The following is a 57,010-nucleotide window of genomic DNA, read 5'->3' on the forward strand; positions in this document are numbered from 1 at the left end:
GCGCGGATCATGCTCTACCAACTGAATGTGGCAATGATTGTATTGATAAACTGGGTTCGTGAACTTGGGGGAGAGATATTGAATTTGAAGAGAGATTGGAGCGGGAAACGAGACTCGAACTCGCGACCCCGACCTTGGCAAGGTCGTGCTCTACCAACTGAGCTATTCCCGCAACAGGATGTCATCTGCAAGTGATTGGAGCGGGAAACGAGACTCGAACTCGCGACCCCGACCTTGGCAAGGTCGTGCTCTACCAACTGAGCTATTCCCGCATCGGAATATCACTCACAAATTTTTTTGGAGCGGGAAACGAGACTCGAACTCGCGACCCCGACCTTGGCAAGGTCGTGCTCTACCAACTGAGCTATTCCCGCAACATTAGATTGTCTTGAGGCTGTGCTGATGATTGGAGCGGGAAACGAGACTCGAACTCGCGACCCCGACCTTGGCAAGGTCGTGCTCTACCAACTGAGCTATTCCCGCATCGGGCTGGTTTGCACCAGTGTCATCATCAGATTTTGGAGCGGGAAACGAGACTCGAACTCGCGACCCCGACCTTGGCAAGGTCGTGCTCTACCAACTGAGCTATTCCCGCAAAACCTTAAAACAGGCCGTACAGCATTTGGTTGCTTGCGCTACTGTACGGGAGCCGAATTATAAGAGCAGACATTCCAATTGCAAGGGCTTTTTTGTCTGGTTGCAGCCGTTCGCTCAAAAGCTGGTCGAACTGCCGATTTTAGCAACCGGATGATGACAAACCCTTGCCTATCACTCAGATTTTGAACACCTGAGCACGGTAGAACTGCAGTTCGGCGATGGATTCGCGGATATCGTCCAGCGCCTGGTGGGAGCCGCTCTTCTTGAACTGATCCAGCAGCTCGGGCTGCCAGCGGCGCACCAGCTCCTTGATGGTGCTGACGTCCACGTTGCGATAGTGGAAGAAGGCCTCCAGCTCGCCCATGTGCTTGACCATGAAACGGCGATCCTGGCCGATGCTGTTGCCACACAGCGGGCTGGTGCGCTCCGGTACCCACTGGCGAATGAAGTCGAGGGTCTCGGCGACAGCTGCCGCCTCGTCGTGCTGGCTCGCCTTCACCCGGGCCACTAGGCCGCTCTTGGTGTGGGTGTTGACGTTCCACTCGTCCATCTTGGCCAGCTCTTCATCGCTCTGGTGAATGGCGATGACCGGCCCTTCGGCCAGCACGTTCAGGTCCTTGTCGGTGACGATGGTGGCGATCTCCAGTACCACATTCTCTTCGGGGTCCAGACCCGTCATCTCCATGTCGATCCATACCAGGTTCTGCGCGCTGACTGTCATGATTGCTCTCTCTATTGGGAGGAATGGCGGAATTTTGCCAATTTGCATGTATCATACTGGCTTTGGATCTGTTCATAAACTGGCAAACCCCGTGGCAAAGAAAGCAAAACTCAATCTGGGTCAACAAAGGCGCGTCCAGGCCAACCGCGAGCGGCGACTGCAAAAAGAGCACACCACTGTGGTGGATGACACCCTGTTCGGGCCCGCCATCGAGGGGGTGGTGATCAGCCGCTTCGGCCAGCATGCAGACGTGGAAGCGAGCGACGGCACCATCCACCGCAGCAACCTGCGGCGCAGCAGCATCAGCAGTCTGGTGTGCGGCGACAAGGTGGTGTGGCGCCCCGGCCTCAATGCCGCGACTGCCGGCGTCATCGAGGCGGTGCACCCGCGCCACTCGGTACTGACCCGGCCGGACTTCTACGACGGGGTCAAACCCATCGCCGCCAACATCGACCAGATCATCATCGTCTCGGCGGTGATGCCGGAGTTCTCCACCAACATCGTCGACCGCTATCTGGTGGCGGCTGAAGACGTGGAGATACGCCCCCTTATCGTGCTGAACAAGGTCGACATGCTGGACGATGCCGCCCGCGTGCGCGTCGAAGGCCAGCTCGAGACCTACCGCAAGCTCGGTTACGAGGTGCTGCTGGTGAGCTGCGAGAGCGGCGAAGGGCTGGATGAACTCAAGGCTGCCCTGACCGACAAGATCAGCATCTTCGTCGGCCAGTCCGGGGTGGGCAAGTCGTCCCTCACCAACGCCCTGATGCCGGGGCTGGACGTGCTCACCGGCGAGATCTCCGAAAACTCGGGGCTCGGCCAGCACACCACCACCACGGCGCGGCTCTACCACTTCCCGAGCGGCGGCGATCTCATCGACTCCCCCGGGATCCGCGAGTTCGCCCTCTGGCACCTGGAAACCGACCGCATCACCTGGTGCTTCGTCGAGTTCCGAGACTACCTGGGTGGCTGCAAGTTCCGCGACTGCACCCACAAGGACGATCCCGGCTGCGCCCTGCGGGCCGCCGTCGACGGTGGCGCCATCAGCGCCGATCGCTTCCACAACTATCACCGCATCCTGGAAACCATGCAGGAAGCCCGCCACGGCCGCCAACAGGCGCGGCTGTGACCCTTATTCAACCAAATCGATGACGAACATGAGCATTACTGACAACCTGAAGATTGCCGGTCAATACTGTCTGCCCAAACACGCCCTCTCCCGCCTGATCGGCAAGCTCGCCGCCGCCGAAGCCGGCAGCCTCACCACCAGGGTGATCGAGGCCTTTATCAAGCAGTACCAGGTCGACATGAGCGAGGCCCAGCACGAGAGTCCGGCCCACTACAAGAGCTTCAACGCCTTCTTCACCCGCGAGCTCAAGCCCGGCATCCGCCCAGTGGTCGAGGACGCCATGACCCTGGCCCTGCCGGTGGATGGCACCGTCAGCCAGCTCGGCCCCATCCATCAGGGCCGCATCATCCAGGCCAAGGGCCACGACTACAGCGCCCGCGAGCTGCTCGGTGGCTATGAGGATCTGGTGGCACCGTTCAAGGATGGGGACTTCGCCACCATCTACCTGGCGCCCAAGGATTACCACCGCATCCACATGCCGCTGGACGGCGTGCTGGAGAGCATGGTGTTCGTGCCGGGGGATCTCTTCTCCGTCAACCCGCTCACCGCCGAGAACGTGCCGAACCTGTTTGCCCGCAACGAGCGCGTGGTCGCCACCTTCCGCACCCCCCATGGCCCCATGGCGCTTGTGCTGGTCGGTGCGACCATCGTCGCCAGCATCGAAACCATCTGGGCCGGCAATATCGCGCCGACAAAGCAGAAGGAAGTGGTGCGCTGGGACTACACCGGCGACGAAGCCATCACCCTGCAAAAAGGCGCCGAGATGGGGCTGTTCAAGCTCGGCAGCACAGTCGTCTGCCTGTTTGGCCCGGGCATGCTGGCGGGCTTCGAACCCCACCTGGCCAATGGCGTCACCACCCGCATGGGTCAGCCCTTTGCCAAGCTGGCGGAGCAGGCATGAGCGATCAACCCGCTTCCCAGAAGAACAACCCGCTGCACGGGCTGACCCTGGAGGCGATCGTCACCGCCCTGGTGGCCCACTACGGCTGGGAAAAGCTGGGGCAGGAGATCGCTATCCGCTGCTTCACCCAGGATCCCAGCATCAAGTCCAGCCTGAAATTCTTACGAAAAACGCCCTGGGCACGGGAAAAGGTCGAGAGTCTCTATCTGTACGTTCAGCGCAAGCAGGCCAAAGAGAAGGAGTGACGCCATGGCGTTCAAGATTACCTACACCTACAAGAAGCAGGCCCGGGAGATTGGCTACGCCAACGACAAGTTCAACAGCATCTATGACGCCGTTGCCGCCGCCGAGGGGATAGACCTCTCCCGCTTCCACGCCATGGAAGAGCAGCTGGCCCAGGTGTGCCGCCGCGACAAGAAGAGCGTGAAGGATTACCGGGAGAACTACTTCAAGGAGCTGGGCTTCTCCAACATCGTCATCGAGCGGGATCCCAAGGAGTAAGCATGCGCACCCTGACCCTGATGGCCGCCTCCCTGCTGCTGGCGGCCTGCACCACAGCGCAGACCCCCACCGTGGGTGCAGACCGCGACAAGCACGGCTGCATCGGCAGCGCGGGCTATCAGTGGTCTGCCCTGACCGGCCAGTGCGTACGGCTGTTCGAGCAGGCGGTGCGGTTGGCACCGCTCGACGCCGGGCAGACCGGCAGCGCCTTCGTGCTGTTCAGTGGCGATCAGAGCGAGGCCGAGCTGACCCTGCCAGGCGGCGAGCAGATCCGCCTGACCCGTCAGGGGGAAGAGGGTGGCTGGTCCTGGCAAGGTGGGGCCTATCAGCTCTATCCCTGGAAGGGCTATGTGCTCAAATCCGGCGAGCGGGCGCTGTTTCACGGCGACCTAACCCCCTGACCCTGTGCCCGGAAACAAAAAACCCCGTTGCCTGCAACGGGGTTTTTTCATGGTGCCTGACAGAGATCAGTTGCCTAGCGTGGCGAACAGGCTCTGCTCCAGGCTGCCGCGGGAGACGCACACCGGAGTGATGGAGGGGGCCAGCACCCGCTCGCCGGAAGACTCGACGAAGTAGAGCTGGGTGTTGCCCTTGACGTTGACGGTCGCCACGCTGTTGTTGCCGCTCTGGGTGATGATCAGGTTGATCTGCAGGTTGGGGTTGCCCAGTGCGACCTTGGAACCCATGGTGCCGCAATCCAGCCACTCCAGCCCCTCGGCGGAGTTCTCGACGTTGGCAGTCATCAGGCCGGAACCGCGCTGACTGTTCTCGATGTTCAGACCATGATCGCCAAACCACTTCTCGGCGCGGGCCCATACCAGATCCACCGGGATCGCCATCTCCTGGGTGTTGTTGGTTGCCTTGGCAACCGGAGGGGTATAGCGGTACTGCTCGCCACCATTGTTGTCGCTTGCACAACCTACCATCAACAGGGCCAGGGCGCCCCCCATTATCTTCTTCATGCTGCTTCTCTCGTCCATAAGGCCATAGGCCAACCGGCGGCTATTATGGCGATCGCGACACAGACTGTCAGCAGGGATCGCTACAAATGACTGACTCTTAACCCAAGCTTTACAAAACTGGCCTGTTATCATAGATTTGCTCGAAATCTCACCCGTGAGTGCTCACGTGAATTCTTTCCTGAACCTGGCGCTGCTGCAGCAGATCATCGACCAGCTACCCATGACTATCTTCTGCCGGGATACCAGCGGACGCTACCTGTTTGCCAACATGGCATTCGCCAGGGAAGCCGGTTTGCAGCACCCGGACGACGTCATCGGCAAGCGCGATGCCGAGATGCCCTGGGGGGATGTATTCCGCGAGGAAGATGACCGCCTGCTTGCCGAAGGCAGGCCCCTGCTGAATCAGCAGCTCCATTGCCACAACGGCGCCGGCGCCAACTGGATGGAGATCCACAAGGTCCCGCTCTATGACGAGCACGGCAACCCCATTGCCCTCTTCGCCATGATCAGTGCCATCGATCAGCGCAAGGAGCTGGAGCAGACCTACCGCCAGCAGCAGCTGCTGCAACGCCGCCTGCTGGATGCCATCCCGGATCTGATTCGCCTCGAGGATCACCAGGGCGTACTCATCGACTGCAATCAGGCCTTCCTCGATTTCATGGGGCTCATGGCCGGCGAGGCCCTCGGGCGGCGCGTGCCGCCCCGGCTGCCTGTCGAGCAGACCCTGGGACAGGGGGAGTACTGCGTGGTGGACGCCCAAGGCAAGGGACGCCATCTGGAGATCACCCGGGTCGAAGTGCCGGACGACGAGGGCAACTCCCTTGGCATTCTCACCCTGAGCCGCGACATCACCGGACTGCGCACCACCCAGGCCCAGTTGCAGCAGGAGCAGCACTACGACAGCCTGACCGGTCTGCTCAAGCTCTCCCACTTCCTCCAGACCAGCCGCCACCTCGGTGCCCGCAAGGCCAGCCTGCTGCTGGTCGATCTGCAGCATTTTCGCGAGATCAACGATCGCTTCGGCATCCGGGTCGCCGACCGCCTGCTCAGCCAGGTCGCCCGCCGTCTGCAACGCCTGGCGCCGCCCCAGTCCCTGCTCTGCCGGGTGGCCGCCGATGACTTCGCCCTGCTGCTGCCCGAGCTCCCCCTCTCTCTGGACGAGTGGAGCCGCAACCTGCAAGAGGAGCTGATGGTTCCGTATCAGGTGGAGGAGCACAGGATCCAGATCCCGGTGTTCCTCGGCATCGCCCATGGCAAGGCCAAGGATGCCGAGCGGCTGCTGAGCCACGCCGAGGCCGCCCTTGCCCAGGGCAAGCGCCAGCAGCATCACTGCACCCTGTTCGATCCGGAACTCGACGCCAAGCTCAAGCGCCGCCAGCTCATCGCGGCCCAGCTGCCGCTTGCCATCAAGGCGGCCGAGCTGACCGCCGTCTACCAGCCCATCATCTGCACCCACAGCAATCGGCTGCACGGGGCCGAACTGCTCTGTCGCTGGCCCCATCCGGAATTCGGCATGATCTCCCCCGACGAGTTCATCCCGCTGGCGGAAGAGCTCGGGCTCATCGGCCAGCTCGGCCAGCTGATGCTGGAACTGGGCTGTGCCCAACTGGCCCGCTGGCAGGTGGCGGCGCCGGATCTGGTGCTCTCCGTCAACCTCTCGCCGCTGCAGTTCCGCGATCCCGAGCTCTGCCCGCAGATCTTCGACTGCATCGAGCGCCACGGGCTCGCCCCCTGGCAACTGGAGCTGGAGATCACCGAGGGGGTACTGATGGAGAACGCCGACGAGATAGAGAGCAACCTCGCCTGCCTGATCGAAGCGGGCTTCCAGCTCGCCATCGACGACTTCGGCACCGGCTACTGCTCCCTCGCCTACCTGCCCAGACTCCAGGTGGCGACCCTGAAGCTGGACCGCAGCTTCACCCAGGGGCTGGCCACGAACCAGGCCACCACCGCCATCGTGCGCTCCGTCATCGGGCTTGGGCACGAGCTCGGCATCAAGATCACCGCCGAAGGGGTGGAAACGGCAGAGCAGCAGGCCTGGCTGGTGAAGGAGGGTTGTGATCACCTGCAGGGCTACCTGTTCAGCCGTCCCCTGCCCCCGGCCGAGTTCGCCCGCAACTATCAGTTGCCGACGGACTGACACGCCGGCAACGAACAAGGCCACCCTGAGGTGGCCTTGTTCGTTTTGCAAGGAGTGGCACTATGCACCGGGGCGGACGCAAGATCCGGGCCCCTCGCCCTGCTTTCCATCCGCCGGGCGGTTTACTCCTGGAAGTAGGTGCCCCAGCCGTCGTAATCCACGCCGTATTTTTCCAGGATAGGCAGCATCTTCTCGATGTCGGCGACTATGGTCTCGATATCCAGCTTGCACTCCACCATGGCGTCGAAGCAGAAGATGGTGGCGCCGTCGTCCAGTTCCATCTCCTCGGCGTCGGTCACCTCGAAGCCAGCCTTGAACAGATCGACCGCCGCCTTCTCCAGCAGCTCGAACTTCTGGCAGGCAAAGTGGTGCTCAATCTCGTAATCCAGATCCGGATTGCTGCCATCGGCCAGCAACTCGTTGACGATGGCGGTGGTCTCTTCGCGCCACTCTTGCAGATTGGTATTCATATAAACCCCAGACGGTGTTGGATGAAGGTCAGCCCCTGCCGGCGGACGCGCCGTGGCGACGTCATTCCGGTTTCCGGGGCATGATTGCGGCAAAGCATACCCGCACAGCGCAGCAGGCTCAATCTATGGGGCAAGATAACTGCCCGCGCCCTTCCCTCCCAAATGGTGGTGCCCGCCCAAAACGTTAAAAAAGTGTAAAGCCCCAGCCGAAATCAAGTTCCCAATGGATATGGTTGTCACGACGTCCTCCTGCGCCATCACTGCGCCAAATTCACCGCCTCACCCAGTGTTTTCCGCCTCTCCCGCCAGGATGACAAGGCGGCCGTCCGGAGGTATCAAGGGACGCGGGTGAAACACCGCCCGCACGGAAAAGGAGCCCGCCAGGCTCCTTTTTGATCATGTGAAGGAGCACATTGATAATGCCTAATAAAACAATAATGAGCCTGCTTGTCGGCTCAACCCTTATGATTGGAAACCAGGCCATGGCCGCCCCGGTCCACGGTCCGTTCGATGCCCCCCTGGCCGACGAGGTGAAGGTGCTGGAGATGCTCAAGAAGAGCGGCCGCATCCCGACCCTGGCCTCCCCCGAGCAGGAGCAGGCCGCCCTGGCTCGCTTCTATCGCGAGAAGTCGCGGGCCTATCAGGGCAGCAGCGGCACTCTGGCGGTGAAAGAGGGCAAGGTACGGGAGACCATCCTCAAGAAGATCCGCCTGAACGGCACCGCCCGTCCCGGCGATCGGGTGCCTACCCTGCTGCTCAAGTCCATCGAGCGGGAGCACTACCAGGGCCAGATGCGCAAGGACAAGATCCTCGCCATCCTGGTGGACTTCCCCGACTACCCGAAGAACAGCGTGCGCCCCGAGCTCACCAAGATGTACTACCCGGACTACACCCCGGCGCACTACAACGATCTGCTGTTCTCGTCCAAGGGCTATGCCGGCCCGAACGGCGAGCGGTTCACCTCCATGCGCCAGTTCTACGAGCAGCAGTCCGGCCAGAGCTACAGCGTGCGCGGCCAGGTGGCGGGCTGGTATACCGCCAGCAAGAACGCCGCCTACTACGGTGCCAACGCCACCCCTGACACCATCCGGGATCTGGTGAAGGAGGCGCTGATCCAGGTGGCGGGCGACCCCTCCATCAATCTCGCCCAGTTTGACCAGGAGGATCGCTACGATCTCAACGGCAACGGCAACCGGAACGAGCCGGACGGCCTCATCGACCACCTGATGATCTTCCACTCCAGCGTCGGCGAGGAGGCCGGGGGCGGCGATCTCGGCGAAGACGCCATCTGGGCCCATCGCTGGAACCTGGGGGCCCCCTACCCCATCCCGGGCACCAGCAGCCCGAGCCAGAACTTCGGCGGCCAGTTTGCCGCCTACGACTACACCATCCAGCCCATCGATGCGGCAGCCGGGGTCTGTGCCCACGAATATGGTCACGATCTCGGGCTGCCGGACGAGTACGACACCAAGTACACCGGCAAGGGGGAGCCGGTGGCGACCTGGTCCATCATGTCCTCCGGCTCCTGGGCCGGGGTCATCGGCGGCACCGAGCCAACCGGTTTCTCCCCCTGGGCCAAGGAGTACCTGCAGGCCTCCCTCAGTGGCAACTGGCTGCACGGCAGCAATGTCCACGTCGACGATCTCGGCCCGCGCGGCAACGTCTACATGCTGGATCAGGCCAACGACAAGGGGCGCAACGACGACGTGGTGCGCATCAACCTGCCGGCCAAGCAGGTCCCCCTCAACCCGCCCTACGCCGGCCAGTACGAGTACCACGGCGGCAAGGGCAACAACCTCGACAACCGCATGAGCCTCACACTGGATCTGGGCGGCAAACAGAGCGCTAGCCTGAGCTTCAAGGCCTGGTACCAGATTGAAGAGGGGTACGACTACGCCAGGGTGCTGGTCAACGGCGAGCCCATCGCGGGCAACCTGACCACCAGCGACGATCCCAACGGGATCGGTTTCGGGGTCGGCATCACCGGCAACTCCAACGGCTGGACCGATGCCGAGTTCGACCTCACCCCCTGGGCCGGTCAGCAGGTCACCCTGACCCTGCAATACCTGAGCGACGGCGGCGTGGCCGAGAACGGGCTGTTTGTGGACGAGCTGCAGATCCTCGCCGATGGCGACACCCTGCTGAGCGACGGGGCCGAAGGCAACTCCCCCTTCACCCTCGCCGGCTTCGTGAAGAGCGACGGCAACGAGGCCAAGGATCACTACTACCTGGCCGAGTGGCGCAACCATGCGGGAGTGGACAAGGGGCTGGCCCACATCAACGTGGCCGACCAGCTGATGCGCTACGAGCCGGGCATGCTGCTCTGGTACGTGGACAGCAGCCAGGCCAACAACTGGGTGGGTGTCCACCCGGGTGAGGGCTTCCTCGGGGTGGTGGACGGGGATCAGCGTACCCTCAAGTGGAGCGACGGCGCCGTGGCCAGTACCCGCTACCAGATCCACGACGCCACCTTCAGCCTGGGCTTCCAGCAGCCGCTCAACCTCAAGCACCCGAGCGGCTCCCTGCTGCGCGACTTCTGGATCACCCCGAACCGGGTGTTCAAGGATTCCCGCAGCTACCAGAGCCAGGAGATCCCGGATGCCGGTCGCCTGCTGCCCGAGTACGGGCTCAAGATCAGCGTCACCGGTCAGGCCCGTGACCTGAGCACCGGGCGGATCATCGTCAGCCGCCACTGAGCACGACACTTCTGACAAGGGGGCCTGGGGCCCCCTTTTTCATGCCGGCAGCACCACGACACCGGATGAGCCCTCCCTCGACACTCGCCCCTCCCGCCAGACACATCCCCGTATCGACCTATCCCCCTCTTCAGATCAATTCATCAACATGGCCGACGTGCTAGCCTGTTTCTCCCTGCAAATCCGCTGCAATAAGGATTCCAATGACCACCAGCAAGAGGGTCACGACCGATGACCATCAGCCTAAACGCTTCCGTCCCCATGGCCTGGTGGAGTATGTGGTTCTGGATAACATCCTGGTATGTGAAGCCATAGGTCCATTTAATCTGGAGCTGATAGGTTCTGCAGTCTCTGTGGAGAGCCCACTGATAGACACCCTGGTCAAACAGGGAAAGTGGGGGGATGTGGTCGTCTTCAAGCAAAGCGCCATGGCGAGCCTCGAAGTACTCTCCTCCCTCACCGGGTATCTGCGCTCGCTCTCCACGTCGATGAAAATGCCCTCGGCAACGGCGTTGGTCATCTCCCCCGAGATAGAAGGCTCGAGGATCATGGCGCCCCATTATCGGAAGTGCTATGCCGATGCTGGTGTAGAGGTTGCGGTCTTCGATGACGTCGATGCCGCACTCGCGTGGATGCAGAACCGGCTGGGGTCATCACCCGCCCGATGAATCCCCCTGATTTTTCAGTTAGATGAATTGATGGCGCAGATCTCTCGCAGTTCTGGATATTATCTCGCCACTTGGTTCACCCTATGCAAAAACATGCCAGAAACTGGGGCTTCAAGGTTGACACCCCAGTCCAGAAAGGGTTTAATGCGCGCCGTTGCCCAGATAGCTCAGTCGGTAGAGCAGGGGATTGAAAATCCCCGTGTCGGCGGTTCGATTCCGTCTCTGGGCACCAAGACTCTTCCTCCGTAGTTCAGTCGGTAGAACGGCGGACTGTTAATCCGTATGTCACTGGTTCGAGTCCAGTCGGAGGAGCCAAATTCGAAAGGCCCGCTCATCGAGCGGGCCTTTCTGCATTCGTCATTCCCCATGTCAGGCTAATAATGGTTTTCGTCGCCGTGCCACACGTGACCGGCCGAGCAGGCACGGGCCACCTCGTGGCAAGGGTCATCCGCATGGCGGCGGAAGAAGTGCTGATCCTGTTGCAGCAGGTGCGAACTCATCGAGTGGCTAATGCCGGCCAGTGCCTCGCCAGCGGTCAATCCTGCAACCCGGTGATCTGTGGCCAAATGAGCCAGGACTTTTTCACGACTGTTCATGATCGCCTCCCTCTGTTGATCTCGTCGTAATTTGACCATAGCAGCAGCGCTCGGCATACCGCAAACCCGCGCCAGCAAAGGGCTCCAGGCTAGTCCTCACTATACTGACAGGCACCTGGCATGAAAAAAGCCCGCTCATCCTGAGCGGGCTTTTACGCCAATGTGCTAACCGCCGTTGCAGGCCGCCAGCAGCAGGGTGGCCCCGCAGGTGGCGCTGAAAACCAGCAACCCCGCCTGCAACACCCCCTCCGGATCCGTCTGTTTCCTTTTCTTCCTGAACCTTGTCCATCTAGGCTTCATCGAGCCCGCTCCATCCTGTTTCGTGCCCCTCGGGGCATATACCCCTGCCCGCTCGGCAGGCCGCTCATCTTTGTCCGGGGAGTGAACGCCGTCAATGACCCCGGCACAATAATCCTGCCCGCCTCTCCCGCCATCACAGTCACACATCAGCTTGTTAACAATCAGGAAAACTGGCGTGACCCGCCTGTGTACCAGGGCTATGATGAGGCCGACGATTTCCGCCGACCCCAGGGAGACCCCAGATGAGCAGCCCCTTGCACTATGTGCTGGATGGCATCCATTGCGAGCCACACTTCTTCACCGTACCCCTCGACCACCAGCGACCGGAGGACGAGGAGACCCTTACCCTGTTTGGCCGCACCCTCTGTCGCAAGGACAAGCTGGACGATGACCTGCCCTGGCTGCTCTATCTGCAAGGGGGGCCGGGCTTCGGCGCCCCGCGTCCCACCGCAAACGGCGGCTGGATCAAGCGGGCCCTGCAGGAGTTTAGGGTGCTGCTGCTCGATCAGCGGGGCACGGGTCACTCCAGCCCCATCAACGCCGACGCTCTGGCAGGGATGACCCCCAGTGAGCAGGCGGACTACCTCGCCCATTTTCGCGCCGACAGCATAGTGCGGGATGCCGAATACATCCGCGAGGTGCTGAGCCCGGATCGCCCCTGGAGCCTGCTCGGCCAGAGCTTCGGCGGCTTTTGCAGCCTCACCTACCTCTCCCTGTTCCCCAGGAGTCTGCACGAGGTCTACCTCACCGGCGGCGTCGCTCCCATCGGCCGCACGGCGGACGAGGTCTATCGCGCCACCTACCAGCGGGTGGCGGACAAGAACCGCGCCTTCTTCGAGCGCTTCCCCCATGCCCAGGCGCTGGCCAACCGGCTTGCGAACCACCTGCACCACCACGACATGCGCCTGCCCAACGGCCAGCGCCTGACGGTGGAGCAACTGCAGCAGCAGGGGCTGGATCTCGGCGCCACCGGTGCCTTCGAGGCGCTCTATTACCTGCTGGAAGACGCCTTCATCGGCGAGCGCCTCAACCCCGCCTTCCTCTATCAGGTGCAGGCCATGCAGCCGTTCAACACCAACCCGGTGTTCGCCATCCTGCACGAGCTCATCTATTGCGAAGGGGCCGCCAGCAACTGGGCGGCCGAGCGGGTCAGGGGCGAGTTCCCTGCCCTGGCCTGGGCTCCGGGCAAGGACTTCGCCTTCACCGGCGAGATGATCTTCCCCTGGATGTTCGAGCAGTTCCGCGAGCTCATCCCCCTGAAGGAGGCCGCCCATCTGCTGGCCAAGAAAGCGGACTGGGGACCCCTCTACGACCCGGTGCAGCTGGCTCGCAACCGGGTGCCGGTGGCCTGCGCCGTCTATGCCGAGGACATGTACGTGGAGTTCGACTACAGCCGCGAGACCCTGAAGGGCCTGGGCAACAGCCGCGCCTGGATCACCAACGAGCACGAGCACAACGGCCTGCGGGTCGATGGCGAGCAGATCCTGGACAGGCTCATCCGTTTGAACCGGGATCGCTGATCCCGCGCGGGCACGGCCCCGCACCCAACAAATCGAGGGCGGCCCATGAGCCGCCCCGCCCATGGAAGCAACACAAAATAATAAGGACACCCATTGGATCATCCGGAAATCTCGGCCGGCTGGCTGAGTCGCCTCTTCTATCACTGGACGGGCCCGCTGCTGCGCAAGGGGCTGATCCAGCCCCAGGTCAGCCTCGACGATCTCTATCCCCTGCTGCCGGAAGACAGGCGTGACGACCGCGCCGATGCCTTCCTCGCGCTCACCGCCCGCCAGCCGGTGCGCCCCTGGCCCATCATGGCGTTCATCTGGCGCCACTATCGCGGCCGCATCGGCCTGCTCACCCTGCTGCAACTGCTCGGTATGCTGGCGACCCTGGCCAGCCCCTGGCTGCTCAACCACAGCATGACCCAGCTCGGCAGCGGTGCCGGCACAGGCCACAAGCTGCTGCTGGCCTTCGCCCTGTTTGCCTCCGTGCTCGCCGCCGGCATGCTGGCGGAGCACTCCCTCCAGCTGGCGCTCAAGATGCACGTTCCCATCCGCCGCCTGCTGGCCGAATCCCTGCTCGCCAAGGTGATGAAACAGGGGGGCAAGAGCTTCGACGATCGGGCCGGCGGCCGGGTGCAGAACCTCATCAACCGGGACGTATGGGACATTACCTGGATCCTGGCGGACCCCGCCATGCCGCTCACCATGGCATTGCAGCTGGCCGGCACCATAGCACTGCTGGTATGGCAGGTGGGCAGCGCCGGCCTGGTGGGCTTTGCGGTGCTGACCTTGTTGCTGCTCGTCTCCACCCGGGTGGTGCGCCGCATGAACCAGCAGGAGCAGCAGCTCAAGCGCCAGCAGGACGAGCGCAACGGCATCCTGGCGGAGTACATCAAGAAGCTGAGGCTGGTGCGCCAGAACGGGCTCGGCCCCTTCTTCACCCGGGCGGCCAACGCCAAGCGCCAGCAGGAGCTGGGGGTGCTGGGCCGGGTGCTCAGGCTCGATGCCATCAACGAGAGCCTGATGCTGAGCACCCCGCTGCTGGTGACGCTCGCCACCTTCACCACCTATCTGGCCTCGGGTCAGAACCTGACCCTGCCCCAGGTGTTCACCACCATCGCCCTGTTCGCGGTGCTGCGCATTCCCATGATGCGGCTGCCCTACCTCATCCGTACCCTGATCAACTTCAACACCGGCTTCAACCGGCTGTGCGACTTCCTCAACAGCCCGGAGCAGCACAGGGAACTCAACGACCCCAGGCTGCCGACCGGCAGCCTGCACCTGACAAACGTCACCGCCCTGCACCAGCAAAAACCGGTGCTGCAGGAGGCCAGCCTCGCCATCGAGCCGGGGGAGCTGGTGGGGATCACTGGCCCCACCGGGGCGGGCAAGAGCTGCCTGCTGCATCTGGTCGCCGGTTTCGACAACGGCTTCGAAGGGGAGATCCGTCGCCACGGCCGGGTCGCTCATCTGGGTCACAAGCCCTGGCTGATGAACGACACCATCCGCAACAACATCCTGTTCGGCCAGCCCTGGCACGAGGAGCACTATCAGTGGGTGCTGGGGGCCTGTGCCCTCACCGCCGACCTCGAGCTGCTCGACCACGGGGATCAGACCCTGGTGGGTGAACTCGGCACCCGCCTCTCCGGCGGCCAGCAACAGCGGGTCGCCCTGGCCCGCGCCCTCTACGCCCGTGCAGACATCCTGCTGCTGGATAACCCCTTGTCCGCGCTCGATCCCGTGGTCGCGGCCCAGGTGCTGGCGCAGGGGCTCGCCTTCAGACCGGGGCCGACCCGGCTGCTGGTGAGCCACGACCCGGATGTGCTGGCCCATTGCGATCGGGTGATCCGCATCGAGCAGGGGCGACTGGTGGAGCTCGATGCCCGCCAGCTGGCGGATCTCGCCGCACACCCGCAGCCCGCCCCCCCGATACCGCCTCAGGAGGCGGAGCAGTTCAGCGAGGAGAAGGTGGTGGAAGGCAAGGTGGACTGGGGCCTGTTCGGCTTCATGTGGCAGCGCCTGGCCGCCCCCGGCGCCATCCTGATCGCCCTGCTGCTCACCCTGGGCCAGGAGGGGCTGCGCATCGCCTCGGACCTCTGGCTCGGCGGCAAGGCCGAGGTGAGCGAGGTCGCGACCCTGCTCGGCATCTATGTGCTGCTGGGGGCGGGATCGCTCGCCTGCATCATGGTGGTGCGGGTCATCAACTACAAGCTCGGCCTCAAGCTGGCCTGGACCCTGTTCGACGGCATGCTGGGGCGCATCAGCCGCGCTCCCATGGCCTTCTTCGACAAGGTGCCCCAGGGACGCATCCTCAACCGCTTCGACCGGGATCTGGGGGAGGCCCAGGAGATCCTGCTCTCCATGCTGATGGGGCTGTTCGGCATGCTGGTGTCGGTGGCGCTGCAGGTGGTGGTCATCGGCATCAACATTCCCCTGCTGCTGCTCATCGCCCCCCTGGTGGGCTGGGCACTCTATGTGCTGCAGCGCCGCTACCGGGCGGTGCAGCTCAAGCTGCGGCGCCAGTCCTCGGTGCTGCGCTCCCCGCTCTACATCAGCATCAGCGAGACCATCCGCGGTGCCCCCGCCCTGCGCCTGGCCGGGGCAGAGCGCTTCGCCCTGGATCAGGTGCTGCACCACTACGACAACAACCTGCGCAGCTGGTACACCACCACCTCCATCAACCGCTGGCTCGGCATGCACCAGACTCTGCTCTCCGCCTCCCTGGTGGGGGTCGTGGCGCTGATGGTGGCCTTTGGCAACAGCCCGCTGCTGGGGGCCGTGGCCATCACCTACGCCTTCACCGCCTCCGCCATGCTCACCTCCCTCATCCGCACCTTCGCCGAGGTGGAACAGGTGATGAACGCGGTGGAGCGGGTGCGCGAATACAGCGAGATAGAGAGCGAACGCCAGGAGGGGGAGCCGCTGGCCACCCCGCATCCCAGGGTGCGCTTCGACAACCTGGGACTGCGCTATCCCCAGGCCAGCCAGTGGGCCCTGCACAGGGTCAACTTCGAGCTGGCCCCCGGCGAGAAGGTGGGGGTGTGCGGCCGCACCGGGGCGGGCAAGAGCTCCCTGCTCGGGGTGCTGCAGGCCATGTATCCCGCCACCCAGGGGGAGATCTTCTACGGCGAGCAGCCGCTCTCGGCACTTGCGCCGGAGGCGGTACGGGATCTCTACGACACCGTCTCCCAGATCCCCCTCACCTTCTTCGGTACCCTGCGGGCCAACCTAGCCCCCCTGACCGAGCATGACGACGCGGCACTGGAGCAGGCCCTGGCCCGGGTGGGGCTGGCCGAGCGCTGCGCCGGCCGGCTGGACGAGGAGCTCGACAAGCTGCAGCTCTCCGCCGGCGAGACCCAGTTGCTGGTGATCGCCCGCATCCTGCTGTCGCGCCGCCCGCTCATCGTGCTGGACGAGGCGACCTCGGATCTCGACCACGGCGGCATGCGCAAGATGGCGGAGCTGCTCTATCGCTACCGGCCCGAGGCCAGCTATCTGGTGATCGCCCACCATCTGGAGCCGCTGCTCTCGGTGGACAAGGTGGTGGTGATGGAGGCAGGCACCGTGGTTGAGCAGGGCTCGCCGGTCAGCCTGCTGGCCAATCCGGACTCCCGCTTCCATCGCCTGTTCGCCGGCCAGGTCAACCGCCAGGTGGAGGAGATCGATCTCTAGCGCGGATGCCGGTCGGAAGGGGGATGAGGGCAGCCTGAACAGCAGCTAGGGAGGGCATTCTTCGTCATTCACACGCCAGGCAATGGAAAGGGGCATCTCCTGCGAGATGCCCCCCATGACTCTATCTGGCAGACGGACCGGCTCAGCGCTCGATGATCTGGGTGATGTCGTCCTTGTTGATATGCATCTCCCGCCCTTCTTCATCGTAGTAACGATACATGCCTGTGCTGTCATCCAGCCTGGGCTTGCTGTCGGTGGTAATCATCTTCCCGTCCCGGGTACTCATGATGTATTGGGAGCTGCATCCCGCCAGCGCCAGGACACACACCAGGAACGTCATCAGTGGTTTCATCGCCTGTTTCGCCTCCCTGTTCACCCTCACCACGAGGGCCCTGACTGAAGTCTAGCCCAGCCAGATACACCCGGTTGCTGTGATGGTGGAATATAACGTCAAGGATCAACTACTTGCGCCCACCCGGCTTGCTGCTGCCTGTGCCCCCCGTCCCCGGGCCACAACCCAGCGCCAGCCTGTCTGCCGCGGCCTTCGCCTGCACCAGGCCGTAGCCATAGCTGTTGTCGCGCCCGAGCGTACCCAAGTCCTGGGCACTGCTGCGCAGGGTCTGGCGCAGCTGATCGTTGCTGCACTCCAGCCGCTGCGACCAGACCAGGGCGGCTACACCGACCACGTGCGGCGTCGCCATCGAGGTGCCGCTGTAATAGGCATAGCCGGACGGCACGGTGGAGAGCACGGAGACGCCCGGAGCGGCCAGCTCCACCTGATCGTTGCGCTGGGAGAAATAGGCCAGCTGCTTGCTGGCATCCACGGCGGCCACGCTCACCACGCTGTTGTAGGAGGCGGGATAGGACTTGCTGGTGTTGCCCGCATTGCCCGCCGCCGCCACGCTGAGCACATTCTGGCCGTAGGCCTGGTTGAACGCCTGCTCCTCGGTCTTGCTCGGCACACTGCCCCCCAGGCTCATGTTGATGACCATGCGGGTGAAACTGCGGCTGCTCATCCCTTTCTTGCAGGCATTGAGTGCCCCCACCAGGTTGGAGGAGTAGGCCCAGCCGTTGGCTCCGAACACCTTGACGATCTGCAGCGGCACGATCTGCTTCGGCAACACCCCGACCACGCCTGTCTCGTTGCCCCCCACGGCGGTGATGGTCCCAGCCACATGGGTACCGTGGCCGTTCTCGTCGCTGTTCCAGGTGCCGGTACCGGCATCATCGTAGCCCTGTACCTGGGTTCCCTGGGGCAGGTCCGGGTGGCCGCCGCTGTAACCCGAGTCGATGATGCACACCAGCACCTCGCCGGCGGCGGCATCGCTCAGTTGCGGCGCCTGCACCATGGGAATGCCGTAGGGCAGGCTCTCTGCACTGGCATAGCGCTTGGCATCCGGTTCGACCCAGAGCACGTTGGGATTGCGCGCCAGTGCCGTGGCAGCCGCACCCGGCAACCAGAGCGCCAGCGCATGCTGCTCGGGCAGTTGCAATGCCAGCTCGCCCCCCAGTCCCTGGCTCTGGGCCAGCACGGCCGCCTCCGCTCCCGGCTTCAACTGCACCAGATAACGAGCCCGCTCGGCCGCCATGGCCCCCTGCCCCAGCATCCCTGCTATCAACAGACCAGTCCATATCCGTTTCATCAGCCACTCCTCACATCGATCTGAAGTCCCTGCGCCAAAAGTGTAGTGTTCCGCCGCCACCGGCACCCATGCGGCAATAAAAAAGGCCGGACAGGGGTCCGGCCTTGGCGACAGTGGCTGCCTGTCAGTGGGCGGGCTTGCGCTCGCCGGTGACGATGGGATTCTTGGGGTCCGAGCTCCACTCGTACCAACCGCCGTCATAGACGCTGATCCGTTTCCAGTCCATCAGCCAGGCGTAGAAGAAGGCTTCGGAGGCGCGCCAGCCAGTGCCGCAGTAGAAGGCAGCCTGCTGGGTCGGCTCGATGTTCCACTCATCCCACATGGCGAGGATCTCCCGGGCCGGCTTCATGGTGCCGTCCGGATTGTGGAAGTCGCTCATGCTGTTGGCGTCCACGCCACCACGACCCCACTTGGCACCAGGAATGTCACCCTTGGGCTTGATGTAGCTGTAGCCCGAGGTGTTGCCGATGAACTCGTCCCAGGTCCGCACGCTGACCAGGGCGCCGTCAGGCTGCTTGAGCAACTCTTTCGCTTGACTCAGGGTGGTGTAGTACTCGGGGTGAGCCGGGATGGCGACGCCGAACTCCTTGGCCGGTTTGAAGGTGTTGGCCAGACCGGTCTCGGTACGCAGGTGCTGCACGAACCAGGCCTCCAGGCCGCCATCCAGCAGGCGCACGTCCTCGACGCCGGCATACATCATCAGGTGCGCGGCCCGGGCCGCCGCCATGGTGTTGCGGCCATAGAGGATGACGGTGGTATCGTGACGGATGCCGTTCTCCAGCAGCAACGCCTTGAGCGCCTCGTCAGAGACCTTGTTCCACAGCGGCTCCGCTTCCAGACGGTTGGTGTCGATGTAGCCCGCCCCCGGAATGTGGCTCAGCAGATAGGCCTTGGGAGAGCCCCAGTCCACTTCAAAGACCTTCCACTCCCCCTTGGGCGCGGCGACGACCGGCTTGCCCGCCTGCAAGTCCGCCAGCCAGAGCGGGTGGACCAGCTGCTGCCAGCGCGCCAGACGCTCCCGGGGGGCCTCCTTCCAGCCCTGCAGCTCGAACAGCTGCTTGATGCCCTGCTGGCGCAGCAGGCGGGCCACCTCGGCCACTTCCCGCGGGGCGCCGTAAAGGGCGACCGGCAGCTCCGCCTTCAGCCCCTTGCTCGCCAGCGCCTTGGGCCACTCCTCGTCACTGTATTTCCACTCGGCGGAGAGCTGCTCGGCGCCCGCCACATGGCCCCCCTGGGTCTCCCCTTCCATGGGCCAGCCCTGATAGAAGTAGCTGGCACGGGTATCCAGGATCACCGCCTGTTTCGCCTTGGCATCCGCCAGGGAGAGGGGGGGCAGTTCCGCGGCCAGGGCAGGCCAGGTACTCCAGAGCAGCAAGGCAGCCAGCGCGGCCCGCCACACACCTGTCATTCGTTTCATGATGTTGTCTCGATGCTAGTGAAAAATTAGAAGATGGAGCGACCCAGGCGCTCTGCCAGCAGCTCCAGCGCCGCCGTCCCCGCCAGGGAGTTGCCCGCCTTGTTGAGTTCGGGCGACCAGACACAGACGCACAGCTCCCCCGGGATCAGCGCCATGATGCCGCCCCCCACCCCGGACTTGCCCGGCATGCCGACCCGATAGGCGAAGTCGCCCGCCTCGTCATAGAGGCCACAGGTGGCGAGCAGGGCGTTGACCTGTTTGGTGGTGCGGGCCGGCAGCAGCGGCGCCGTCTCATTGAGCGGGACGCCACGGTTGGCCAGATAGATGAACGTCCTGGCCAGGTCGACGCAGCTCATGCGGATGGCACAGGCATTGAAATAGCTCTGCAGCACCTTGTCCACCTCGTTTTCGAAGTTGCCATAGGCCTTCATCAGATAGGCGATGGCGGCGTTGCGGGCGGAGTGCTGGTACTCGGAGCGGGCGACCACCTGATCCGCCATGATGGCCGAGTTGCCCGAGAGCCGGCGCGCCAGCTCCAGGGTGCGCTGACGCGGGGCGGTGAGCCGGGTCTCCAGCAGATCGCTCACCACCAGGGCACCGGCGTTGATGAAGGGGTTGCGGGGAATGCCGTGCTCGAACTCCAGCTGGACGAGGGAGTTGAACGGCTGGCCGGAGGGCTCCTTGCCCACCCGGGCCCAGATCTCCTCCTCCTGATAGAGGGTGAGGGCCAGGGTCAGACTCAGGGCCTTGGAGATGCTCTGGATGGAGAAGGGCTCGAAGGCGTCACCTGCGGTGAACAGCTCCCCCTCCACGGTACAGACCGCGATCCCGAGGCGGTCGGCCGGCACCTGGGCCAGGGCCGGAATGTAATCGGCCACCTTGCCCTGCCCGAGCAGCGGACGCACCTCTTCCAGGATGCTGGCCAGTAATTCGGATGACAACACCATTGGCAATTCCATGACGTGAGACGGGGTGAGAACAGCCCACCGACAAAAATCCCGCCGACGGCGGGATTTTTCTATCTGCCCGGGGCAGTCTGATATCAGGCCGGCTCGCCGTACCAGAGATCGAACAGTTCGGTGACCACCACGGCCTCCAGTCCCTTGCCTTCCAGCCAGGATTTGACAGCGGTACGGTCTTCCTCGGTGCACTTGCCGAGTTGCTGGGTGCAGATCATGCCTTCCCAGGCCAGGTGACCGGAGCCGGCGAAAGCCAGCTTGCGAGGTTCGATCACCTCGTCGATCAGCGCATCGACCACGGCATCAATGGTCTCTTCGGCGGTGCCGACCGGGAAGTTGAAACCGATGTCGAACCCCATTTCCTGGAATTCGTCGACGCGCAGTTTCTTACGCAGGCGGCGGCTACGATTGGCCATGCTAGCTCCTTAGTTGATACGTTGACTCAGTTGACTCGTTTGAAAATCAGATCCCAGACACCGTGGCCCAGACGGTGGCCACGCTGCTCGAATTTGGTCAGCGGGCGCCACTCGGGACGGGGCACCCAGTTGCCGGTGGCGGAGGTGTTCTCGTACCCCTCGGCGGCGCTCATCACCTCCAGCATGTGCTCGGCGTAGTTTTCCCAGTCGGTGGCCATGTGGAATACACCACCGATGGCCAGCTTCTGGCGAATGGCCTGGGCAAAGGCCGGCTGGACGATGCGGCGCTTGTGGTGACGGCTCTTGTGCCAGGGATCCGGGAAGAAGAGCTGCAGGCAGGCGAGCGAGCCGTTCGGGATCATGTGCTCCAGCACTTCCACCGCATCGTGGCAGAGAACGCGCAGGTTGGTCACACCGGCTTCCTGAGCGGTGCCGAGGCAGGCACCCACGCCCGGGGAATGCACCTCGATGCCGATGAAGTTCTTCTCGGGGGCGTTCTTGGCCATCTCCACCAGGGAGGCACCCATGCCGAAACCGATCTCCAGCACCACGGGGGCCTCGCGGCCAAACAGCGCGACCAGGTCGAGCTGCTTTTGCTCAAAATCGATGCCCATGACCGGCCAGAGATCTTCCAGGGCCTTCTCCTGCCCCTTGGTCAGGCGGCCTTCGCGACGGACGAAGCTGCGGATCTTGCGCATGAACTTGCCATCTTCGTTAAACACATCTTGGGTCACAGACATAGTAAATTGCTCGTTCTTTCATCGCTCTGGATCAGAGGCGACATAAATGGATCGCTCGTTATTGCATCAATCGGCAAAAACAGGGGAGCGAATTATCCCAAGATAGGCACGGGGTGCAAGTGTTTCCCGCAACAAATCCCCTCGAACTGACCACTTCCGCTGGCCAGGTTGACAAATGCCACCCCCTTCACAGAATCTGCCGGGCGTCAGGCACATCCTAACTACTTAGAATAAAACCATACACAACAAAGGATTGCAGTATGAAGAAAACCCTGTTGGCCTTCGCGATCCCGGCCCTGCTGGCCGGATGCAACCCCTCAGACAACGACTCCCAGCCCCCCTCACCCGCGACCCAGGCCTATGAGTACCTGGTGCAGCTGAGCTCGAGCGCCGAAGGCATAGGCGCCAGACCCACCGGCAGCGACGCCGAGACCCGGGCTGCCGCCTGGATCCAGGACCACCTGGCCGGCTGGGGCTACGAGGTGCAGAACCAGCCCTTCACCTACACCCGGGGCGGCACCGACCGGACCTCCCGGAACATCGTCGCCGAGCTCAAGGGCCAGAGCGACAAGGTGATCCTCATCGGTGCCCACTATGACAGCACCGGCGAGAAGAAGGGCTCGGAAGGGGCCACCGACAACGGGGCCGGCGTCGCCGCCCTGCTGGCGGTCGCCGAGGCGCTCAAGGGCCAGACCCTGCCCTACACGGTGCGCTTCGCCTTCTTCGGCGCCGAGGAGAACGGCCTCAACGGTTCCAAGGCCTATGTCGCCAGCCTCGACACCGCCGCCGTCGCCAAGCTGCTGGCCATGGTGAACTACGACACCATCGCCGGGGGCGACATCGTCTACGTCCACTCGGCCCACTCCGACGTGGCCGAGTACAGCTGCGCCGACCCGAGCCGCTACAGCTTTGATCCCAAGGTACGCGACCGCCTGCTGGCCATCTCCCGGCAGACGTCCACCCCCTTCGCCATTCACCCCAGCTACGACGGCTACCCGGAGGGTGAGACCGGCAGTTGGTCCGATCACGCGCCGTTCGCCTGCCTGGGAGTGCCCGTCGCCTACGTGGAGGCCACCAACTTCACCATCAACGGGGAGGACGGCTACGACGGCTACTCCCAGAGCACCAACCCGGCGCTGTGGGACTGCTACGACGCCACCACGAAAAGCGCCTGCGATCGGGACAGCGAGACCCAGTGGGGCAAGATCTGGCATACCAGCAACGACCGTCTCGACAAGATGGCCGAGCTCTTCCCGGGCCGGATCGAGCAACAGCTCGGGGCCAACACCGACCTGATGATCCGTTTCCTGAAAGAACCCGGGCTCTGAACTCAGGGTTCTCCGGCAGGGCTTTTTGCGCCCCCGGCCAGTGTTGAAGCGATAAAATTCGGGCAGGTGTCAAACCTGCCCTTTTTTATGGATTTTTGTGACAGCCATTGCCTCATTTCTGAAATCTGATACAAACGGATAACCTGGCGGTTGAATGGAGCGACCGCCACCTAGTCAGAGAGAACCCTATGCAGCCGTTTTTTGCCCAGCGCTTCGAGAAGGTCGAGCCTTCCTTTATCCGTGAAATCCTCAAAGTCGCCGCCAATCCGGAGATCATCTCCTTCGCCGGCGGCCTGCCCAACCCCCACCTGTTCCCGGTCAAGGCCATCGAGCAAGCGTGCCAGGACGTGCTGCGCGAGCAGGGAGCCGCAGCGCTGCAATATGCCACCACCGAGGGGTTTGCCCCGCTGCGCCAGTACATCGCCGATCGCTACCTGAGCCGCCACGGTATGGAAGTCAATCCGGACAACATCCTCATCACCAGCGGCTCCCAGCAGGCCCTGGATCTGCTGGGCAAGGTGCTGGTGAACGAGGGGCAGGATCTCATCATCGAAGAGCCGGGCTACCTCGGTGCCATCCAGGCGTTCTCCGTCTATCAACCGAACTTCAAGCCCATCACCCTGGGTGAAGAAGGACTGGATCTGGCCGCGCTGGATGCGCTGCTGGAGCAGGGTACCAGTGCCAGGCTGCTGTACGGGGTGCCGAACTTCCAGAACCCGAGCGGCGTCTCTTACAGCCGCGCCAACCGCGAGGCCCTGGCCGAGCGCCTGGTGCGCCACGATCTGCTGATGGTGGAAGACGACCCCTATGGCGAGCTGCGCTTCGAAGGGGAACACCTGCCCCCCATCGCCAAGCTGGCCCCCCACAACACCGTACTGCTCGGGTCCTTCTCCAAGACGGTCGTGCCCGCCTTCCGCCTGGGCTGGATGGTGGTGCCGGACTGGCTGCGCAAGAAGGTCACCATCGCCAAACAGGCCACCGACCTGCACAGCAACGCCTTCAGCCAGCAGGTGCTGCACCGCTTCCTGACCGACAACTCCCTCGACGCTCACCTGGAGAAGATCAAGGAAGTCTATGGCCGCCAGCGTGCCGCCATGGAAGCCGCCCTGACGCGCCACTGCCCGCCTGGCGTCAGCTACACCCGTCCCGAGGGGGGCATGTTCCTCTGGCTGACCCTGCCGTCCAGCGTCAGCGCCATGGCCCTGTTCGACGAGGCGATCAAGGAGAAGGTGGCCTTCGTGCCCGGCGCCCCCTTCTATGTGCGCCCCGAGATCCAGAACACCCTGCGCCTGAGCTTCTCCTGCGTGGACGAGGCGACCACGGAAGAGGGCATTCAGCGTCTCTGCCGTGCCCTGGCCCGCATGCTCTAAGCGAGCCGGCCATAAAAAAACCAGCGACCCCGTCGCTGGTTTTTTTTTCATCTCCCGTCCGGGCCTCAGGGGCTGTCCGGCGCCAGCAGGCTGGCGAACTCCTTCATGGGCATGGGCCTGCCATAGAGGTACCCCTGCTGGAAGGTCACCCGGCGCGCCCGCAGATAGTCCGCCTGGACCTGGTTCTCCACCCCTTCCGCCACCAGTTGCAGCCCGAGCCGGGTCGCGAGATCGATGACGTTTTCCACGATGTGACTGGAGAGGGCGTCCGACCCTATCATGCCGACGAAGCTCTGATCGATCTTGAGGAAGTCGACCTGGAAGGCCTGCAGATAGGCGAGGCTCGAATGGCCCGTGCCGAAGTCGTCGATGGCGATAAAGACGCCGAGGGCGTGCAGCTCGGCAAACAGCCGGTCCGTGGTCTCGTCCGCCACGATGAGCTCGCGCTCTGTCAGCTCCAGCACCAGCTTGACGGGGTTGTCCCGAAAGGCGTTGATGAAGTCCCGGCAATCCTCCACCAGGCTCAGATCACGGCAGTGGCTGGCGCTGATGTTGAAGCCGAAGTGGAACCCCTTTGGCAGCGTCCGGGCCTGGGGCGAGAAGGCCTCCCGCACCTGCTTCATCAGGGAGCGGGTCATGGGCACGATGAGGCCGCACTCCTCCGCCATGGGGATGAAGCGATCCGGCGAGATCAGCCCGTGACGGGGGTGCTGCCAGCGCATCAGCACCTCGCAGCCGCTCCATGTCCCCTCCTCCCCCGTCACCACGGGCTGCAGATAGGGGATGAACTCCTGCTTCTCCAGAGCCCGCCGGAACTCCTGCAGCGGCGAGGCGGCCCGCCCCATCAGCCAGAAAGTGGCCAGCCCCATCAGCAGACCCACCAGGGGGTAGGCGATGATGCCGACCCTGGAGTAGTCCCAGATGTGGGTGCCGAACTCGTTGGTCGACACCGTGGTCACCACCTTGAACGGATACTTGCTCGACGCCAGCTCCAGATAGCCGGGGCTGTCCGGGGGGATGAGGCGGTCGGTGAGCCGGCTCTCCCGCAGCAGCATCTCCTTGCCGACCACCAGCCCCAGGGGCGAGGTGCGGCTCAGCATGTCCAGGATGTTGAGCAGGTAGTAGCCATCGACGCCCACCAGCACGCTGAACTCCCCCACCCCCTGCCGGTAGACGATGAGCGGCCGGTTCGGCGTGACCGGGTTGCCCTTCATCAGATCGAGCATGCCATCCGTGTAGTCCCCCAGCTGGAAGCTCCCGCTCACCGGGCCATAGAGGGAAGTGCAGTAGATGGTCTCGCCCCTGGCGAGGTTGACGCTGCGCACATCCGGCACCGTCGCCACCTGATCCCGCAGCCCCTGGACCACCTCCAGGCAGGGCTTGTCCAGACTGCTGCCCAGGGCCGATGCCGCCAGCCTGGCATTGTCCAGGGTGCGATCGAACATCAATATGGCGTGATCCAGCCGCGCCATCGCATCCTGCCTCACCCCTGTGGTGGTCTGCCAGACGACGATGACAGCGCCCAGCACCATGGGCAGCAGGCCAGCCAGCAAGGCGCACAGCAGCCTGATGTAGAATTGACGCACCCTTAATCGGCGTAATGGCATAGGAGCCCTCATGGTCAAGGCGAAAAAGCGCTCAAGTTTACTCGTTGAGGCTCGCTTGGCAAGCCTGGATGGCGCCATCCGGGCTCGGTCCTGGCCAGGCCACAAATCATAATGCTTATAAAAACAGGCGCTTGTCCATCAAGCGCCCAGCCTCTAGAGTAGAGCCAGAGGCAGCTGGGAGGCACAGCATGAAGATACTGATCACGGGAGGCACGGGTTTCATCGGTCGCCGCCTGGTGGCGCACCTCAAGGTGGCGCACGAGGTGGTGGTACTGACCCGCCAGGGCAGCGCGGCCTATGAGCTGCTCGGCCACGACATCACCCTGCTCGACAGTCTGGACAGGCTGGATCACCTCAACGACGTGGACATCGTCATCAACCTGGCGGGTGAACCCATCGCCGCCGGGCGCTGGAGCGACGCCCGCAAGCAGCTGCTGTGCAACAGCCGCTGGTTGCTGACCGAGCAGCTGGTCGATCTCGTCAAGCTCTCCAGCACGCCCCCCAAATTGCTGCTCAATGCCTCCGCCATCGGCTGGTATGGGCGCCAGGACGACACCCCGCTGGACGAGCAGTGCCAGACCCCCCATGACGAGTTCACCCACCGCCTCTGTCAGCAGTGGGAGCAGCTGGCCCTGCAGGCCCGTTCGCCCCAGACCCGGGTCTGCATCCTGCGCATCGGCCTGGTGCTCGGCATGGAAGGGGGCGCCCTGCCCAGGATGCTGCCTCCCTACCGCCTCGGTCTCGGCGGCCCCATGGGCTCGGGGTCTCAGGTGATGAGCTGGATCCACGTGCAGGACCTGGTGCGCGCCATGCTGTTTCTCATCGAGCACGGCGAGAGCGACGGCATCTTCAACGGCACGGCACCGCAACCGGTCAGCAATCGCCAGTTCAGCCAGGCCCTCGCCGCCACCCTCCATCGCCCGCATCTCTTCTTCGTGCCGGCCCCCCTGCTGCGGCTCCTGATGGGGGAGGCGGCGGATCTGCTGCTCACCGGGCAGCGCGTGTTGCCCGCCCGCCTGCAACAGGCGGGCTTCCACTTCACCTATCCGGCGCTCCCCGAGGCCCTGGCCGACCTGCTGCGTCCCCGTCCCGGCCGCCCATGAAAAATCCCGACCTGGGTCGGGATTCTTGTCGTGCAACCTTGCCTCAGAGCAGCCCCTGCCCCAGGCCCCTGAGCCGGTCGCTCAGGGTGCCCGCCAGCAGCTGACGGCGCATGCCCTGCCCGGCCAGGGTGACCAGCAGGGCCCCCAGCAGAGGCAGGCTCCCCCAGATGGCCCAGTGGAACTGCCACTGCGCCCCCTGCCACCACCACTGCAGGCCGAAGGAGCAAAGCTCCACCACCATGGCGGCGCAGAGCCCGGCCAGGGCACCGCTGGCCACCAGCTCCCAGCGCAGCATCTTCTCGAGCAGGGCGCTGCCCGCTCCCAGGGTGCGCATCAGCAGCAGCTCCCGACGGCGGTGGGCCATGCTGGCCTGGGTCTGGGTCAGCAGCACCAGCAAGGCGGCCACCGTCACCAGCCCCAGCATCAGCCCCAGGGCCCGGCTCACCTGATCGGAGACCAGGGTCAGTCGGCCAACCAGATCCTCCACGTCGATGAGGCTCACCGTGGGATGGCGGCGGATGATCTCCACCTCGGCGCTGCGCCCCTGCTCCGACAGCTGGGCAGGCAGCCGGTAGCTGCCAAGCCAGGTCTGGGAGAAGGGGGCCAGCACATCCGGGGAGAAGATCATGTAGAAGTTGGGCCTCATGTTGTCCCACTTGATGGATCTCAGGCTGGTCACCCTGGCCTCGAAGGCGCGCCCCTCTATGGTGAAGCCGAGCACGTCCCCCAGGGCGATGCCGAGCCGCTCCGCCAACGCCTCGTCGACGGAGACCTCCCCCTTGCCACCTAGCCATTGGCCGGACGTCACCTTGTTGTCGGGAGGCAGGGCCGCCGCGGTGGTGAAGTTGAGCTCCCTGTCCACCCCCTCACGGGCCGCGTCTTCCCCCACGGCCTCCCCCGCTATCCTGGTCAGGCGCCCGCGCACCATGGGATAGAAGTCCGAGGTGATGGCCCCGGCCCGGTGCAGGTCGGCCAGTATGCCTTCGCGCTCCGCATCAGCCACGTTGACCAGGAAGCGGTTGGGGGCATCGGCGGGCAGGCGGGTGGAGAAGTCCTCCAGCAGGTCGACCCGGGCCGCCCACAGGAGCCCGAACAGCATCAGGGCCAGGGCGAAGCCCGCCAGCTGGAACAGGCCGCTGCTGCGCTCCCGGGAGAGGTGGCTGATGGCGAGGCGCAGGGCATGGGGCCCCTTGAGCCGGCTGCCGAGGCGAAGCAACCCGGAGGCGAGCAACGCCAGCAGCAGCATCAACACCCCCATGCCACCGATGAGGCCCACCGCCAGCCTGACGTCGGCTGTGAACCCCCACACCAGCGCAAACAGGCCGAGCAGACCCACAGGCACCATCAGCCAGGGGGGGATGCCGGCTTCCAGCTCCCGGCGCAGTACCCGCAGCGGCGGCACCTTGAGCAGCCGCAGGAAGGGCACGAACGCCAGCAACAAAGTGATGAAGAAGGCGACCGCCAGCCCCAGGGCGAAAGGACGCCAGGAGGGGGGCGGCAGATCCGCCGGCAGCAGATCCCCCAGCAGGTAGAGTGTCAGCCACTGCATGGCGCTCCCCGCCGCCAGTCCGATCAACGCCCCCGCCAGGGTGAGTGAGAACAGCAGGGTGCCCATCAGCTGCCAGAGGGTGCGCCGCGACGCGCCGAGCGTCTTGAGCAGCGCCACCATGCTGGTCTGGCGCTCGGCAAAGTGGCGCACGGCGATACCCATGGCCAGCGCCCCCAGCAGCACACCGGCGAGGGACGCCAGGCGGAAGAAGCGTTCGGCATTGGCCAGGGGCTTGCCGACCTGGGAGCCCTCGTCGTCCGGCTTGATCAGCTTCTGCCCCGGCGTCAGCTGGGTACTCAGCCATGCCTCATAACGGGCGACATTCTCTCGCGGCCCCTTGATGAGGTAACGCCACTGCTGGCGACTGCCCGGCAAAAGGGCGCCGGTCGCCTCCACGTCGGCGCTGTGGATCAGTGCCCGGGGCGCCATCTGGAAGGGGCTGAACCCCTGATCCGGCTCCTGGCCCAGCTCACCGGCCACCTTCAGTCGGGTGTTGCCAACCTCGAGCTCGTCCCCCGCTTTTGCACCCAGCAGCAACATCACCCGGGCGGAGAGCCAGATCTCCCCCGGAGCCGGGGCGCGCTGGGGATTGAGCTCCAGCTTGCCGTAGAAGGGGAAGTCGCTCGGTACGGCGCGGATGGACGCCAGCTGCAGGGCATCGCCGTGAAACAGCATGCTGTTGAAGCTCACCGTGGTCTGGACGAGCAGCCCCTCCTGCTTCGCCTGCGCCAGCCAGGCGGCCGGCGCCGGGGTCGCGGAGCGCAGCACCCGATCCGCCCCGATGAAGTCCCGTCCCGACGCCTTGAGCCCGGCATCCAGGCGATCCGCCACCAGGGCCACGCTCAGCACGCAGGCCACACTCAGCGCCAGCGCCAGCACAAACCAGCGCAACTCGCCGCTGAACCCTTCCCGGCGCAGCAATTTCAATCCCAGTCGCCACTGACTCATGACGCCCCCCTCACAGACAACCCCAGCACAAGCCAACGCCGCAACTCGCCACTGCAGCCTTCCCGGCGCAGCAGCTTCAATCCCAGTCGCCACTGACTCATGACATACACCTCCTACCCCGCACCGGCTTGCGCGATGGCGTGAATCCCTGCTCTCGCTGGCTCATGACAGCTCCCCGACCCGGGCCGCCGCCACGGAACTCGGCGCATCCGGCATCAGCCGCCCCGCAGCCATCACCAGCTGGCGCTGACAGCGCTGGGCCAGCTCGTGATCGTGGGTCACCACCACCAGGGTGGTGTTGTGCTCCCGGTTCAGGCGAAACAGCAGCTCGATCACCGTCTCCCCTGTCTTGCTGTCCAGGTTCCCGGTCGGTTCGTCCGCCAGGAGCAGGCTGGGGCGGGTCATGAAGGCGCGGGCGATGGCGACCCGCTGCTGCTCCCCGCCGGAGAGGCGTGGCGGCAGATGGTGCAGTCGCTCGGCCAGTCCGACCTGGGCGAGCAGTTCCCGGGCGCGGGGTTCGCTGTCGGTCTCGCCGCGCAGCTCCGCCGGCAGCATGACGTTCTCCAGGGCGCTCAGGGTGGGGAGCAGCAGGAAGGACTGGAACACGAAGCCCACCTGCTCGGCGCGCAGCCTGGCGCGCCCCTCCTCGTCCAGCCGGGTGAGCGACTGGCCGAGGATCTCTATCTCGCCGCTGCTCGGCAGATCCAGGCCGGCCAGCAGGCCGAGCAGGGTGGACTTGCCGGAACCGGAGGCGCCGACCAGCGCCAGTGTCTCGCCGGTATTGACTTGCAGATCGATCCCTTCAAGGATGGTGAGACTTTCCTGGCCGAGGCGAACGGTCTTGCCGAGCCCCCTGACGGTGATAATGGGCGTTGAACTCATCTTGGGTTTCCTGTTTGCCAGAGCCTGTAATGACAATAGAACTTGGGAGTTGAATGCATGATGCGTCTCTTGTTTGCCGTGAGCTGCCTGTGGTGCTGGGTCGCCTCGGTCCAGGCCCAGACCCTGCTGGTGCTGGGTGACAGCCTGAGTGCCGGCTACCAGATGCAGGCCGAGCAGAGCTGGCCGGCCCTGCTCAATGAAAAATGGCAGCAGCAGGGCGGCGGGCACACCCTGATCAACGCCAGCATCAGTGGTGAAACGACCCAGGGGGGGCTGGCCCGCCTGCCCGCCCTGCTCGAGACACACAAGCCGGACTGGGTGTTGATCGAGCTCGGCGCCAACGACGGCCTGCGGGGGTTTGCCCCCGCCATCACCCGGGCCAACCTGGCCAAGATGGTGGAGCTGGCCAAGGCGAGCCAGGTGAAAACGGTGCTGACCCAGATCCAGCTGCCCCGCAACTATGGGGCGCGCTACCTGCAGCAGTTCGAGCAGATCTTCCCGGACCTGGCGCAGGCCAACGACCTGCCCCTGATGCCCTTTTTTCTGGATGATATTGCGCTTCGCCCTGAACTCATGATGAACGATGGGCTGCACCCGACGGCCGAGGCCCAGCCCCAGATACGCGACAGGGTCGCCCGCTTCATCGAGCCCCTTCTGACCCAGTAGCCCAATGCGAAGCCCCCGCCAGGGCGGGGGCTTCGTACTCGTCGGTTCCCGGCTCAACGTCCCAGGATCTGCCGCATCCGCTCCTGCACCACGTCCACCAGCAAGTCGGGCTGGAACTTGGAGATGAAGCGATTGCACCCCACCTTCTTGACCATGGCCTCGTTGAAGTTGCCGCTCAGGGAGGTGTTGAGGGTGATGAAGAGATCCGCCATGCGCGGATCGCTGCGCACCTCGTGGGTGAGGCGATAGCCGTCCATCTCCGGCATCTCGGCGTCCGTGATCATCAGCATGATCTCGTCGGTCACCTTCTTGCCTCCGTCACACCATCCCTTGAGCAGCTTGAGAGCCTGCAACCCGTCCTGGCACTCCATCACCTCCAGCCCGAGCTGGGCCAGCGTCTCGCGCACCTGGTTGCGCGCCGTGCTGGAGTCGTCGACGATGAGCACCTTGCGCCCCTGCATCTGGGGCAGCATCTCCTCGTCCAGTACGTGGGCCGAGATGCGCACGTCATAGGTGATGATCTCGGCCAGCACCTTCTCCACGTCGATGATCTCGACGAGCTGATCGACGCCCCCTTCCGGGACGCGGGTAATGGCGGTCAGGTAGTTGGAGCGGCCCGCCGAGCGCGGCGGCGGCAGTATGTCCTTCCAGGTCATGTTGACGATGTGTGCGACCTGCCCCACCAGGAAGCCCTGGATGGTGCGGTTGTACTCGGTGATGATGAGGTTGGATTCCTGGTCGATGGTCATGGGGCGCATGCCGATGGCACCGCGCAGATTGATGACGGGAATGGAGACACCGCGGATGTTCGCCACGCCGCTGATGTTGTGATGGGCCCCCGGCATCTTGTTGAGATGGGGCAGCTTCACCACCTCCCGCACCTTGAAGACGTTGATCGCAAACAGCTGCTGCCCGCCCAAACGGAACATCAACAGCTCCAGGCGATTCTCACCCACCAGCTGGGTACGTTGATCCACCGAATCCAATATGCTCGCCATATAAAGCCCTTACGTCCGTTTCCCGAGTGCCGCCCCTTCGGGGTGCCACCTGCCAACCAGACTCGCCCTCCCCCGGCCGGGGCAACGCAAGTCCCTATAGAAATAATAAAAAGGATCGAGGAAAGATAGGCTCTTGACCACGGGGCGTGATCCCCGCCCCATCGCCACACCAGGAACGGAAAAACCGATCGCCCACTGCCCGACAACAAGGGTATCGACCAGGAAGGGGCAATGCTGAACCCCGGATCGGGTCTTTACCAAATCGCGCCCATAAAAAAACCGGCCGCAATGCGGCCGGTCAACAGGGTACAGCAGGCAGTCAGGGAATGACTTAGAAGTTGTACTGCAGGGCTACCGCCACGATGTCGTCGGTAGACTGGTTCAGGCTGTTCTTGCCGGTAGAGCCGACTTCGTCCAGCAGGTTGAGCTTGTAGTCAACATAGGCGTTGAAGTTGTCGGTGAAGTTGTACCAGACGCCCATGGAGACGTATTCGGTCGCGGTGTCATCGATGCCGTGCGCGCTGTCCTTCACGTCGGTGCGCAGGTAAGCCAGGGACGGCTTGAGCTTCGGCGTGATGTTGTACTGCACGACGGCTTCGTAACCATCCATCTTCTCGGCATAACCACTCATGGAGCCGGTGTTGACGAAGAGGTGATCTTCACCGTGGGAGTAGGTGGCAGCCATGTAGAGGTCGCCGACGGCGTACTTGGCACCCACACCGAACAGCTTGGCGTCGCTGTCGCCACCGAAGCTCACGTTCTCGGCCTGCTCGTCGGTCTTGCCAGCCTGGTTGTAGGCGGCACCCAGACTCAGGCCCATGTCGAAGTCATAGTTGGCGGACAGGGCATAACCCTCGGAGGAACCCTTCGGAGTCCAGGTGCCGTTCGGGCCGATGCGCTCGCTGCGGCTCTCGTTCTGCGGGTCGTTGTTGCCGGTGAACTGGGCGCCCAGGGTCAGCCCCTGCCAGTTGTAGATGTACTGGGCCAGGCCATTGGTACGACCGGTGCCGAACACCTCGGTCCCCTTGCCCAGGCCGTCACCGCCCCACTCAGGCAGCACGTCGGTATAATCGTTCACCGCCTTGGTGAACAGGCCGTCCTGACGACCGTAGCTGAAGGCACCGAAACGATCGTGCTTGATACCGGCGAACGCATAACGCAGCTCGTCATTGTCAGACCCGGAGACCGGCAGGTTGTACTCGGCGAAGCCGAACGCAGTCAGCTCTTCATCGACCTTGGTTTCACCCGCGATGTGCAGACGCAGATAGCTGGCATCGCCTTCGCTGTCGTTGTCATCGGTGCCGTAGTACATGCCCTGAGCGCGACCACCGATCTCCAGCTTGGAGCCATTCTGATCGTAAACGGTAGCGGCCTGTGCGCCACCGGCCAGCAGCAGGCTGGAGATGGCCATCGTCAATGCTGTCTTTTTCATTATTAGTTCCTCTGGTGTAAACACTCTCTGTCAGACCTGTGCTCGGTCGTTTGATCGGGTTTATGTTCCGATGGCCTAAGGTAGATCCACAAACCTTGATGGGAACTGAAGCGATGTGAGATTAATTATAAAAACGCCAATTTCACCATTTCAGACGACACCAGATGTCGCAAGTCGGCAAAAACACAGAATTAATCACTATTATTTATTTCTTACCAGAACCATTCAAGCGCCATAGCTGAACAATACAGATGAATATATCAAAGAGGACGCATGAGAGGCCTGTCAGGATGGACAGCGCGCCCTCGCGGAGGGTCAGACAGGTTGCCAGCCTCTCATGATCCTGAGCAGGTCTTTCCAGCTCACGATGCCGACCAGGGCGCCATTCTCCAGCACCGGCAGACAGGAGATGTGCCGCTCCAGCATGATGGCGGCCGCTTCTTTCAGGGTGCAGTTGGGGGAGACGGTGATGGGATGGCGGCTCATGATCTGGTGGGCACGCCGATTGAGGGTCTCGGTGTCGCGGTTCATTTCGGCATCCGTGTCCAGATAGGGGCTGAGGGCGCGCAGCAGATCCCGGTCCGAGATCACCCCCACCAGCTCCTCTTCCTCCACCACCAGCAGGTGGCGAAAGTTCGCCTGTTCGAAGATCTCCTTGATGACGCCCAGCCTGTCGTCCATGGAGACGGTCGCAACCCGGGTCGTCATGATCTCTTTAATCAACATGGTCAGCCTCCTGCCACCAGATGTCTCTGTTATGACACGTTTTTCCGGCCGCAGCCATCCCCCCGCCCCTCAAGTGCAAATTTGTGCCATTTCACGTAAGATCCGCGCCAGATTCTCTCCTTCAATTGAGCCAAGCAGACCCATCCATGATAGTTGCCAGTCAAATCGAACTGATCCGCGGCGGCCGCACGCTGCTGGACAACGCGTCCGCCACCATACATCCCGGCCACAAGGTGGGCCTGGTGGGCAAGAACGGCTGTGGCAAGTCCACCTTCTTTGCGCTGGTGCGGGGCGAGCTGGCCATCGACAATGGCAGCTTCAGCCTGCCCGCCGGCTGGCAGATTGCCGGCGTCGCCCAGGAGACCCCGGCACTGGAGTGCTCCGCCCTCGACTACGTGATCGACGGCGACAAGGAGTTTCGCACCCTGGAGGCCGAGCTGGCCAAAGCCGAGGCGGATGACAACGGTCTGCTGGTGGCCGAGCTGCACGGCAGGCTCGATACCATAGGCGCCTACAGCATTCGCGCCCGCGCCGCCGAACTGCTGCACGGCCTCGGCTTTGGCGGGGATCAGCTGAGCTCGCCGGTGCGCAGCTTCTCCGGTGGCTGGCGCATGCGCCTGAACCTCGCCCAGGCGCTGCTCTGCCGCTCCGATCTGCTGCTGCTCGATGAACCGACCAACCACCTGGATCTCGATGCCGTCATCTGGCTGGAGAAGTGGCTCAAGAGCTACCAGGGCACGCTCGTGCTGATCTCTCACGACCGGGACTTCCTCGACTCCGTGGTCGGACGCATCATCCACATCGAGAACGGCAAGCTCAACGAATACACCGGTGGCTATTCCGACTTCGAGCTGCAGCGCGCCGAACAGCTCGCCCAGCAGCAGTCCATGTACGAGAAGCAGCAGCGGGAGATGGCCCACATGCAATCCTACGTGGACCGTTTCCGTTACAAGGCCTCCAAGGCCCGCCAGGCGCAGAGCCGGTTGAAAGCCATGGAGCGGATGGAGAAGATCCTGCCCGCCCACGCCGATTCCGAGTTCAGCTTCGAGTTTCGCGAGCCCTCGGCCCTGCCGACCCCCCTCATCGCCATGGAGAACCTCAGTGCCGGCTACGGCGACAAGGTGATCCTGGAGAAGATCAAGCTCAACCTGGTGCCGGGCTCGCGCATCGGCCTGCTCGGGCGCAACGGCGCGGGCAAGTCCACCTTCATCAAGATGCTGGCGGGCTCCAATGCGCCGCTATCAGGCAAGCTGGAAGTGAGCGCCGGGGTCAGCATCGGTTACTTCGCCCAGCATCAGCTGGAGACCCTGCGTCTGGATGACTCTCCCCTCGATCACCTGGTGCGCCTCGCCCCGGACAAGACGGAGCAGGAGCTTCGCAACTACCTCGGCAGCTTCGGCTTCCACGGGGACAAGGTGCTGGACAAGGTGGCCCCCTTCTCCGGCGGCGAGAAGGCGCGCCTGGTGCTGGCCCTCATCACCTGGCAGCGCCCCAACCTGCTGCTGCTGGATGAACCGACCAACCACCTGGATCTGGAGATGCGCCACGCCCTGACCATGGCGCTGCAAGGGTTCGAAGGGGCCATGGTGGTGGTCTCCCACGACCGTCACCTGCTGCGCACCACCACGGATGACTTCTATCTGGTCCACGGCGGCCGGGTCGAGCCGTTCGACGGCGACCTCGACGACTACCACAAGTGGCTCGGCGAGCAGGAGAGAGAGGCCAACGCCAAGCCGGCGGACGGCCCCGTCTCTGCCAACTCGGCGGTGGCGCGCAAGGATCAGAAGCGCCTCGAGGCCCAGTTCCGCCAGCAGACCCGGCCGCTTCGCCAGAAGCTCGAGAAGCTCGAGGCTGGCATGGAGAAGCTGCAAGGGAAACTCGCCGACATCGAGCAGCAGCTGGCCGACCCCGCCATCTACGAGGAGAGCGCCAAGCAAAAGCTCTCCGAGCTGCTAAAGTCCCAGGGTCCCCTCAAGGAGGAGCTTGAGGAGATCGAGCTGGAGTGGATGAACCTCTCCGAGGAGCTGGAAACCATGGAGCAAGCCTTCTTTGCGTGACGAACAGATGATGACAAGCGAGCGGATCGGCGCCGACGCGCTGCCCACTCCCCTCGACTTCTGGGTGTGGAGCAGCCAGGTCTATGGCCAGCGCAGCCAGGACTGGCTCCATGTGCAGAGCCTGGGCGGCAACGTCAACCTGGCCCTGCTGCTGCACTATCTGGACCAGTGCGGGATCCCGGTCGATCTCACCGATCTGCAGCCGGGCCTGGTGCAGACCGAAGCCGTGCTGCTCCCCTGGCGTGCCCTGCGCCAGCAGGCCAAGAGCCGGGTGGCCGACGAGGAGTACCAGGCCATGCTGGCCCACGAACTGGAACTGGAGCGGCTGCAGCAAGGCGTCTTGTTGCAGACCCTGCGCGAGCTTTCCCTCTCCCGGGGCAAGAGCCACAACCTGTCAAACTATCTATCGTTACTGGGTGCCCAACAGGGCCCCCTCAGAGATCTCCTATGCTGAGCTACCGCCACGCCTTCCACGCCGGCAACCACGCCGACGTGCTGAAACACGCCGTCCAGGCCCTGATCATCGAGTCCCTCAAAAAGAAGGAGAAACCCTTCATCGTGCTGGATACCCACGCCGGTGGCGGTCTCTACGATCTGCGCGGCGACTGGTCCCAGAAGAAGGCCGAGTATGCCGATGGCATTGGCCGTCTTTGGAACGAGCGCGCCCAGTGGGTGGCCATGGCGCCGTATCTGGGTGTCATCGAGGAGATGAACCAGGGCGGCGATCTGCACTACTACCCGGGCTCCCCCGAGCTCTCCCGCCGCCTCATTCGCGAGCAGGACAAGCTGGCCTTGATGGAGCTGCACAACAACGAGGTGGAGGACCTGCGCGCCAACATGGGGTACGACCCGCGCGTCGCCGTCCACCATCGCGACGGCTTCGAGGGGCTGGTCGCCCTGCTGCCTCCCACCCCGCGCCGCGGCCTGGTGCTCATCGATCCCCCCTATGAGCTGAAAGAAGACTACTTCGCCGTGGTCGATACCCTTAAAAAAGCGCAAAAGCGCTGGGCCACCGGCATCTACGCCCTCTGGTATCCCATCCTCGGCCAGGAGGCGGACAAGTCCCGCGATATGCTCAAGGCGATCAAGCGGGAGAACTTCGGTAACGTCTTGGTCGCCGAGCTGGAAGTGGCCGGCCAGACCAGCGATTGGGGCATGAACGGTTCCGGGATGCTCATCATCAGCCCCCCCTGGATGCTGGATGAGCAGATCGAAGCCTTCTTGAAACCCCTGTGCGCCAGGCTGGCCCAGGGCGCCGGCGCCCAGTACAGGGTGGAGTGGCTGAACCAGGCCGAGGCCTGACCGCTCACCCGTTGCAAAAAACGACAAAGCCCCGCAAGGGGCTTTTCTATTACTGCGGCAGCGGCGGCTGAGGTTGCTCAGCGCCAGGTCTTGCGGGCAGATCCCGCCAGAGCGCCAGAATGAGCAACGCCAGCAGGGTGAAGGGCGGCGCCAGGCAGAGCAGCACGCACAGGAAGGTGACAAGCACCGGATGGCGACTCTTGCGCCGGGCCAGTCGCCAGGCCACGACACCGACGATGATCATCAGCAGCAGGATGAACAGCACATAAATGTTGGCATTGATGGTCATGAAAGCTCCTTTTTCATGGCAAAAGGCACACTCTAACGCTGGTGTGGCCCCAGACAACTCCCAATTCGGTGGGGGAATGTCGATCGATAGGCTTTTTCTATTTCGCCAATAGATGAGAATGGTTTTCATTTAATGGTGTTCTGGGTGATACTGCCTTCATCGCCAGAGGGAGCCATCACCATGAAAAAGACCATCAGCTTTGCCGCCCTGCACTTCAGTGTCGCCTTCACCGTGGCTTACCTGCTGACCGGTGAACTGCTCACCGCCAGCCTGATCGCCCTGATCGAACCCGCCGTCAACACGGTCGCATTCTACTTCCACGACCTTGGCTGGCGCAGGTTCAAACCCGAGCACAGCCTGCAGGCCAAGACCAGCAGCTTCGCACTGGTGCACTTCTCTGTGGCCTTCGGCGTCGCCTTCCTGCTGAGTGGCGAGCTGCTCACCGGTGGCGTAATGGCGCTGATCGAACCTTCCATCAACACAGTGGTGTTCTTCTTCCACGAGCGGCTGTGGCGCAGCCGCCAGCAACTGGCGCTGGCCTGATCTTCCTCCCTTCTTCCGGGCCGCCCGGCGCAAAAAGCGCTCGGCGTCCCTGCGCCATTATGTTGTAGAGTGTGCTCTAGTTATGGGGTATTCCCCTTTTGCTGGAGCCTTTCGATGAACAAGATGCTGTTTGCCACCCTCTCTCTCTCGCCGCTGCTGGCCACGGCGGCCACTCCCTCCTTCGACTGCACCAAGGCCCACAGCACGGCCGAGCAGCTTGTCTGTCAGGATGCAGGGCTCGCCGCACTGGACAACGAACTGGCGACTCTCTACCCCAAGGCGCTGGCCAACTTCAATGACGAGCAGAAAAAGACGGAGAAGGCGATACAGCGCGGCTGGATCAAGGGACGCAACGAGTGCTGGAAAGAGAGTGACGCACGCCAATGCGTGGAGAAGAGCTACCAGATGCGGATCACCGAGCTGCAGATCAAGGGCGGCCAGCTGATGGTGCCAAGCCCGGTGGACTACCAGTGCGGCAACAAAGTGACCCTTTCGACCTATTTCTACAACGAGGCCAAACTGCCCGCCGCCGTGATCAACCTGAGCGAGGGGAACGACCAGCAGCAGGTACTCGCCTATGAAACCCCCAGTGCCAGCGGGGCCAGATATGAAGGGCAAAACCTCACCCTCTGGACCAAGGGAGATGACGCGACACTGGAGCGCTATGGCCAGCCAGCCCTCACCTGCCAGCCATTGGGCAAGGGGGGCAACGAATAGTCCCCTTCCCTTCGTGCAATGAAAAAGCCCCGCAGTTGCGGGGCTTTTTGCTATCTGAGCGGAATTACTTCACCGCGATGGCGTCGGCCATGGGGCTCTGGAACTCCTGCTCGGCTTCTGCGAAGCGATCCTGCATGGCCTTGGAGGGAGCCTTGTCCAGCAGGCTGAACACCACGATCGCCACGCCAGCGAACAGGAAGCCCGGGATGATCTCGTACAGACCCAGCCAGCCGAACTGCTTCCAGATGATGACGGTCAGGGCACCGACCAGCATGCCCGCCAGGGCGCCGTTGCGAGTCATGCGGGACCAGAGCACGGAGAGCAGCACCACGGGGCCGAAGGCGGCACCGAAGCCGGCCCAGGCGTAGCTCACCAGACCCAGTACCCGGTTTTCCGGGTTCACGGCCACGGCGATGGCGATGAGGGAGATCAGCAGCACCATGGCACGGCCGACCCACACCAGCTCCTTCTGGGAGGCGTTCTTGCGCAGGAAGGGCTTGTAGAGATCCTCGGTGATGGCGCTGGAGCAGACCAGCAGCTGGCAACTGAGGGTACTCATGACCGCCGCCAGGATGGCGGAGAGCAGCACGCCGGCGACCCAGGGGTTGAACAGGATCTTGGAGAGCTCGATGAAGACCCGCTCGGGGTTGCCGGTCACACCACTCGCCTGCTCGGTGAAGGTGGAGAAGTAGGAGAGGCCGAAGAAGCCGATGGCCACGGCGCCGCCCAGGCACAGCACCATCCAGGTCATGCTGATGCGACGGGCATTGGTCATAGAGTGGTGGGAGTCCGCCGCCATGAAGCGCGCCAGGATGTGAGGCTGACCGAAGTACCCGAGACCCCAGGCCATCAGGGAGATGATGGCGATGAAGTCCAGGTTCTTGAACATGTCGAGGTTGCTGGCATTCTGCGCCGCCACCTGCACCATGGCGGTGTCGATACCACCCACGGCGATGATGACGAAGACCGGGGTCAGGATCAGGGCGAAGATCATCAGGGTCGCCTGCACGGTATCGGTCCAGCTCACCGCGAGGAAGCCACCGAAGAAGGTGTAGGTGATGGTGGCCGCGGCACCGACCCAGAGGGCGGTGTCATAGCTCATGCCGAAGGTGCTCTCGAACAGGCGGGCACCGGCCACCACGCCGGAGGCGCAGTAGATGGTGAAGAACAGCAGGATCACCAGGGCAGAGAGGATGCGCAGCACCCGGCTCTTGTCCTCGAAGCGGTAGGTGAAGTAGTCCGGCAGGGTCAGTGCGTTACGGTTCTTCTCGGTATGAACCCGCAGCCGACCGGCGACCCAGCGCCAGTTGAGATAGGCGCCGATGACCAGACCGATGGCGATCCAGCTCTCGGAGATGCCGCCGATGAAGACGGCGCCGGGCAGGCCCATCAGGAGCCAGCCACTCATGTCGGAGGCACCGGCGGAGAGGGCGGTCACCCAGCTCCCCATGCGGCGGCCGCCGAGAATGTAGTCGTCAAAGTTGCGGGTGGCGCGATAGGCGATGAAGCCGATCAGGACCATCCCGAGGATGTACACCAGGAAGGTGATGAGCATGGGGGTGCTAGCTGTCATTCAAAACTCCGTTATGTGACGTCTGTGCCCGTTCTTGTGACGGGCTCTTCCTTAAAAAAACCGGCCTAGAGTAATCAGCGGATCGCCTGATCACAACCACTTTTAACAAATAAAAAACACAAGAAAAACGTTTCACACCTAATCAAGTAACCACTCACTGCCATGAAGGCCGGATTTTATCCCAATACACCAAGGATTTACCCTGATGTTCCCCTTCCCGATGACATAAAAAAGCCCCGGCAGAAGCCGGGGCTCGAGTTCGACGAAAAAACGATCAGCGGTTGATGGCGATGGGCATGCCGCTGCGCTGCTCCAGGGCCTGCTTGACCAGCTGGGAGTCGCTGTCCGCGTGGGCGATGAAACGGGTCACGGCGGTGGACATGGGCAGCGGTGCCGGCAGGCTGGAGTCGAACTCCTCCTGGCTGCGGGAGAGCGGCTGGTGCACTTCCAGATAGCGGCGGCCATCCGGCTCGACAGAGGCCTTGATGGGCTGGTTCACGAACTGGACGCGAGTACCGACCGGGACCTGCTTGAACAGGTACTCGATGTCGTCGTTGCGCAGCCGCACGCAGCCGTGGCTCACTCGCAGGCCGATGCCGAACTGGGCGTTGGTGCCGTGGATGGCGTACATCTTGCCGATGTAGAGCGCGAACAGCCCCATGGGGTTGTCCGGACCGGCCGGCCAGACCGCAGGCAGGGTCTCGCCACGGGCGGCGTACTCGGCGTGCATCTTGGCGGTCGGGGTCCAGGTCGGGCCCGCCTTCTTGCGCTGCACGCTGGTCACCCAGTCTTCCGGGGTGTCGGTGCCGAGCTGGCCGATGCCGATGGGCAGCACTTCCACCACCTTCTTGCCCTTGGGATAGTAATAGAGGCGCATCTCGGCCACGTTCAGCACTATGCCCTCGCGGGGGGCATCCGGCAGGATCAGCTGGTGCGGAATGACCATCTTCTCGCCGGCCTGCAGCAGCAGGGGATCCGCCTTGGGGTTGGCTTCCAGCATGTTGGTCAAGCCCAGCTGGAACTTGGCGGCGGCGGCTTCCAGGGGTTGGCCCGCCTCATCGGCCGACACCACGTAATCCAGGTTCTCACCCACCAGGCGGCTGTTGGCTGCGGGCAGGGCATATTCGATGGCGAGGGCGGGCATGGCGGTCAGGAGCAGACTGCAGCACAGTGCGGCCGCCGTGTTGTGGAGGAGCTTCATAACGTTCCTGTGATAAAGGGGATGGTTCAGTACTCTGGCCAGGCCGGGGGCTCAGGCCCCCGGGGCAAAGAGAAGGCCGCCATTTTTCTCTTCTGCCTGCCAAATTTCAACCGCTGCGTGATGACGGTCAGTGATTAAATAAGGTACAGCGCCACGTCCCCTCTTCCACGCCGGAAGCGGTATCAGCCAACCTTCCAGGCGTGCATATCATAACCGGTTGGGGATTGATGCAATCTCAGATGAAATTGCTCAATAATCGCAAATATGTGGTCGAATATGTCAGCCTGTATCCCTTCATACTCGGCCCAGGCGGTGGTCGCCGTAAAGCAGTAGATCTCCAGCGGCAGGCCGTCCGGGGTCGGTGCCAGCTGGCGTACCATCAGGGTCATGTCCTTGCGAATGCCAGGGTGGGCGCGCAGGTAGGCATCCAGATAGGCGCGCAGGGTACCGAGGTTGGTGAGGTGACGGCCGTTGATGGGGCAACTGATGGCATCGCTGAGCTGCTGGTTGTAGCTGCTCAGCTCCTGCTCCTTGCGGCTCAGATAGGGGGCCAGCAATCTGGCCTGCTTGAGTTGCAGCTGCTCCTCCGCCGTCAGGAAGCGCACACTGGTCATGTCGATGTTGACGCTGCGCTTGATGCGCCGGCCACCGGACTCTGTCATCCCCTGCCAGTTCTTGAAGGAATCGGAGATGAGGGCATAGGTGGGGATGGTGGTGATGGTCTTGTCCCAGTTCGACACCTTGACCGTGGTGAGGCCGATGTCGGTCACCTCGCCATCGGCGCCGTATTTATCCATCTGCAGCCAGTCACCGACGCTCAGCATGCGGTTGGCGGAGAGCTGGATCCCGGCCACCAGGCCCAGGATGGGGTCCTTGAACACCAGCATCAGGACTGCGGTCATGGCCCCCAGGCCGCTGAACAGGAAGAGCGGTGACTTGCCGAGCAGCAGGGCGATCATCAGGATGCCCACCAGGATGCTGGCCACCAGTTTCACCCCCTGGAAGATACCGCGCAGGGGCAGATCCCGTCCGAGCCGGGTATGGCGGCTCACCGACAGCAGGCAGTCGAGCAGGGCAAACAGCGCCAGCAGCAGGAACAGCAGTATCCAGAGCTGGGCCACCAGTTCGATCAGCGCCAGGCTGTCGGACGCCTTGGGCAGCCAGATCTCCGCCTGGCCGAGCAGCACGGCCCCCTGCAGCACGAAGGCGAGGCGATAGAAAAGGCGCTGCTGCAACTGGGGGGGCAGCCACGCCTGCTGGGCCTTGCCAAGCAGACCCACCAGGCGCACCAGCAGGATGCGGTGCAGCACCAGGTGCAGCACCAGGGCGGTCAGCAGGATGAACCCCAGGGCGATCACCAGGGCCATCATGGGTGTCACCTCGACACCGAGCCCGGACAACCAGTTGAAAAACATCTCTTTCATCACTACCTCCGCAATATCACACTGCGGTCAGGGTACGTATCTGGTCCTTCATGTCAAATGACGGGGTACTCAGCAGACGCCGAAAATGACAGCGCCCGGCAGGGCCGGGCGCTGGGTTCTAACCGGGGAGGTGTCAGCCGACCAGGCTCAGGGCATCGCGGGCGATGACCAGCTCTTCGTTGGTGGGCATCACCAGGGCCAGACGGCTGTCAGCGGTGGTGATGGGCCCTTCCCCGCCGAGCACGGCGGCGTTGTTCGCCTCCTTGTCGACCTTGAAGCCGAACAGGGCCAGACGATCCAGCACCATCTCGCGCACCATGGCGGCGTTCTCGCCGATACCGCCGGTGAACACCAGGGCGTCCAGACGACCGTCCATGGCGGCGGCGTAGGCACCGACATACTTGGCCACCCGGTAGGTGAACACGTCAAGCGCACGCTTGGCACCGGCGTCGGTGGCGTAGTTGGAGGTGACATAGCGGCAGTCGCTGCTCGCCTCTGTCATGCCCAGCAGGCCGGATTCACGGGTCAGGGTGTGATTGATCTGCTCCACGCTGTAGCCGAGCTGGTCGTGCATGAAGAAAACTACAGCGGGGTCTATGTCGCCGGAGCGGGTGCCCATCGCCAGCCCTTCCAGCGGGGTCAGCCCCATGGAAGTGTCGACGGATTCGCCGCCACGGATGGCGCAGACGGAGGCGCCGTTACCCAGGTGGCAGTTGATGATGTTCAGCGCTTCGAGCGGCTTGCCCAGCGCCTTGGCGGTCTCTTCGGCGATGAAGCGGTGGGAGGTGCCGTGGGCGCCGTAACGGCGGATGCCGTTCTCCTTGTAGAGCTTGTAGGGCAGCGCGTAGAGGTAGGCTTCCTGCGGCAAGGTCTGGTGGAAAGCGGTGTCGAACACGGCCACGTTCTTCTCGGCCAGGGCCGGGAAGACCTTGAGGGCGGCACGGATGCCGATGAGGTGTGCCGGGTTGTGCAGGGGGGCGAACGGGATGGCGGCCTCGATGCCGGCGATCACGCCCTCATCGATGCGCACGGAGCGGGAGAACTGCTCGCCGCCGTGCACGATGCGATGGCCAATGGCCACCAGCTGCTCGGCCAGGGCGGGATCCTGGGGCAGGATGTGACCCACGATGTGGTCGAGAGCTTCCTGGTGCGCGGCACCCGCGCCCAGCATGGCGTCGCCCTTGACCCCGTGGAGTTTCCACTTGATGCGTGCATCATCCAGATTGAAGCATTCGGCCAGGCCGGACAGCATGTCCTCGCCCGTTTCGGCGTCCATTACGGCAAATTTCAGGGAAGAGCTACCGCAGTTAAGGATCAATACCAACTTGCTCATGTTCTACATCTTCCTGTGCGTCGGCGTGATGCCGACAGTGTCGTGTCATCCAGCGATGGATGGGATTCCCCTGCCGGGGGCGTATGGTCGCAGGAGGCTGCGTCCAATTTTTCGATTCGGCCTGCGCAGCGTGTTCACTGCCGCAGGAGGGCCGGTACGGGCGATCAGAGCCCGGCCAGCAGATCCCGATGCACCTTGACCACCAGCTTCTTCACCTGTGCCGGCGGTTGGGGGGTACAGAGGGGGCGATGCAGTTCTCCCGGCCAGAAGATGGCAAAGTCGCCGGGCTGCAACGCCAGATAACTGGTCTGTTCGTCGTCGACGAACCAGAGGTCGGGGTAAGGATGATCGGCGCCGTCCCGGACATAGGCATGGGGTCCCACACCGATCCACTCCTCCCCGCGCAGCAGCAGCTGGATATCCAGGTACCGCTCGTGAAACTCGCCGCGACGATCCGCAGCCGGCTCGGTCAGATCCTCGCTCACCAGGCAGAACAGATTGAGACCGTCGATCTCCTGCTTGCCGAGGGGGGCATCCAGCCAGCGTGCGACGCTCTGCACTACCTCGGCCATGATGCGGTCCAGGGGAACGGGCAAGGGAGTGCGTTGCAAGGTATCCAGACTGCCGGTGATCATGGGGTTCGCATCCTTAGCTATATCTGTGGTCTATCTTTCTGCATCAATGAAAAAGGACCCCTGAAGGTCCTTGTCTGGTGTCGCCCGCCATCCATGCGGACACGAACCGAGCCTCTCGCTACATAAGGCGTCGGGCGGCTGCTGCACAGCCCGTCCCTCGCCAGGAGATACCGCTCGTTCACCCGATTATCGTACCAGCTGAAACAATATTATTCACTACCCGATGGCCGCCAACTTTGACCAGACGCAAAAACGGGAGCATCTGCTCCCGTTTTTTTCGTATTACATTGTTATGATCGGTGCCATTCAAACCTTGTTGGCGTTCTCCACCGGCTTGGCATACATGGCGCGCCAGATGGCCTTGTGCTCTGCTGGCACCTCGGACTGGCGGGTCAGGAAGGCGGCCTGCTCGGTCGTGCTGGCCCGATTGGGGACATCCGCGGCCAGGTAATTGCCGGGGAAGAGGCGATAGCTGCTCCAGATGGCCTTGTCGATGAGCGCAGCCAGTTCGTCCGGATCGCTGAAGCCCTCGGTGATGGGGGCGCCGAAGGAGACGTGTACCCGCCCCTTCTGGCCGATGATGCCCGCGACTATGCTCTCGATGTCCTCGAACTCGCCCTTCTCGTAGCTGCCGTTGACCGACTTCTCGTAGAGCTCGCGCGCCTTGGCCATGTCGGTGGGATCCAGCTCGTAGCTGATGCTGACCGGCACGATATTGAGGCTGCGCATGTAGTCGACGAACTCGATCTTCTGCTTCTTGCCGTCCACGTAGAACATCTTGAGGATGGCCGGATCCGTCTTGTCGTCCCCGTCCTTGGCGCGCCCTTCCTTCTGGGCGATCCAGATGGAGTGCCCCTCGTGCACCGACTGGCCGATGTAGGCCGACAGCTCGCCGAGCGCCTTCATCATCTCCCGCGGCCCCTTGGCGGAGCGCTTGACGATGAAGCTCTTGTTGAGCTTCATCAACTCGGTGGCGCAGGGTTTGCGCAGCAGGTTGTCACCGATGGCGATGCGCACGGTATCGAAACCGTGGGTGTGTAGTCCCCAGTTGACGAACGCCGGATCCATGGCGATGTCCCTGTGGTTGGAGACGAACAGATAGCCCTGCTCCTTCTTCAGGTGTTCGAGCCCGGAGAAGCTCACCCCCTGTGTGGAGGTGGCGATCATGCGGGTCATGTAGCGGGTCACCCCCATCTGTACCTGATGGATGGTGCTGACCTTGGCCCACTTGTGGCGCAGGAACTGGCGGATCAGCGGGCGGATGGCCCAGCCCAGCCAGCTCATCAGGGAACCGAAACGGTATTTGGCGATGGCACCGATAAACTCGTCATCCTGGATCAGCCGCTCGATGGCCGCTGGCACTTCATCATCGCGATAGGGGCGAATGTCCGCGAATCTGTCTACTTCAGTCACAATGTCTGCCTTGCATGTATGGAGTCGCGACCAGCAGCTGCCGGCCGGGAAAATTCAGGGCGCAATTTTACACGCTTTTGGGGTCTGGGGTATGAGGCGCATACAGATAGTGCGATCTTGCCGTGAAAAAGCGCCTCCCGTCGCCTGGCAACGCGTCAAGACGCGCCCTGCAACAAGCAGGCTGACAGGCCGTTGTCACCTAGACTGCGGGGTTGAGGAGCGCGGTGAGGACGTGATCCTCCCAGCGGCCGTTGATCATCAGGTAGTCCTTTGCGTACCCCTCCCGCTCGAAGCCGAGCCGTTCGAGCAGAGCGCCGCTGCGCAGGTTCGCAGGCATGTAGCCGGCCATGATGCGGTGCAGGCCGCGCTCCCGGAACAGGTAGTCGATGCCGGCCGTCACCACCTCGTGCATCAGTCCCTGTCCCTGATGGGCATGGTCGATGGCATAACCCAGGTGGCACGCCTTGAACATGCCCATCATGATGTTGGTGAAGTTGCAGGTGGCGAGCACCCGCTCCCCCCGCAGATCCAGGGCCGCCAGCTGCACGGCGCTGCCATCGAAGAACTGGCCGTAGCCGTCGCGCAGCCGCGCCTGCCAGTGGGCCAGGGTATAGAAACTTTCATCCCGCCTGGGCTCCCAGGGGGCGAGGTGGGTGCGGTTGCGCAGATAGAAATCCAGCATCAGGTCGGCCCGCTCCGGGGGCAGCACGGTCAGCCGGGTGCGGGCCGTGGTGATATGGGGCAGCGTCGTCATCTCTCCCCCCGGACGTTGGAAGCGGGCAGAAAGGCCATCAGAGATCCCTCAGCCTGAGCCACTCGTCCCGCAGCAGGCCGTAGTGCACGTGATCCACCACCCTGTCCGCCAGTCGCTCCGCCCGCCGGGTCACCCCCTCCTGCACCATGCCGAGCCGCTCGCACACCGCCCGGCTCGCGTCGTTCTCCTGGGCGGCGTTGATCTCCACCTTCTCCATCCCCATCTCCTCGAAGGCGTGGTGGATCAGGGCCTGGCAGGCCCGGGTGATGATGCCGTGCCCCTGCCAGCGTTCCGCCAGCCAGTAGCCGATGCTGACCTTGGCCAGCCCGTGATCGATCTGGTTGTAGCCGATGACGCCGACTACCTCCCCCTGATACTCGATGGCCGTGGTCAGCCCCTCCCCCCGGGCGAATTTCTCGATGGCGTGGCGAATGAAGGTGGCGCTGTCGGAGGGTTGTTGGATGTGGGGCACCCAGGGCAACCACTGGGAGAGGTAGTCGCGGTTGCGCTGGCAGAGGCGAAACAGCTCGCTGGCCATGTCGGGTTGCAGGAACAGGAGCGCCAGCTCGTCATCCAGTTGCCATGAAAACATCGCCACTCCTCCCTGCGTTGACTCGGCGTGCGCCGTCATGGGAGCCAATGTAGTCAATCAATCCCTTGTTTGCCAAGGACTTTCGGCCCGTTCTCCCCGCTGGCAACCCCCAGATGGAGCGCCCCGTCCGGCCGGCTTATTGAGCTTGTCATCAATCCCGCCCATTTTTGGTGAAACACTCTGCCAGCCAGGCATTTACTGGACGATTAACATCGTAGAAGTATGTTCTGCTGCCTGTTTTCGCCGATCTGTTACAAATGACAGGCAGCCATTTCGTCCCTTCCCACTAGTGTAAGAGCGCCGGGCAACAGACCCGGTGTGTAATCTTCATCGACTAAGGAAAGACGAGATGAACAAAGTCTATTTGGCCGTGGTACTGGCCTGCTGGGGAAGCGCCGCCATGGCGGCAGAACAGGTGGAAGTAAACCAGGTCGCCGGCCTGCTGGGGGCGCCGAGCGGTGCCGCCGGGGTCAGCGCCCTCGCAGGGGATGGCGAGTTTCGCCAGGTGCGAGCGGTCAAGCTGCCCAATGGCCAGCAGCGGGTGCGCTATGAGCAGACCTGGCACGGCATCCCGGTCTGGGGCCAGGTGCTCGTGGCCGAGCAGTCCCTCGGCGGCCAGATCAGCCAGGTCTCCGGCACCATGCTGCGCCAGATCGAGACCGATCTCGCGAGCCCGACCGCGTCCCTCTCTCCCGCCGATGCCGCCCGCAAGGCGCGGGCCGGCGCCAAGGGCAGCAACGAGCGGGTCAAGCTGTTCGTGATGCAGGATGACGCAGGGCAGGCCCGTCTGGTCTACCTGGTCTCCTGGCTCGCGGCGAGCGAGGAACCAAGCCGCCCCTTCGTCATCATCGACGCCCAGAGCGGCAGCGAGATCAAGCGCTGGGAGGGGATCAACCACAAGGATGCCACCGGTCCGGGCGGCAACCTCAAGACCGGCAAGTATTTCTACGGCGCCGACTTCGGCCCGCTGCAGGTGGACGACAACTGCCGGATGACCAGTGCGAACGTCGATACCCTCAACATGAATCACGCCACCACGGGGGGCGCCATCCACCAGTTCGCCTGCCCGGAGAACACGGTCAAGGAGATCAACGGCGCCTACTCCCCCCTCAACGATGCCCACTACTTCGGCAACGTGGTGTTCGACATGTACCGCAACTGGTACAACACGGCGCCGCTGAGCTTCAAGCTCAAGATGCGGGTGCACTACAGCCGCAACTACGAAAACGCCTTCTGGGACGGTAGCCAGATGACCTTCGGTGACGGCGCCACCACCTTCTACCCCCTGGTGAGCCTGGACGTGGCAGCCCACGAGGTGAGCCATGGCTTCACCGAACAGAACTCGGGCCTGGTCTACTCCGGCCAGTCGGGCGGCATCAACGAGGCCTTCTCCGACATGGCGGGGGAAGCGGCCGAGAACTACATGAAGGGCAGCAACGACTGGCTGGTGGGGGCCCAGATCTTCAAGGGCAACGGCTCGCTGCGCTACTTCGAGGATCCGACCCGGGACGGCAAGTCCATCGGCCACGCCAGCGACTACTATGACGGCATCGACGTGCACCACAGCTCCGGGGTCTACAACCGCGCCTTCTACCTGCTGGCCAACACCAGCGGCTGGAACACCCGCAAGGCGTTCGAGGTGTTCGTGCTGGCCAACCGCCTCTACTGGGGTGCCAACACCACCTTCGATCAGGGCGCCTGCGGCGTGACCAAAGCGGCCACCGATCTCGGCTACAGCCTGAGCGACGTGGCGGCCGCCTTCACCACGGTCGGCGTCAATGCCTCCTGCACTACCACGCCGCCGGCGGGCAACGTGCTGCAAAACGGGGTACCGGTGAGCAATCTCACCGCCGCCAAGGGGGGCAAGCTGAGCTACACCATCGACGTGCCGGCCGGCAGGAGCCAGCTCGTGGTCGCCAGCAGCGGCGGCACAGGGGATGCGGATCTCTATGTGAAGTTCGGCTCGGCTCCGACCAGCACCAGCTATGACTGCCGTCCCTACAAGAGCGGCAACGCCGAGACCTGTACCCTGAACGCGCCCAAGGCAGGGACCTGGCACGTGCAGCTGAGCGGCTTCAGCGCCTTCTCCGGCGTGACCCTCAAGGCCAGCTACTGATCCCGACACACAGCAACAACATGGAAAGCGCCGGCCTGAACCGGCGCTGTTTTATTCCCGTTTCCCCGACCAGCGTCTGGCCAGGGAGCGCGCCGCCTCCAGCACCCGCTCCTTGGCGGGATTGGGACGCTTGCCACTGCGCCAGGCCATCATCACGTCCCAGTGATCCGGCGGCAGATCCACCACATCCAGTTTCACCAGGCGACCGAACTCCAGATCCCGGGTGATGGCGAGCGCCGGCATCAGGGTGATGAAGCCGTGCTCCAGCGCCAGCTCTCGCGCCGCGCTGGCAGGCTGGATGGCATGCAGCGGGCTGGCGACCTGGCGCAGCAGCCGTAGCTGCAGGATCAGCTCGTCACAGCCGGTGCCCCACTGCTGGGGGGCCAGCCGCTCATTGGCGATGTCCTGCAGGGTCAGCCCCTGCCGACCGGCCAGGGGGTGGGTGGCGCAGGCCACCGCGATGATGGGGGAGCGATAGAGCAGCTCGAGCTGGATGCCAGCGATGGCGGGACACTTCAGGATGAAGCCGACGTCGGTCTCGCCGGTCAGCAGCTCCTGCATGATGATGCCGGAGTGATCCGTGTTGCAGCGGATCTCGAAGGACTCGTCCACCAGGGCCAGCAGCAGGGGACCGAACACCGCCGTGGTCAGGGAGGGCAGGCAGGAGAGCCGGATCCGCGGCAGGGCCGGCGCCCCCTGCATCGCCAGCCGCCCCCCTTCCAGCGCACTCAGGGCCGCCATCGCCGCAGGCAGAAACTGCTCGCAGGCCGGGGTCGGGGTGGCCCCACGGCGGTGGCGGCGAAACAGGGACTGGCCCAGCTCCTGCTCCAGCACGGCGATCCGCTGGCTCACCATGGGCTGCGACCAGCCACGGATGGCCGCCACCTTGCTGAAGCTGCCACGGTTGGCCACATCCAGCAGCAATTGCAAATCGTCGAGTGTCATAGCCATAACCAAATCCAATATGAAATATAGCCAGTTGTCGGCTACCACTATATCTGGCGCCCCACCAGAATAGCAGCATCAATCGTCATCATATGGCAATACGCCATCGAGTCAGGGACCTGTCATCGTCCTTGACTCTCTTTTGTGACGGCGCCATTCGGCGATGAATACAACAACACAACAATATCAACGGAACGAACAGAGGTAACAGGATCATGGTGGAGCGGGCGAGGCGGTTGGGGCGGTGGTTCTTGGCATTGGATTCCCTCCTGGTGATCCTGGGATTCTTCGTGGTCATGCCCATGATCAGCCTGCGTTTCGTGGACCAGCTCGGCTGGGCCGCCGGGGTGGTCGGGCTGGCGCTGGGGCTGCGTCAGCTCACCCAGCAAGGGCTGGGGGTGTTTGGCGGCTCCCTGGCCGACAAGTTCGGGGCGCGCCCCCTCATCGTCTGCGGCATGCTGCTGCGGGCGCTGGGGTTCGCCAGCCTGGCCTATGCCGAAAGCGGGCTGGAACTCATCCTCTCCTGCATCATCTCCGGGCTCGGTGGCTGCCTGTTCGATCCCCCCCGCGCCGCCCTGGTCATCAAGTTCACCCGGCCACGGGAGCGGGGCCGCTACATCTCCCTGCTGATGATGCTGGAGAGCGCCGGCGCCGTGGTGGGGGCCCTGCTCGGCAGCTGGCTGCTGAACTTCGACTTCGAATATGTCTGCCTGCTGGGTGCCGGTCTCTTCGTCTGCGCCGCCCTGTGCAACCTGCTGATCCTGCCCCCCTACAAGCTCTCCGTACGCCCGACCCCGATCCGCGACGGCCTCGGCCAGGTACTGGCGGACAAGGCCTTCTGCCGACTGGTGCTGATCCTGAGCGGCTACTACGCGCTCTGGGTGCAGGTGATGCTGATCTTCCCCATCCTGGTCAAGCAGATGGCGGGCAGCACCACAGCGGTGGGCTGGATGTATACCCTGGAAACCGCCATCTCCCTGGCCCTGCTCTACCCCCTCGCCCGCTTCGGCGAGCGCCACTTCAAGCTGGAGAATCGCCTGATGGCCGGGGTATTGCTGATGACCACGGGGATAGGCCTGGTCGCCTTCGCCACCACCCTGCCCGCGGTCTTCCTGCTGCTCGCCTGCTTCTACCTCGGCATCGTCATCGCCGAGCCGGCGCGGGAAACCCTCATGACCAAGCTCGCCCAGCCCGGTGCGCGCGGCAGCTACATGGGCTTCAGCCGCCTGGGGCTGGCGCTCGGCGGCATGACGGGTTACGTGGGTGGCGGCGCCCTGCACGACTACGCCATGGCCCAGGGGCAACCCTGGCTGCCCTGGCTGGTGCTCGGCACCGTCGGCGTCACCACCCTGCTGCTGCTGGCGAACTGCTTCCAGCGTGGCTCCCGCCTTGCCAGGGTCAGCGCCTGACCCCTTGGCCATCACGCCATTCAACCCGGGCGCCCCTCTCTTGAGGGGCGCCCTCTTTTTATCCTCTCGTTGAGTGGCCCTCCCTCTCTGCTCCGCCGCATTCATCCGAAAAGCGCCCATAAAAAAAGCGGCAGATTGCTCCGCCGCTTTTTGACCATCTGACCGGATTACTTGTCGATATCCAGCATGTTGTTTTGCAACATGAAATCGATGACCTGGTTGGCTGTCGTCCCCGAACCGCCCGTCAGGGTGTCGAAGGTGTGGTTCATCAGCACTATCTCCTGGGTCACCGGCGCCGCGCCGCTCTCCTTGACCTGCAGGTGCACCCCCTCGTTGTCCTGGAACACCGAGAGCAGGCTCTTCAGGGAGCTCTCGGTCTTGCTGCCATCGCTGTCGAGCAAGTCGCTGAGATCCAGCTTGTCCCCTTCCGACTTGCTGAAATCGACGATGTAGTCCTTGGCCACCTTGCCGGTTTCGGTATCCCCCTTCAGCCAGGTGAAGGTATCGGCTCCGGCATCCCCCTTGAGGATGTCGTCGCCAAGCCCGCCAACCAGGATGTCGTTGCCAAGGCCCCCGCTCAGCACGTCGTTGCCAGTCCCGCCGTACAGGGTGTCGTTGCCGCTGCCGCCACTCAACACGTCGCTGCCACTCTCGCCATAGAGGGTGTCGTTGCCACTGCCACCGAACAGGATGTCGTTGCCAGCCCCGCCATAGAGGAAATCATCCCCGCCCTGGCCGAACAGGATGTCGTTGCCATCCCCGCCATAGAGGGTGTCCCCCTTGTCATTGGCCGACGACTGGTCGAACTCGCTGACATGCCCCGTGATGTAGGAATGCACCTGGGCATCGGTCACCGACCCGGCCCCCAGCTTGCCGGCCACATACTGCTTGATGGCCGCATATCCTTCTCCGCTGATGTCGGTGAAGCGCACCGCATCGCCGAACAGGATGTCGTCGCCCGCTCCGCCATCGAAGCGGTCGGCCCCCGGCAGGTTGTTGACGGAGCTACCCAGGATGGAGTTCGCCAGATCGCCGGCAGACACGTTGGACTGTACAACCTGATCGCTGTCGAACTGCTTCAGGGTATCGATAGACACGTTGCCGCCAATACCGATGGCCTCCAGCGTCACCTTGTTGAGGGCCAGAAGCGGCAAGACGGCCAGGGCGTTTTGCAGTGCCCAGTAACTATCGTCATAGGTGGTGGAAATCTCGAAGGTGCCATCCCCCTGCGCTCTCAAGGTGCCGATGGAGGTCGAACTCCACTTGTTGTTGTTGCCCTGAGACCACTGCTGCACCCTGCCATTAGCATCGATCAGCACCCTGCTGGTGCCGCCAATGTTGGCGGAGAAGACTTCACCAGGTACATAGTTGTTAACGTTGACGAACGCGTCGAGCCGCTCGCCAGTCACCTGGTTAACGATCGGGTTGGTCTTTTCATAATCGTAATAGGTGTTCGGCGCCCCATCAGTGATGAAGTAGGCCAGGTTCTTCGCATTGGCGTTGTTCTTGGCGGTGTCGCTGTTGAACCAGTTGGAGGTAGTCTTGAGGGCATCCTCATAGTTGGTCGTGCCACCATTCCAGTAACTGCCGTTCATGCTGTCGAGCACGCTCTGCAACTTGGTCAGGGCATTGACATCCTTCAGATCCACGCTAATGGACTTGTTGGCCTGACTGTCGAAGTCCACCAGGAAGATATTGACCTTGCCCGCACCCTCGGTCCCGGCACTGTTCTTGAGGCTGGTAAAGACCTGGGTCAACTGGGCCTTGATCGTTTCCATGGCTTCACTGCCGATACTGCCGGAGCTGTCGACCATAAAGGCGATGTTGTAGTTCTGGCCTGGCAGCACCACGCTGCCGTCCAGATCCCCGACCACGATGTTGTGCTCGCTGCCATAGGTCCGGTTCTGATCCCCCGGCTCCCCTTCGGTGGCATTGAAGTAGCTCAGGCGGATGCTGTCGTTGTCGGACGCGGAACTGGTCTTATCGGTACCCACCTCCCTGGCGATGGCATCCACCTTGAGATCGACCTGACCGGCGCTGCTGCCGGGGACTCGCAGAGTCAGCCCGCTCAGCTTCACATCCAGCGTGCTCGCACTCCACAGACCGCTGCTGGCGGTAAGGGTGAGCTTGCCATCCACCCCGACGGTGCCCAGCAGCTGGTTGCCGTTATAGAGCTCGGCCCCCTTCGGCATGCCGCTCAGCACCAGGCTGTCGAGCACTTCGCTGCCATCACGATCGCTCAGGGAGGCGCTCACCTCCAGCGGGTAGTCGACCACCGTCGGCTGCACCAGGGTCAGCTCGCCGGTGATCTGGTTGAGCTGGTAGAGGCCGTCGGCGAACTGGACATACTCCACGTCGTGCAGCGCCTTGGTGATACCGACCCCCTTCTCCGTGACGGAGAAGTTGAACCAGCGATCATTGATCGAGTATCCGCTGCCCTTCGTGATGGCGTAGTCGGCACGGTTACCGGACAGTACAGCGATATCTTTATCACCAGCACCGCCATAGAGAGTATCGCCACCCAACCCAGCGACCAGAATGTCGTTTCCAACGCCGCCGTCGAGGGTATCGCCCGACACTGAGTTGCCACCGACCAGCACGTCATTACCGTTGCCACCGACGAAGTGGTCGCCGCCCCCCTTCACGCTGACGATGTAGTCGTTGCCATCACCTCCCACCACGGAGTCCTTACTAGAGGTGCTATCGGTCAGAGTGTTGGTGATCCCGAGGGCCCCCTTGTCGAAGCCGCCGGACTGGAACTGGCCCGTGGTGATCCCCGCGCTCGGGAAGCTCTGGCTGTAAGACGGCATGCCATTCCCCATCAGGGTGACGTTGACCGTGGGTTTGTCGGCCACCGCAGTCACGTCGATCACCAGCTTGCCGCTGTTGCTGAGGTTGGCCCCGTCGCTTACCTGGTAATCGAAGCTGGCATAGTCCCCCTTCATGTTGCCAACGGTGGCGCCGCCACCATTGCTGGCACTGCTGCTCGACTCGTTCACACCGGGCACGAAGCGCAGATGACCTGCATTCACCTCGGCATAAGAGATAAGGGTGCCACTCGACACGGCCACCCACTGACCCGCAGCGTTGAGGTACTCGAGCTTGCCATTGAGGGGCAAGGAGCCGATCTTCACGCTGAGATCGCTATCGGCCTGGTCATCGCTGGCACCAAACTGGGACCAGGTCAGTACCTGGGGCTTATCTTCCGACCCGGAGCTGTAACCCCCTGCTGCGGTCGGCGCTCGATCGTTGTCTGTGATGGTGCCGGTACCGCTCTGGCCGCCCACCGTCACGGTCAGCGTCTCTGTCGCCTCGGCAAGACGGTCGTCCACCGTCGGTATGGTGACGGTCAACCCGGAAACCCCGGCCGGTACCGTGATCTTGCCGGTAGTGCTGTTGTAGGTCACGCCGTTGCTGAACTGGGCATTGCCCCAGTCCTGGTTGGAGGCGGGGTTGCTGCCGCTGCCCCTGATGGCGAAGTCATATTGCGTCGCCTCCTGGGTCGCGTCGGACAGGGTCACCGTATGTTGCAGATTGCCGCCTTCGGTCACGCTATCGGCAGAGATCCCCTGCACCGTCGGCGTAAAGAGCGGTTTGGTGGCAAAGGACCCAATGCTGACGTCACCATCCCCATCCACCACCCGGATCCGGAAGTCGATGTCGCCATCTCCCTGGGGTTTGGACATGTTCTGGTACTGGAAGAACTCCCACTTGCCGGTGGCCGGGGTGAACTCCAGCCTGAACACCAAAGTGCCGTCACTGGCTTCGCCATACAGGGTATTGGGTAGACCTACTTTGCTGGAAATTGAGATCTCTTTACCAGTAGCTGTCATCAAACCCACTTCATTGGATCCCAAAAGCTCTATACGTCCCTTACCATCTGCCCCCCACTGCGGGGTCACGGTGCCAGAACCATAGGCGATGGCCTGCGCCGTGTCGGCACCGAGGAACTCGATGCTCTTCACCGTGAAGTCGCTGTTGTCGCCATAGAGGCCGTTACCATTGTTGGTGGCCTTGATCACCATGGTATCGAAACCGCCCTGCTGCACCTGGAAGTTCTGGTTGAAC

At 63.3% G+C, this 57,010-nt stretch carries 49 protein-coding genes and 7 tRNA genes (1 of these 56 only partly in view); 23 read left to right on the top strand and 33 right to left on the bottom strand.

The window, feature by feature from the left end:
* Positions 1–96: 96 nt before the first annotated feature.
* The 6 genes from BN1136_RS07245 to orn form a co-directional block, all read right to left on the bottom strand.
* Positions 97–172: transfer RNA gene (locus BN1136_RS07245), tRNA-Gly, on the bottom strand.
* 24 nt (positions 173–196) lie between these two features.
* Positions 197–272: transfer RNA gene (locus BN1136_RS07250), tRNA-Gly, on the bottom strand.
* Between the two features lie 26 nt (positions 273–298).
* Positions 299–374: transfer RNA gene (locus BN1136_RS07255), tRNA-Gly, on the bottom strand.
* Between the two features lie 33 nt (positions 375–407).
* Positions 408–483 (bottom strand) — tRNA-Gly (locus BN1136_RS07260).
* A 36-nt stretch (positions 484–519) separates the two neighbouring features.
* Positions 520–595: transfer RNA gene (locus BN1136_RS07265), tRNA-Gly, on the bottom strand.
* 177 nt (positions 596–772) lie between these two features.
* Positions 773–1,318, bottom strand: a complete 546-nt coding sequence (orn, locus tag BN1136_RS07270) for an oligoribonuclease (protein ID WP_043762411.1) — start codon at positions 1,316–1,318, stop codon at positions 773–775.
* Positions 1,319–1,409: 91 nt separating this feature from the next.
* On the opposite strand from orn, the gene rsgA reads away from it, so the two are divergent.
* Genes rsgA through BN1136_RS07295 form a run of 5 tightly spaced genes read left to right on the top strand, consistent with a single transcriptional unit; the run spans position 1,410 to position 4,247 of the window.
* On the top strand, positions 1,410–2,444 hold the full coding sequence (rsgA, locus tag BN1136_RS07275) for a small ribosomal subunit biogenesis GTPase RsgA (RefSeq protein ID WP_043762412.1): 1,035 nt from the start codon (positions 1,410–1,412) through the stop codon (positions 2,442–2,444).
* A gap of 28 nt (positions 2,445–2,472) precedes the next feature.
* Positions 2,473–3,345, top strand: a complete 873-nt coding sequence (asd, locus tag BN1136_RS07280; protein ID WP_043762413.1) for an archaetidylserine decarboxylase — start codon at positions 2,473–2,475, stop codon at positions 3,343–3,345.
* Positions 3,342–3,590, top strand: coding sequence for a VF530 family protein (locus BN1136_RS07285; RefSeq protein ID WP_043762414.1), 249 nt, complete (start codon positions 3,342–3,344; stop codon positions 3,588–3,590). Before asd ends, BN1136_RS07285 begins: the two co-directional genes overlap by 4 nt.
* Positions 3,591–3,594: 4 nt before the next feature.
* Positions 3,595–3,846, top strand: coding sequence for a DUF2960 domain-containing protein (locus tag BN1136_RS07290; protein WP_043762415.1), 252 nt, complete (start codon positions 3,595–3,597; stop codon positions 3,844–3,846).
* 2 nt (positions 3,847–3,848) lie between these two features.
* Positions 3,849–4,247, top strand: coding sequence for an SH3 domain-containing protein (locus BN1136_RS07295; protein ID WP_043762416.1), 399 nt, complete (start codon positions 3,849–3,851; stop codon positions 4,245–4,247).
* Between the two features lie 66 nt (positions 4,248–4,313).
* Here the strand turns inward: BN1136_RS07295 and BN1136_RS07300 are convergent, their stop codons facing one another.
* Positions 4,314–4,808: a hypothetical protein gene (locus BN1136_RS07300; protein WP_025325936.1), complete on the bottom strand. Its 495-nt coding sequence runs from the start codon at positions 4,806–4,808 to the stop codon at positions 4,314–4,316.
* Positions 4,809–4,974: 166 nt separating this feature from the next.
* On the opposite strand from BN1136_RS07300, the gene BN1136_RS07305 reads away from it, so the two are divergent.
* Positions 4,975–6,948, top strand: a complete 1,974-nt coding sequence (locus BN1136_RS07305) for a putative bifunctional diguanylate cyclase/phosphodiesterase (protein WP_043808279.1) — start codon at positions 4,975–4,977, stop codon at positions 6,946–6,948.
* Positions 6,949–7,070: 122 nt separating this feature from the next.
* Here BN1136_RS07305 and rraB read toward each other — a convergent pair whose 3' ends face one another.
* Positions 7,071–7,418 (bottom strand): ribonuclease E inhibitor RraB, encoded by a 348-nt coding sequence (rraB, locus tag BN1136_RS07310; RefSeq protein WP_197068428.1) that lies wholly within the window; start codon positions 7,416–7,418, stop codon positions 7,071–7,073.
* 482 nt (positions 7,419–7,900) lie between these two features.
* Between rraB and BN1136_RS07315 the strand changes: the two genes are divergently transcribed.
* From BN1136_RS07315 to BN1136_RS07330, 4 genes are all read left to right on the top strand, one after another.
* The gene (locus tag BN1136_RS07315; protein ID WP_231557845.1) at positions 7,901–10,114 is read left to right on the top strand and encodes an immune inhibitor A domain-containing protein; all 2,214 of its coding nucleotides are present in this window, start codon (positions 7,901–7,903) and stop codon (positions 10,112–10,114) included.
* Positions 10,115–10,317: 203 nt separating this feature from the next.
* Complete coding sequence (locus BN1136_RS07320; RefSeq protein WP_043762423.1) at positions 10,318–10,782, top strand: hypothetical protein; 465 nt, start codon at positions 10,318–10,320, stop codon at positions 10,780–10,782.
* A 156-nt stretch (positions 10,783–10,938) separates the two neighbouring features.
* Positions 10,939–11,014: transfer RNA gene (locus BN1136_RS07325), tRNA-Phe, on the top strand.
* 7 nt (positions 11,015–11,021) lie between these two features.
* Positions 11,022–11,097 (top strand) — tRNA-Asn (locus BN1136_RS07330).
* Positions 11,098–11,156: 59 nt separating this feature from the next.
* Here the strand turns inward: BN1136_RS07330 and BN1136_RS19765 are convergent.
* A complete protein-coding gene (locus tag BN1136_RS19765; protein WP_081843829.1) occupies positions 11,157–11,378 on the bottom strand; it encodes a hypothetical protein in 222 nt (73 codons plus the stop codon).
* A gap of 165 nt (positions 11,379–11,543) precedes the next feature.
* Positions 11,544–11,678 (bottom strand): hypothetical protein, encoded by a 135-nt coding sequence (locus BN1136_RS20585; protein ID WP_081843827.1) that lies wholly within the window; start codon positions 11,676–11,678, stop codon positions 11,544–11,546.
* Positions 11,679–11,920: 242 nt separating this feature from the next.
* Between BN1136_RS20585 and BN1136_RS07340 the strand changes: the two genes are divergently transcribed.
* Positions 11,921–13,198 (top strand): alpha/beta hydrolase, encoded by a 1,278-nt coding sequence (locus BN1136_RS07340; RefSeq protein WP_043762425.1) that lies wholly within the window; start codon positions 11,921–11,923, stop codon positions 13,196–13,198.
* 93 nt (positions 13,199–13,291) lie between these two features.
* Positions 13,292–16,855: an ATP-binding cassette domain-containing protein gene (locus tag BN1136_RS07345; protein WP_043762426.1), complete on the top strand. Its 3,564-nt coding sequence runs from the start codon at positions 13,292–13,294 to the stop codon at positions 16,853–16,855.
* Between the two features lie 142 nt (positions 16,856–16,997).
* Here BN1136_RS07345 and BN1136_RS07350 read toward each other — a convergent pair whose 3' ends face one another.
* From BN1136_RS07350 to trmB, 6 genes are all read right to left on the bottom strand, one after another.
* Positions 16,998–17,207: a YgdI/YgdR family lipoprotein gene (locus BN1136_RS07350; RefSeq protein WP_043762427.1), complete on the bottom strand. Its 210-nt coding sequence runs from the start codon at positions 17,205–17,207 to the stop codon at positions 16,998–17,000.
* A 109-nt stretch (positions 17,208–17,316) separates the two neighbouring features.
* A complete protein-coding gene (locus tag BN1136_RS07355) occupies positions 17,317–18,498 on the bottom strand; it encodes a S8 family peptidase (RefSeq protein WP_043762429.1) in 1,182 nt (393 codons plus the stop codon).
* 124 nt (positions 18,499–18,622) lie between these two features.
* The gene (locus BN1136_RS07360) at positions 18,623–19,906 is read right to left on the bottom strand and encodes a rhodanese-like domain-containing protein (protein ID WP_407921447.1); all 1,284 of its coding nucleotides are present in this window, start codon (positions 19,904–19,906) and stop codon (positions 18,623–18,625) included.
* A gap of 35 nt (positions 19,907–19,941) precedes the next feature.
* Entirely contained in the window at positions 19,942–20,862 is a 921-nt protein-coding gene (gene glsB / locus BN1136_RS07365; protein WP_043762432.1) for a glutaminase B, read from the bottom strand.
* A gap of 95 nt (positions 20,863–20,957) precedes the next feature.
* Positions 20,958–21,290, bottom strand: coding sequence for a YggL family protein (locus BN1136_RS07370; protein WP_043762434.1), 333 nt, complete (start codon positions 21,288–21,290; stop codon positions 20,958–20,960).
* A gap of 26 nt (positions 21,291–21,316) precedes the next feature.
* Positions 21,317–22,030 (bottom strand): tRNA (guanosine(46)-N7)-methyltransferase TrmB, encoded by a 714-nt coding sequence (gene trmB, locus BN1136_RS07375; RefSeq protein WP_043762435.1) that lies wholly within the window; start codon positions 22,028–22,030, stop codon positions 21,317–21,319.
* A 260-nt stretch (positions 22,031–22,290) separates the two neighbouring features.
* On the opposite strand from trmB, the gene BN1136_RS07380 reads away from it, so the two are divergent.
* Entirely contained in the window at positions 22,291–23,358 is a 1,068-nt protein-coding gene (locus BN1136_RS07380) for a M28 family metallopeptidase (RefSeq protein WP_043762437.1), read from the top strand.
* A gap of 188 nt (positions 23,359–23,546) precedes the next feature.
* On the top strand, positions 23,547–24,728 hold the full coding sequence (locus tag BN1136_RS07385) for an aminotransferase-like domain-containing protein (RefSeq protein ID WP_043762438.1): 1,182 nt from the start codon (positions 23,547–23,549) through the stop codon (positions 24,726–24,728).
* 65 nt (positions 24,729–24,793) lie between these two features.
* Here BN1136_RS07385 and BN1136_RS07390 read toward each other — a convergent pair whose 3' ends face one another.
* Positions 24,794–26,335, bottom strand: a complete 1,542-nt coding sequence (locus tag BN1136_RS07390; protein ID WP_043762439.1) for an EAL domain-containing protein — start codon at positions 26,333–26,335, stop codon at positions 24,794–24,796.
* Positions 26,336–26,523: 188 nt separating this feature from the next.
* Between BN1136_RS07390 and BN1136_RS07395 the strand changes: the two genes are divergently transcribed.
* Entirely contained in the window at positions 26,524–27,438 is a 915-nt protein-coding gene (locus BN1136_RS07395; protein WP_043762440.1) for a TIGR01777 family oxidoreductase, read from the top strand.
* Between the two features lie 43 nt (positions 27,439–27,481).
* Here BN1136_RS07395 and BN1136_RS07400 read toward each other — a convergent pair whose 3' ends face one another.
* Both BN1136_RS07400 and BN1136_RS07405 read right to left on the bottom strand, forming a co-directional pair.
* Positions 27,482–29,935: an ABC transporter permease gene (locus tag BN1136_RS07400; protein ID WP_043762442.1), complete on the bottom strand. Its 2,454-nt coding sequence runs from the start codon at positions 29,933–29,935 to the stop codon at positions 27,482–27,484.
* 162 nt (positions 29,936–30,097) lie between these two features.
* Positions 30,098–30,817 (bottom strand): ABC transporter ATP-binding protein, encoded by a 720-nt coding sequence (locus BN1136_RS07405; RefSeq protein WP_043762443.1) that lies wholly within the window; start codon positions 30,815–30,817, stop codon positions 30,098–30,100.
* A 57-nt stretch (positions 30,818–30,874) separates the two neighbouring features.
* Between BN1136_RS07405 and BN1136_RS07410 the strand changes: the two genes are divergently transcribed.
* Entirely contained in the window at positions 30,875–31,483 is a 609-nt protein-coding gene (locus BN1136_RS07410; protein ID WP_043762444.1) for an arylesterase, read from the top strand.
* A 53-nt stretch (positions 31,484–31,536) separates the two neighbouring features.
* Here the strand turns inward: BN1136_RS07410 and BN1136_RS07415 are convergent, their stop codons facing one another.
* From BN1136_RS07415 to BN1136_RS07425, 3 genes are all read right to left on the bottom strand, one after another.
* Positions 31,537–32,481 carry a chemotaxis protein CheV gene (locus tag BN1136_RS07415; RefSeq protein ID WP_043762445.1) on the bottom strand — a complete coding sequence of 315 codons (945 nt, stop codon included), beginning with the start codon at positions 32,479–32,481 and terminating at the stop codon, positions 31,537–31,539.
* Positions 32,482–32,812: 331 nt separating this feature from the next.
* Positions 32,813–33,913 carry a porin gene (locus BN1136_RS07420; RefSeq protein WP_043762447.1) on the bottom strand — a complete coding sequence of 367 codons (1,101 nt, stop codon included), beginning with the start codon at positions 33,911–33,913 and terminating at the stop codon, positions 32,813–32,815.
* 315 nt (positions 33,914–34,228) lie between these two features.
* The gene (locus BN1136_RS07425) at positions 34,229–34,639 is read right to left on the bottom strand and encodes a CBS domain-containing protein (RefSeq protein WP_043762448.1); all 411 of its coding nucleotides are present in this window, start codon (positions 34,637–34,639) and stop codon (positions 34,229–34,231) included.
* Between the two features lie 146 nt (positions 34,640–34,785).
* On the opposite strand from BN1136_RS07425, the gene BN1136_RS07430 reads away from it, so the two are divergent.
* Genes BN1136_RS07430 through BN1136_RS07440 form a run of 3 tightly spaced genes read left to right on the top strand, consistent with a single transcriptional unit; the run spans position 34,786 to position 37,998 of the window.
* Entirely contained in the window at positions 34,786–36,696 is a 1,911-nt protein-coding gene (locus BN1136_RS07430; RefSeq protein WP_043762450.1) for an ABC transporter ATP-binding protein, read from the top strand.
* Positions 36,689–37,150 carry a DUF2390 domain-containing protein gene (locus tag BN1136_RS07435; RefSeq protein WP_043762452.1) on the top strand — a complete coding sequence of 154 codons (462 nt, stop codon included), beginning with the start codon at positions 36,689–36,691 and terminating at the stop codon, positions 37,148–37,150. Before BN1136_RS07430 ends, BN1136_RS07435 begins: the two co-directional genes overlap by 8 nt.
* A complete protein-coding gene (locus BN1136_RS07440) occupies positions 37,144–37,998 on the top strand; it encodes a 23S rRNA (adenine(2030)-N(6))-methyltransferase RlmJ (RefSeq protein WP_043762453.1) in 855 nt (284 codons plus the stop codon). The genes BN1136_RS07435 and BN1136_RS07440 overlap by 7 nt, the downstream gene beginning before the upstream one ends.
* A 49-nt stretch (positions 37,999–38,047) precedes the next feature.
* Here BN1136_RS07440 and BN1136_RS07445 read toward each other — a convergent pair whose 3' ends face one another.
* Complete coding sequence (locus tag BN1136_RS07445) at positions 38,048–38,287, bottom strand: hypothetical protein (RefSeq protein WP_043762455.1); 240 nt, start codon at positions 38,285–38,287, stop codon at positions 38,048–38,050.
* Between the two features lie 180 nt (positions 38,288–38,467).
* Here BN1136_RS07445 and BN1136_RS07450 point away from each other — a divergent pair, with 180 nt between their 5' ends.
* Both BN1136_RS07450 and BN1136_RS07455 read left to right on the top strand, forming a co-directional pair.
* Positions 38,468–38,830, top strand: a complete 363-nt coding sequence (locus tag BN1136_RS07450; RefSeq protein WP_043762456.1) for a DUF2061 domain-containing protein — start codon at positions 38,468–38,470, stop codon at positions 38,828–38,830.
* 114 nt (positions 38,831–38,944) lie between these two features.
* Positions 38,945–39,547, top strand: coding sequence for an MliC family protein (locus BN1136_RS07455; RefSeq protein WP_043762457.1), 603 nt, complete (start codon positions 38,945–38,947; stop codon positions 39,545–39,547).
* Between the two features lie 64 nt (positions 39,548–39,611).
* Here the strand turns inward: BN1136_RS07455 and putP are convergent, their stop codons facing one another.
* From putP to BN1136_RS07495, 8 genes are all read right to left on the bottom strand, one after another.
* Entirely contained in the window at positions 39,612–41,120 is a 1,509-nt protein-coding gene (putP, locus tag BN1136_RS07460; protein WP_043762459.1) for a sodium/proline symporter PutP, read from the bottom strand.
* A 274-nt stretch (positions 41,121–41,394) separates the two neighbouring features.
* Complete coding sequence (locus BN1136_RS07465) at positions 41,395–42,321, bottom strand: L,D-transpeptidase family protein (RefSeq protein ID WP_043762460.1); 927 nt, start codon at positions 42,319–42,321, stop codon at positions 41,395–41,397.
* 182 nt (positions 42,322–42,503) lie between these two features.
* Positions 42,504–43,745 carry a mechanosensitive ion channel family protein gene (locus tag BN1136_RS07470; protein ID WP_043762461.1) on the bottom strand — a complete coding sequence of 414 codons (1,242 nt, stop codon included), beginning with the start codon at positions 43,743–43,745 and terminating at the stop codon, positions 42,504–42,506.
* Positions 43,746–43,878: 133 nt separating this feature from the next.
* The gene (locus BN1136_RS07475) at positions 43,879–45,078 is read right to left on the bottom strand and encodes an acetate kinase (protein WP_043762463.1); all 1,200 of its coding nucleotides are present in this window, start codon (positions 45,076–45,078) and stop codon (positions 43,879–43,881) included.
* Positions 45,079–45,242: 164 nt separating this feature from the next.
* A complete protein-coding gene (locus BN1136_RS07480) occupies positions 45,243–45,713 on the bottom strand; it encodes a NanQ anomerase/TabA/YiaL family protein (protein WP_043762465.1) in 471 nt (156 codons plus the stop codon).
* Between the two features lie 306 nt (positions 45,714–46,019).
* Positions 46,020–47,126 (bottom strand): 1-acyl-sn-glycerol-3-phosphate acyltransferase, encoded by a 1,107-nt coding sequence (locus BN1136_RS07485; protein WP_043762467.1) that lies wholly within the window; start codon positions 47,124–47,126, stop codon positions 46,020–46,022.
* A gap of 199 nt (positions 47,127–47,325) precedes the next feature.
* On the bottom strand, positions 47,326–47,880 hold the full coding sequence (gene rimJ / locus BN1136_RS07490; protein WP_043762469.1) for a ribosomal protein S5-alanine N-acetyltransferase: 555 nt from the start codon (positions 47,878–47,880) through the stop codon (positions 47,326–47,328).
* Positions 47,881–47,917: 37 nt separating this feature from the next.
* The gene (locus BN1136_RS07495; RefSeq protein ID WP_043762470.1) at positions 47,918–48,472 is read right to left on the bottom strand and encodes a GNAT family N-acetyltransferase; all 555 of its coding nucleotides are present in this window, start codon (positions 48,470–48,472) and stop codon (positions 47,918–47,920) included.
* 349 nt (positions 48,473–48,821) lie between these two features.
* Here BN1136_RS07495 and BN1136_RS07500 point away from each other — a divergent pair, with 349 nt between their 5' ends.
* Positions 48,822–50,588, top strand: coding sequence for a M4 family metallopeptidase (locus BN1136_RS07500; protein ID WP_043808282.1), 1,767 nt, complete (start codon positions 48,822–48,824; stop codon positions 50,586–50,588).
* A gap of 51 nt (positions 50,589–50,639) precedes the next feature.
* On the opposite strand, the gene BN1136_RS07505 is transcribed toward BN1136_RS07500, so the two are convergent.
* Complete coding sequence (locus tag BN1136_RS07505; RefSeq protein ID WP_043808285.1) at positions 50,640–51,539, bottom strand: LysR family transcriptional regulator; 900 nt, start codon at positions 51,537–51,539, stop codon at positions 50,640–50,642.
* A 209-nt stretch (positions 51,540–51,748) separates the two neighbouring features.
* On the opposite strand from BN1136_RS07505, the gene mdtH reads away from it, so the two are divergent.
* Positions 51,749–52,942: a multidrug efflux MFS transporter MdtH gene (mdtH, locus tag BN1136_RS07510; protein ID WP_043762477.1), complete on the top strand. Its 1,194-nt coding sequence runs from the start codon at positions 51,749–51,751 to the stop codon at positions 52,940–52,942.
* Positions 52,943–53,109: 167 nt separating this feature from the next.
* On the opposite strand, the gene BN1136_RS07515 is transcribed toward mdtH, so the two are convergent.
* Positions 53,110–57,010: part of a type I secretion C-terminal target domain-containing protein coding region (locus BN1136_RS07515; RefSeq protein ID WP_043808287.1), annotated on the bottom strand (this coding region is incomplete at its 5' end). 1,783 nt of the annotated region lie beyond the right edge of the window; the window shows 3,901 of its 5,684 annotated nt.

The organism is Aeromonas taiwanensis (genome assembly GCF_000820165.1).
Lineage (GTDB): Bacteria > Pseudomonadota > Gammaproteobacteria > Enterobacterales > Aeromonadaceae > Aeromonas > Aeromonas taiwanensis.

Excerpts from the sequence above, each read along its gene's own strand:
- orn (WP_043762411.1), bottom strand. The coding sequence starts at position 1,318 with ATGACAGTCAGCGCGCAGAACCTGGTATGGATCGACATGGAGATGACG.
- asd (WP_043762413.1), top strand. The coding sequence starts at position 2,473 with ATGAGCATTACTGACAACCTGAAGATTGCCGGTCAATACTGTCTGCCC.
- BN1136_RS07285 (WP_043762414.1), top strand. The coding sequence starts at position 3,342 with ATGAGCGATCAACCCGCTTCCCAGAAGAACAACCCGCTGCACGGGCTG.
- BN1136_RS07290 (WP_043762415.1), top strand. The coding sequence starts at position 3,595 with ATGGCGTTCAAGATTACCTACACCTACAAGAAGCAGGCCCGGGAGATT.
- BN1136_RS07295 (WP_043762416.1), top strand. The coding sequence starts at position 3,849 with ATGCGCACCCTGACCCTGATGGCCGCCTCCCTGCTGCTGGCGGCCTGC.
- BN1136_RS07300 (WP_025325936.1), bottom strand. The coding sequence starts at position 4,808 with ATGAAGAAGATAATGGGGGGCGCCCTGGCCCTGTTGATGGTAGGTTGT.
- rraB (WP_197068428.1), bottom strand. The coding sequence starts at position 7,418 with ATGAATACCAATCTGCAAGAGTGGCGCGAAGAGACCACCGCCATCGTC.
- BN1136_RS07315 (WP_231557845.1), top strand. The coding sequence starts at position 7,901 with ATGGCCGCCCCGGTCCACGGTCCGTTCGATGCCCCCCTGGCCGACGAG.
- BN1136_RS07320 (WP_043762423.1), top strand. The coding sequence starts at position 10,318 with ATGACCACCAGCAAGAGGGTCACGACCGATGACCATCAGCCTAAACGC.
- BN1136_RS19765 (WP_081843829.1), bottom strand. The coding sequence starts at position 11,378 with ATGAACAGTCGTGAAAAAGTCCTGGCTCATTTGGCCACAGATCACCGG.
- BN1136_RS20585 (WP_081843827.1), bottom strand. The coding sequence starts at position 11,678 with ATGAAGCCTAGATGGACAAGGTTCAGGAAGAAAAGGAAACAGACGGAT.
- BN1136_RS07340 (WP_043762425.1), top strand. The coding sequence starts at position 11,921 with ATGAGCAGCCCCTTGCACTATGTGCTGGATGGCATCCATTGCGAGCCA.
- BN1136_RS07350 (WP_043762427.1), bottom strand. The coding sequence starts at position 17,207 with ATGAAACCACTGATGACGTTCCTGGTGTGTGTCCTGGCGCTGGCGGGA.
- BN1136_RS07355 (WP_043762429.1), bottom strand. The coding sequence starts at position 18,498 with ATGAAACGGATATGGACTGGTCTGTTGATAGCAGGGATGCTGGGGCAG.
- BN1136_RS07360 (WP_407921447.1), bottom strand. The coding sequence starts at position 19,906 with ATGACAGGTGTGTGGCGGGCCGCGCTGGCTGCCTTGCTGCTCTGGAGT.
- glsB (WP_043762432.1), bottom strand. The coding sequence starts at position 20,862 with ATGGTGTTGTCATCCGAATTACTGGCCAGCATCCTGGAAGAGGTGCGT.
- BN1136_RS07370 (WP_043762434.1), bottom strand. The coding sequence starts at position 21,290 with ATGGCCAATCGTAGCCGCCGCCTGCGTAAGAAACTGCGCGTCGACGAA.
- trmB (WP_043762435.1), bottom strand. The coding sequence starts at position 22,030 with ATGTCTGTGACCCAAGATGTGTTTAACGAAGATGGCAAGTTCATGCGC.
- BN1136_RS07380 (WP_043762437.1), top strand. The coding sequence starts at position 22,291 with ATGAAGAAAACCCTGTTGGCCTTCGCGATCCCGGCCCTGCTGGCCGGA.
- BN1136_RS07385 (WP_043762438.1), top strand. The coding sequence starts at position 23,547 with ATGCAGCCGTTTTTTGCCCAGCGCTTCGAGAAGGTCGAGCCTTCCTTT.
- BN1136_RS07390 (WP_043762439.1), bottom strand. The coding sequence starts at position 26,335 with ATGCCATTACGCCGATTAAGGGTGCGTCAATTCTACATCAGGCTGCTG.
- BN1136_RS07395 (WP_043762440.1), top strand. The coding sequence starts at position 26,524 with ATGAAGATACTGATCACGGGAGGCACGGGTTTCATCGGTCGCCGCCTG.
- BN1136_RS07400 (WP_043762442.1), bottom strand. The coding sequence starts at position 29,935 with ATGAGTCAGTGGCGACTGGGATTGAAATTGCTGCGCCGGGAAGGGTTC.
- BN1136_RS07405 (WP_043762443.1), bottom strand. The coding sequence starts at position 30,817 with ATGAGTTCAACGCCCATTATCACCGTCAGGGGGCTCGGCAAGACCGTT.
- BN1136_RS07410 (WP_043762444.1), top strand. The coding sequence starts at position 30,875 with ATGATGCGTCTCTTGTTTGCCGTGAGCTGCCTGTGGTGCTGGGTCGCC.
- BN1136_RS07415 (WP_043762445.1), bottom strand. The coding sequence starts at position 32,481 with ATGGCGAGCATATTGGATTCGGTGGATCAACGTACCCAGCTGGTGGGT.
- BN1136_RS07420 (WP_043762447.1), bottom strand. The coding sequence starts at position 33,913 with ATGAAAAAGACAGCATTGACGATGGCCATCTCCAGCCTGCTGCTGGCC.
- BN1136_RS07425 (WP_043762448.1), bottom strand. The coding sequence starts at position 34,639 with ATGTTGATTAAAGAGATCATGACGACCCGGGTTGCGACCGTCTCCATG.
- BN1136_RS07430 (WP_043762450.1), top strand. The coding sequence starts at position 34,786 with ATGATAGTTGCCAGTCAAATCGAACTGATCCGCGGCGGCCGCACGCTG.
- BN1136_RS07440 (WP_043762453.1), top strand. The coding sequence starts at position 37,144 with ATGCTGAGCTACCGCCACGCCTTCCACGCCGGCAACCACGCCGACGTG.
- BN1136_RS07445 (WP_043762455.1), bottom strand. The coding sequence starts at position 38,287 with ATGACCATCAATGCCAACATTTATGTGCTGTTCATCCTGCTGCTGATG.
- BN1136_RS07450 (WP_043762456.1), top strand. The coding sequence starts at position 38,468 with ATGAAAAAGACCATCAGCTTTGCCGCCCTGCACTTCAGTGTCGCCTTC.
- BN1136_RS07455 (WP_043762457.1), top strand. The coding sequence starts at position 38,945 with ATGAACAAGATGCTGTTTGCCACCCTCTCTCTCTCGCCGCTGCTGGCC.
- putP (WP_043762459.1), bottom strand. The coding sequence starts at position 41,120 with ATGACAGCTAGCACCCCCATGCTCATCACCTTCCTGGTGTACATCCTC.
- BN1136_RS07465 (WP_043762460.1), bottom strand. The coding sequence starts at position 42,321 with ATGAAGCTCCTCCACAACACGGCGGCCGCACTGTGCTGCAGTCTGCTC.
- BN1136_RS07470 (WP_043762461.1), bottom strand. The coding sequence starts at position 43,745 with ATGAAAGAGATGTTTTTCAACTGGTTGTCCGGGCTCGGTGTCGAGGTG.
- BN1136_RS07475 (WP_043762463.1), bottom strand. The coding sequence starts at position 45,078 with ATGAGCAAGTTGGTATTGATCCTTAACTGCGGTAGCTCTTCCCTGAAA.
- BN1136_RS07480 (WP_043762465.1), bottom strand. The coding sequence starts at position 45,713 with ATGATCACCGGCAGTCTGGATACCTTGCAACGCACTCCCTTGCCCGTT.
- rimJ (WP_043762469.1), bottom strand. The coding sequence starts at position 47,880 with ATGACGACGCTGCCCCATATCACCACGGCCCGCACCCGGCTGACCGTG.
- BN1136_RS07495 (WP_043762470.1), bottom strand. The coding sequence starts at position 48,472 with ATGTTTTCATGGCAACTGGATGACGAGCTGGCGCTCCTGTTCCTGCAA.
- BN1136_RS07500 (WP_043808282.1), top strand. The coding sequence starts at position 48,822 with ATGAACAAAGTCTATTTGGCCGTGGTACTGGCCTGCTGGGGAAGCGCC.
- BN1136_RS07505 (WP_043808285.1), bottom strand. The coding sequence starts at position 51,539 with ATGGCTATGACACTCGACGATTTGCAATTGCTGCTGGATGTGGCCAAC.
- mdtH (WP_043762477.1), top strand. The coding sequence starts at position 51,749 with ATGGTGGAGCGGGCGAGGCGGTTGGGGCGGTGGTTCTTGGCATTGGAT.